Raw genomic sequence first — 57,671 nt, forward strand, 5'->3', positions numbered from 1 at the left:
GGATTTAAACTATCAAAACCAGCCTATGGCTGTGTAGCAATCAAAACTCGAAGCGGTGGTGGCCATGTTTGCTTTGTTGCAGGTCGGGATAGTAAGACAGGTAGTTGGTCTGTATTGGTGGAAATCAATCAAATATGGTTTGTTATGCGCTTTATAATGAATCTGACTTTCAGGAATTTCGATGGTATGGGAAAACAAGTAAACCTGCTGAGTTTCGTTATGATTTGCCTGTTTTAAAAGGTGTATCTGCAACTGGAGTAACGGAAGTATAAAGTGAAATGCCCTCAATTGAGGGCTTCAATTTAATAAGGATTAACCAAGAGAAGTAGCATTAAGTAAATTAATTTCATAAAGTAGGTTTAGGAAGAGGAGTCTTTGGAATTAATTTTGAAGGTGAAGCTGACCCGAGTCCACAAGCCTTATTACCAGAATGTCCCCATTTTGTTACTTTCCCCCTTTCAATTAAAAATTTTGCTTCACAATAACTATCTTTTCTAGAATTATATACATCATAAGATATAATTTTTGAACCATTTGAAAGGGTATAGTTACCATTTGGTACACCCCATTGACTAATAAGTTCTTGCTCAGAAAGTCCTACTTTTTTATTCATTCTATCACTTATTTCCTCCCATCGTTTACTACCAAGTTGTTCGCCATTCGGTAATACATAGTTACTACATCCTGATAAAACTACGATTAATGAAGTGATAAAACATATTTTTTTCATAATTAGCTCTCATTTTTGTATCTAAATTCTTTTGATTGTTAATAATACAACAGTAGTAATTAAAAGTTAAAATTAATTGCTGTACTTCTATTTACTATTACGAACAGCCTTAGAGAGGGCAAGGTATTCTGTGTAGTTAAGTGTAGGGGCTAAAAAACCAGTTTTAAATTCTACATGCCATGCTTTGTATTTGTAACCTATAGGCTTCCATAGTGATGAGGTATTAGACCAATATTCACCATCTCCCAAACTAACCAACCAAAAGTGGGTTAGTGTGATTAACAGGTACTCACAATCTAAGTATCAGATGTATATCTTATATTCATAGCTACACTAAAAGTGTAGTTATAAGGGGTTGCATGATCGTCAGATCCTTAGTAATTTCAGTTGTGGTGATTTCCACCATACATGGTTCTCAGAATCTGAGTACCACCTTCAATTTAATCAAATTGAATTGGCAGTCTTAATCTGGCAACAACTGCCTTGCCATTTACTTTCGGAATATCAAACTGCCAACGTTTAACCGCTGTAAGCGCCAACCAACTAAATTCATCATTATTCCCAGATACAATTTTAGGTAAAATCACCATACCATCCTGATCTAAATAAAATTCTAACATTACTTTTGATTTTTGTGATTTATCATAACCTATAGGCATTTCAGGGTGTGGTGCATATAATGGTTTAGGTACCGAATCTAAATCTTTCAACTCATAGATTTTTGTTTTTCCACGCTCTAAATCAGCCAATATTTGAGTTGTTGAGTGGCTATTTGATGTATCTCTATTAAACTGATTAAAATTCTGTTCTTTTGTGATCACTGACCAACTATGTTTACCATCTTTTTTTGCAGGATAAAATTTCCATGACTGTAAAGAAGCCTTCGCAGCTAAGCCAAATGATGGCTCACTGGCTGAAAGCACATTGGCTTGACGCACATTTCCATCAGGATCTATAACTACATACACCTTAGCTTTACCAGTAGTTTTCGATTTAAGTAGCTCATAGGGATAAACTAAAGGGGCTGCTATACGAATCTGCGGTGCGACATCATACTGTAAATCTGCTGGAAGGTTTTTTGATGCAGCAGGGATTCTAAAAGGATCAGCACCATTACTTAAACCTGCTGACACAGAAAATTCAATGGGTATTTTCACAAAGCCGCTTTGTGGCTTACCATTAATTTTTTCCGGTTCAAACAGTGCCCCCATGACAGCTTGAACAGCGGCACGTTCTAAATCGGGGTGTGGTGAATCCAGTACCTCAACTTCACTAACTCTGCCTGTTTCAGTAATTAATACTTTAAGCAGCACTTTACCCCTATTACCGAAATCGCTAAGATTTTTAGGGTAGGTGATTTTTGGTCTTTTTATGTACTTTATAGGGGTATTATTAGTGGATAAGGTTTGTATTACCCCAACATCTGGCAATGACTCTGTACTAGTAGTATTTGGTATTACTTCAGCCCAACCTTCTATCGTCAACAGCAATAGTCCCAATAAATAAATTCTTTTTATTACCATCTTGATATCATCCATTTTTCTTTGAAAGTTAAACTTAAAATTATTAATGCATTTAATCTCATTGGATCAATAAAATTCACAGGATTATTCCCCAAATAGAAGTTTTATGCATTTTCAAATTAATTTCATTTTACTACATCCATGGTCAATTTGATAAAAAAAACGGGTCAGTTGCATAAAAATATCTAAGTAGCAAGCTCAACACTTGCTACTAGATCATTTAAGTTTCTAAAGAGTGATTCAGACAGTACAATGATCAACGATTATTGTTTAAATATGGTTACTTTTAAATTCCATCAAATAAAACATTTAATCAAATCTAAAATAAAATGCAACAAAAACGCAACTTCTTGTTATAAGTATTTGATATTTATATTTAATAAAGGATGTTGATGCGCCTTTTTTTTGATATATTAGCCTTCATAAAATAAGCAATTTTATATATCGTTAAAATCCTAATACAGAAATATACGATACGCAAAAGCATATAGAATTATAAAGAAGCAGTTGATGTTTTAAGAATGATAATTAAGTAATTACTATGTACAATAAGTGGAGTGCTTTGAATGATGTGAAGAATAAGGCTTTTAAATAGGGCTTTATTTCTATGAATAATTTTGGAATAAAAAACCACCAAAAAAAAGACAGTATTAGTCAATACTTTAATGTAATAAAAAATAGTAGTTCACCACTGCTTTTGTTTTAAAATAAAGTCGCTATTGATGTTTTGCTATCTATTACATTGAATAACCCTAAATGGCTTTCTTTAAATGATTTTTTTTAAATCACTTTGTCTATATAATCAAAGCTAATTAAAGATGGGATAAAACAAATGAAAAAAATAATCTGTATTCTGATTCTTAGTTGTAACGCACTTTCAAGCTTCAGTCATGCCTGTGATCCGACTTCATTAGACTGGGAGAAATTTTATAAAATCTATGATTCAAATAAAAATGGTACTTTTGAACTTAATGAATTTTTAAAGGTTAAAGATTTTGAACCATATCCTTGGCCAGATGATAGACGGTTTCAAGGCAAAGATAAAAACATTAAATTATTTAAATATCTAGATGAAAATCAAGATGGAAAACTTGTAGAAGATGAATTTGTCAAAATTTACGGTTTATTACCTAATCCTTGTGCTAATTGGCCTGATAAAGCTTGGTGGAAATTTTGGTAAGTGATTCAAAATATATATCCTAAGGTGCGTCAGAATAAGACGTTTTGTTTTTCTTCATCACGCATTTCAAAGAAATATTCATGAGCGTTTTCTTTATCAACATTCAACCAATCTTTGCGGTATTCTTCTGGTATGACTATGATTGAGCGCTTTCCATCGTCAGACGCGTGAAATTGCTTCATGAAAGGGTGGTTGTCAGAATTGATCGTAAGCATTGAAAATGATCTGACTTTTGAATCTTTAATTACAGCATCATCGTAGATTGCAGTAACAGTAAACTGATCAACTTCGACATCAAGTTAGGCGAGGGCATCTCTGGTGGGAATTTCAAAGTTTGAACACATTTGCGTTCATTCTTAATTTTCATTTTATCTTCTCTACATTTGTTATTATTTTAATCGAATCCATATAAGTATGAACGTATGCATATTGAAAGCAAACCTTGTCTCCATTTTTAATTATTTCGTTATTTTTAATTTTATTATGAAGATCAAATTGTGGAAAAATATTAAATGCCTCAACTTTATTTTCATCATTTTTAAAAGCAAAGTAGTCTTCCTTAAATCGAGCATTTATGGTTTTTACACCTAAAAAAGTACCGCATATATTTATTTTACTCTCTGAATTTATCGTGGAATTGATTCTAGATCTTATAGAAAAACTGTTATATAACCAAAAAACAAGTATTCCAATAACAAGCAAAACAATAAATTTCATTTTAAATTTACCAACTATCAACGATATCAGACCAGTCTTGAATCATTTTTCTTCTCTCATCTAAATTTTGAGCATGGTTATATGTACAGCGGACAATGTTTTTATCAATATGGGCGAGTTGCATTTCAATCCATTCTGAACTGTAATTTTTTTCATGCAAAATCGTGGATGCTGTGGCGCGGAAGTCATGAGTAGTGCAATTTAGGCCCATTGTTTTTAATGCCTGGTCAATTGTGCTTTTGTTCATTACTTTAGACTTATTAAAAACCGAACAAAACACATATTCATCATTAGATTGGATTTTTTGGTTTTTAAGGATTTCAACCATTTGCTTACTCAATGGAACCAAGTGTTGACGGTTCATTTTAATATTTCGCTCACCGACAAGAAGTTGATCTCTAGATGCAGGTGGGATAACTATTAAATCTTTTTCAAAATCTACCCAATCCAATGCTAGGTCTAGTTAGATTGGCAACAAACTATCAATTTAGAAGTTGCATCATTGGGGCTTGAAAGTCAGGGTATATTGTGGCATATTTCTGTTATAGTGCGCGAAGTTATAGTAATTCACTAGATATTAAGCTCACTTTTTAGTGAGCTTTTTTGTTGGTCAAATCTTTTATGATTAACCAATATTTAGTCAATTTATTAGATGAATATTCACAAACTTTAAACTTAATTACTAACAATATTTATATTTTTTAATTTATTGAATCACATAAGAATAGATAGAGATGATTACAGATATATTTAGTAAAACTCTTGGCGGGTTAAGAAAAGATTATTTCATTAGAAATCTTATAATTGGTATTGTTGCTGCTGTACTAGCTTGGTTGATGATAGATACATTAGAGGCTAGAGCAACCACACCAAAACCATTCTGGAATTTAGTTATTATAAAAGGATTTTTTATATTTAATGGGCTGTTATACCCCTATGCAAAATATTTATATGATTATGTATGGGAGGTTATTACTGGAGATGCAGTTTACGTTTATTCTATCAATATCATTACAATATGGTTCAAGCTAATTGCAAGATTAATGTGCTTCTTTTTTGCATGGATATTAGCTCCAGTTGGACTACTTATTTTATATTTTAAGAATAGTTAATTTTTTAATTAAGCCACTTTTGAGAGTTTTTTAATACTTAAAGATTTTTAGTTTAGTTAATTAGCGAATACCCGAATCCTAGCAATCAGGCAGAATGCAACCCCTGAAATAAATCCGCAAAGTAGGGAGAAGATGATCCCGTAAAGGTCAGGCATTCGTTCGGGTCCACCATTCAACAGATAAATGTAGGCATAGAATGTAACTGGTGCAAGTAGAGTGCACCAAAGGCACAATCGTGCAGAAGATAAAGCGTTTATATTGCGAAGGAAGATAGCCATCGGTAAAACCAGTGTAAAGGTGATAGTGTATGTAAAGGGAAGCCCAAGCATAAGACAGAGAAAAAACATTGCAAAGGCGCCACCAAGATCTCCTTGGAAAAGCATAACTGTACCGTATGCCATTCCAATGACTAAAGGAACAACCAAAGGGGAGATAGACACCCCCTGTTTCAGGCTTCCTTCATGCTGAAGTTTAGAATTTTTATAATGCATATTCATCAATCGAATGCTTGTAAGATTAGCTTGTCAATTGTGTCACTTTAGCATTGCAAAAGGTTTTACAGAAGACTTTCAATTAGATCAATAAATTATTGAGATTTAGTAGCCGCCTCACAGTTGAGGCTTTTTTAATACTTAGAGGAAAGCTATGACAGACACAGTACAGGCTAGAAAAGACTTAGAGCTTTGCAGTGTTAAGTGATTGATTAAACCTAGGCAAGTCTTGATTTAATATCAAAGTTTGCTTTATAAACAGATTTACATATTTTGAGTTAGGGAGGCTATTGATTGGATGAAATATATATTTTTCTTAGCAATAATAGTGTCACTACTTATAATTATCTATAAACCTAGTATCCCCTTAGAGAATAAAGAGAGTAAAGAATTTCAGAGATTAGGGTCAGTACTAACGGAATGCCAGGGCATAGACCCACCCAAAGAGGTGGATAAGAAAAAGTATTACGATTATTGTAAATGCATTAAGAATCCTGTTGATGCACGTAACAAGGAAGAAAAAGAGAAGAGTTGTATTGAAGATTTAAGAAGCCCAAATTAGTCGGGATTTTCGTTTTATATTCAGAATTTTTATATAAAAATTACAAGTATAGAGTAAAAAGCATGCCCATTACACGACAATAAAGCTAACGGATATGAGGGGGGCGTTCGATCCGAATTTTTCGTCAGGATTAAATCAAATTATATTAATTTGGGCTTGAACAATAATTTTACTCATTTTATTTAATCTAAACTTCCTTTGGAAGGATTTTTAATTAATTGATTTAAATAAAGATTATGAAAAGTTTTAGCGAAAGTAGAATGTTAAATCTAGCCATACTTATTTGATTGCATAGTTTTAAGAATTAATCACCACCTTCGGGTGGTTTTTTATGTCTGTAAAAGAGTTGAGAATATCAAATGGCTTTAGGTTCTAATGATTTTCACTTAAAACTTTTAGACTAATACAACTGGCTTGTAATAGGGAATGAATGGTGCAATTTACCGACTATGGTAGCCTTAGGTGTTGGCTTAAGTATTTAAGGATTAGGTAAGCAGTACACTTATATACAAACCGTTCAGCGCAAATAAACATAGCCACAAAATTTTAACTAAGCAATGGCAGGCGTCCACCAAGTTGCACTAGCAACCAATTCCAATTTAACCACAGCTGTTTATTTATGCACATGCCTTAATGCAGTTGGCAAAGAAATGGAGGGATAACGCAAGAACAGGCGTTAGATCTTACAAAAACAGTAGCTCAAGCGATTTAAATTGATGACGGATCAGCCAAAACAGTAGATGGTGCGGTTATCCAATTTATTCAGGCAATGCAAGGTGATGTACTTCTTGGTGAAGAATTCAATAGCATCATGGCGGGGAGTTACAATCTAGCTGAAGCTTTAGCTAGAGGAATAAGTGTAACTTTGGAAATACTATAGAAACTTCGCCATATTGAGACGATTCAGTTTTAAAAATTACTAAGCATTATTTAATAAGTGATCATCTTGAAAACCATTTAAGCTTCTTTTATGTAGGAATAATTTGTCTGTTCATTCAAAGTAATATTCGTATTTTTTAAGTGTTTATATATGGTGGATTACTTTTAATTTAAAAGTTGAGTAAAGTTTGAATTAATATTTATATTTTGAATAAATTGGTTAATTATTTTTTAATAGGGTTGTTGAATAATTGCTTGACACTATTTTTAAATTGAGTTTATATGTTTTATTCGAATGCTTAATGATTTTATTAAGTGTTTTATAAGAAAATTGATGTAATTTTATTATGAATAGTATTTTTAAATAAATACTTTCTTGAATATAAGTATAGGAATGTCATTATGAAGTTATTTAATAAATCTATTTTAGTCGCTTTTTTAGGAATCGGATTAGTTGCTTGTGGTGGGGGGAGTGATAATAACTCGAACTCAAAAAATGATTCTAACACAAATTCGAACAATGGTTCTAATACCAACAATAATTCTACAGGGTCGATTGTTGAGAAGCTTGATACATCAAAAGCATATAGAATTATTTATTCTTTTCCTGAATCAAGTGGCTCATCCAATATTACTGCGGTTAAACAAAATGATATTGGCATTATTACTGAGTTTGGTGCATATAAATTATCTGGAACTATTGTTGGTAAAGAAATTTCAGGTAATAAAAATTATGCCATAGCTCGAATAGCTGGAGGTAATATAGATTATGCGGCGGATGGGAAAACTCAAACGACAGATGTTTCTAAATATGCGAATGGATCATATTATTATTTTGTATCTTCACCACTAACGCAAAAACTTGAATCTTCCTCAATTAAAAGAGTGAATTGTACAGATATAAATGCGACCCAAGCAAAAATAACAAATGATAAAAGTAATAATTACTTTGTTTCTCCGACTATACATAATGGAAGTGTTACATTAAACCCAGATGGAGAAATAGGTATTTCATTTACAGCTAAAATAGGAAGTGATGAAACTTCATATAACTCATCAATGAATTGGGTTGAAAATTTTAACGCTTATAACTCCTTTAACTTATTAGGAATAGAAAATCAACAAGGTCAATCAAGTAATATAGGTACATTTAATATTTCTAATAACGGTAAAAATAGCGTTGTAGCAGGCTCTATTTATAAAATTAAACTTAAGGATGGTTCAATCTATGAAGGAGCTATGTCGATGATATGTAATTACTAACGAATAGTTCTTAGCTCATTTATGAAAAGGCAAAGAGAAATAACGCTTTGCCTTCTTATTTAGGGTAATGTTCTTATTTATAATCTTGATTTTTATGTAATTTTAAAGATTTGGTGATAAATGGTGGTTGAGTTGATCTCTCTTGTGTTCTCGTTGCAAATAATTTTTACAAAATCTCTATCTAGCACTATCTCAAATAAAGCTAAAAATTTTTTAACTTTCTGGTAAGCCTTCCAATTTTTAATTCTTGCATAACATCATTAAATAGGTTCCTCTGATTAAAGCACTATTAAGAATTATCCTTTTCTCTTATCTATCGTTGATAAAATAAATTTCTTCTGTTGAAAATGCTTACACTACCTCTTACTTGCGTGCTTTAGGCAAACCTACAGCAGGGTACAAGGTAAGGGTAGATATCAAAACTCATCAATGTTTTTATTAAAACGAAAATGCCAAAACGATTGCCCACTTGGTTTGTCACCTTTAAAACAAAGCTCATCGCTATTTATCATCAATGTGGTAAAACGTTCATTCTCATTCAGTTCACTTAACACAACAATTTTGAACCCATGTTAACGAAATTGTTGCTGTTGAAGCTCTGGTTTATTCTTTAGACATTTTAGAGCACTGGATATTACTTATTTAATAAGCAGGGTAAGCCAATACACGCTAAAAACATCTATTGGATGCATGAGAATATAAGATTAATTGATCAAGTTAAAATAGATTTATTCATGTTATCGATATTAATATACAAATGTTATTAATATTTTTAAATAAAACATTTAGTTTTATTAAATTTGATTGGCATTATTTCTATGCTGAAATATCACTGATCTAACCTTGTTTTAAATTAATTTATTGAAATTTAAAGATATATATTACTTTTAATGTTTGGTTTTAGTTTTGTTTGATATTTTTTTTAATAACTATTCTTGTATTTTATACGCTTAATAGTATATTAAATTTGTACAATTTTTTTACAGCAAATATAGTGTTTTGTATTTTATTTTTCTATAAAAATGATAAACTGTTCACATTCTATGCGAGGCCATGGGGGCTAAATGAAAGAAGAAATAAAAATCGCTATATTCGGTTTGAGTTTAAATGTGCTCGATGCAATTAAGCAGAAAATACGATCTATGTATGATGACTCACTTCAAGTAAGTTGGGCGAATATTGCTGACCCTCATTTAGATATTCTTCTTGTAAATGATATGTTTTTTAGTTCGCCTACAATTCAAAATTTGGTTGGTGTAAAAAAAGTCCCTTATTTGCGTCTGGTCAATAAGAATGAAAAATCAGGGCAAATAGAAGGAGATAAATTATATTTACCTTTTTCTCCCTCAGATGAAATTCGAAAATGGTTTAAAGATCGCTATTTACATGTACCTGTCAGTGATAAAGCAGTCAATATTGTCAATCAGATTTCAAAAAAAGCCGATTTAACCAAGGTGGTTGCTGAGCTTTTTAATGAACGAAATGGCAACGTTCAAGTATTCGACTCAAAAGGCAACATCGCATTAGTTAATATTCGCACACAGCAAGTTTGGATAGACCCTTTACGAAAAGTGCAGGGAACGGATGTTTCTTTAAATTTTACTTATGCAACTATGCAAATGGCACAGTCTGTCAGTGCTTTTCAAGGTATAGAACTTAGATCTTGGGTGTGGAATTTATTGTGGTATTCAGATGATGTCAATATTCCAATCAGTTCTAACGATTGTTATAAACTGCTAGATTGGCCGCAACCGAATCATCAAAATGAACGGCAAATGGTTTTTAAAATTGCAGCGTGTTTTGAATTGGGAGCAAGTGTTTCCCAAGTGACTCAGAAAACAGGTTATAGCAAAGAGCAAGTCGCTAAATTTGTTTCGATTGGCATATTGACCAATGCGCTGAAAAAAATAGCGGTTGAAGATGCAAAATTACTCACTGAGGAAAAACAATCTTCAGGCATTTTACGTGGGTTTTTTGGTAAGTTAAGGAAAAAATTAGGGCTTTAAGTGTGTGAAAAACATGCGAATCAAATAAGGCTTGTAAAAATTAACCCTTAAATCAAGTTTGTTTAAACTGACACGATAAATAAATGCATAGTCAGTTTATATGATGCAGTGATAAGTTTAAAAATAGGTGATGATGTGATCTTACAAAAGTATAAAATTGTTTTTGGCGGTAAAATGGGCGCTGGTAAAACAGAAGCAATCAAATCATTATCTGAAATTTCAGTCTTATCTACAGAAGCACAAAATACAGATGAGCAAGCACACAGTAAAGCTTTGACCACTGTCGGGATTGACTATGGTGAAATTAAATTAGATGAAGGCGTTATTGTTGGATTATATGGAACACCAGGGCAGGATCGCTTTGATTTTGTTTGGTCAGTGATATGTAAAGGTGCAATCGGAGCGGTCGTATTGATTGACCATACGCAAAAAGATGCACTTGAAGATTTAAAATTTTACTTTCAAAGTTTTAAAGAACATCTCAATAATATTGTGGTTGGTGTGACCCATATAGATGAAAATCCGCAGCATCTATTAAAACCTTATAAAGATTGGATGCAATTAAATCAATTGACCATGCCAATTTTTGCGGTGGATGCCAGAAAAAAAGATGATGTATTGGTCATGGTTGAAGCACTTATTGCAAGAGCAGAAGTTGAATTTGGCTAATTGTCGATATAGTAGATCATAAATTATAAAATCCCGTTGTTGTAATGAGGGTTGTACAGAACAATGTTAAAGGCGTATACAGACTGAATACGCCTTATTTTAATGCTTTTGAAATAAAAAATTGCCATCATCTTAAAAAATAGCCGATAAAAAGTGTTGTTCGCGTAATATAAGCACCAAGATAAAACATTTTATTCAGTTTGCACAAAAATAGTGCGTTAAAATTGTGCGTAATAATTTTAAAATGAGAAGTGTGTTTGAATATGGTGCAATTCTATTTGCACTCAGTATAATAGATGGAATTTAATCGTTGCTAAGCTTATTTTCTGATAAGAAATTCAATATTTTAGCAATTATTTTAAAAGTTGGTATGCTACTTGCTATATAAATACCAACTACTAACACGCACTTCACAAGTGCAACAAAAATTCATTGGAGCAAAATGAGCATGGCGAACAAGGTCCTTCAACTCATACAAGAAAGTGGCGCAAAATGGGTCGATTTTCGCTTTACTGATACTAAGGGTAAAGAGCAGCACGTAAGCTACCCATCAGACACTATCGATGAAGATACTTTTGAAGATGGTAAAATGTTTGATGGTTCTTCAATTGCTGGTTGGAAAGGCATTGAAGCATCTGACATGATTTTACGTCCAGATCCTGAAACTGCTTTCCTTGACCCGTTCTTTGCTGAAGCAACCATCGTCGTTACTTGTGATGTTATTGAACCATCTACTGGTCAAGGTTATGACCGTGATCCACGTTCGATTGCTCGTCGTGCGGAAGAATACCTAAAATCAACAGGTATTGGTGATACTGCATTCTTTGGTCCAGAACCAGAATTCTTCGTTTTTGATGAAGTTAAATGGGACATCGATATGTCTGGCGCTCGCCATACATTAATCGCTGAAGAAGCTGCTTGGTCTACAGGTAAAGACTACGAAGCAGGTAACTCTGGCCACCGTCCTCGTGTTAAAGGTGGTTATTTCCCAGTTCCTCCAGTAGATTCTTCACAAGATATGCGTGCTGAAATGTGTGCACGTATCGAAGACATCATGGGCCCTGGTCGTGTAGAAGTGCACCATCATGAAGTTGCATCTTGCCAATTAGAAATTGGTGTAAGCTTCAATACGATGGTTCGTAAAGCTGACGAAGTTCAACAGTTCAAATATGCTGTATGGAACGTTGCGCATCAATATGCGAAAACAGCGACGTTTATGCCTAAGCCTATGGTTGGTGATAACGGTTCAGGTATGCATGTTCACATGTCTATCTCTAAAGATGGCAAGAACTTGTTTGCTGGTGATGAATACGCTGGTCTTTCAGAAATGGCGCTTTACTTCATCGGTGGTATCATCAAGCATGCGCGTGCATTGAATGCGATCACAAACCCTTCTACTAACTCGTATAAGCGTTTGGTTCCTCATTTCGAAGCGCCAATTATGCTTGCTTATTCTGCACGTAACCGTTCTGCTTCGATTCGTATCCCATACGTTTCTAGCCCTAAAGGTAAACGTATTGAAGCGCGTTTCCCTGATCCAATGATGAACCCATACTTAGGTTTTGCAGCATTATTGATGGCTGGTCTTGATGGTATTCAAAACAAGATCCACCCAGGTGAAGCAGCTGATAAAAACTTATATGATCTTCCTCCTGAAGAAGAAGCTAAAATCCCAACAGTTGCGCATAGCCTAGATATGGCACTTGAAGCACTTGAAGCGGATCATGAGTTCCTTCTTAAAGGTGGTGTATTCACAAAAGAAATGTTGGATGCATACATCGAGCTTAAAACTGAAGATGTACGTCGTTTAAATACGACGACTCACCCAGTTGAATTTGATATGTACTATAGCTTGTAATTCGTTTTCGAATTTAAGTGATGAAAAACCTGCCTTGTGCAGGTTTTTTTATGCATGAAAATTAGAAATTCAATATTTTAAAATTATGAGAGGGGAGAATTGTCAGTAATGGTGTGTTTGGATTTTGACGATGTTGAGTTTGAAGATAAAAAGCCAGTTAAACTGGCAATGAATAAAATTTAAAAATATGCTTAATGTGAACCTGTGATATTCTGTTGATATTTCACCATATATTGTTCACGAATTTCATTACGTTCATCAGATGTTGATGCTTTTTGCATTTTTTTACGCATTTCGTTGCGTTCAGCGGTGCTCATTTGCTGCCAGACTTCACGCATTTTTTGCTTTTCTTGTTCAGGAAGCTGAGTAAACCAATCCATGCGTTGTTGCAGTGCTGCACTTTGATCAGTCGGAATTTCTTTTAAATTTTGATAGCGTTTAATTAGTGCTTTTTGTTCGTCCTCAGAAAGGGCATCCCATGTTTCATTGACTTGACTGTTCGCATCTTTAGAAAAAATCCAAAAACGTTCAAATCCAGCAAAACTTGTTTGTAGAAAACCAATAGCACAAAATGCCAAAGCTAATTTTCTAGCTGCCATGAGAGTTTTTATCCTCACCAAATACAGACAACATATCTAAATCTTCCATCATTTGAGGTGAAAGTTTAGGACTAATCACCACTTGTTGTGGGGTTTGTGATTCTGGTGATATATCAAAAGCATTGGGAATCACAACAAAACCAGTAATTGCCGCTGCAAGCGCAAAACCAGTCATTTTCCAGTGACCAAAACGTGAGGTTTGTTTATCTTGGATATGATCAAGCACATTGTTCATCACCACTGCTTTATTGCGGTGATGACGTGCAGCTTCATCCAGTTTTGCCGTCACTTGTTTGGTGAAATCATCATTATTCATGTGATGAACCTCCATACGGATTTAAATGTGAGAGCGAAGTTCTTAGTCCTTGAATAGCTCTGTGATAATGGGTTTTTACACTACCTTCTGTACAGTTCATAATAGATGCAGTGGTTTGAGTATCAAATCCTTCCCAAGCGCGTAACATAAATGCTTGTTGCTGGCGTACAGGGAGGCGGCTAATGGCTTCTTGAATTTCCTCAACGGTGACATCTTGATCTAGAAATTGAAGTGGATTAGGTGTGGATTCATCCACAATTTCCATAGCCTCTTCATCATCAGAATCTAAATCAATTTTTCGAAATAACGAAAATGGAGAAGCGCGTCGTGCTTCTTTGCGTCGCCAATCTTGTAATTTATTATTTAAAATTGTATAGAACAGTGGATACCATTCTTCGGTAGATTTATCAGCATAAGATTTATGTAAGGAAATAAATGCTTCCTGTACCAAATCCATCGCAATCCCATTGTGACCTTGGGTTGCATTTTCCATCATCACTAGGGCACGACCCGTCACGTCCTGCATGAAAAAACGCAGGCGCTGCTCGCTCGTACTCGTTTGAGCACTTGCTGTTTCAGACTGTGACTTCTTTGGTGCTAAGTCCATAGAGATGGAAAATCCCGTCATGGGTACCCACCATTATTTTAAATTCATATCTCTATAACGTTAAAAAAATGGTTTGGGTTGACATGTAAATCAATTATTTTTTTCAGTTTAAATGATTTTTTCCAATAACGGGCAATATTTAAAATAAATTAACCTTATAGTCGTTGTCTAACCATTTCAAAGAAACAAATCGAGCCTGCAACTGCAACATTGAGGGATTCTTGACCACCAGGTTGCGGAATAGATACCGCTTCTGCGCGTTTAAGGGCAAAATCTGAAACGCCTTGACCTTCGTTACCTAGAATCCAAACACATTGTTTGCGCAGGTTTTTAGTGTAAAGGCTTTCTGCCTGATGCGAACTGGTGACATACACAGGAATTTTAAATTGCTTGAGTAGGTCTTCAAGGATCACGTTTTCATATGTGTGTAATGAAAAATGCGCCCCCATACCGGCACGTAATACTCGTGGTGACCATAATGATGCAGAACCTTTGGTACAGACAATTTGTTCAATACCCGCGGCGGCGGCTGATCTGAGTAATGTGCCAACATTGCCCGGATCTTGGACATTTTCAAGAATTAGCGTGTCTTCAGTAAAATTCAGTGCCTGAGTTGAACTTGGTAAATCCACAATGGCTAGACATGCAAGGCTGGTCCCAAGGGTACTTAAATCTTTGTATAAAGATTCACCCACCACAAACACGATACCTTGATATTGGTCAAGGATACTGCCTAAATCTTCATGATCTAAGGCATGTTCAGTGGTGAAAATTGAATTGATTTTTCGACCTTTTTCTAACCATGCAAGCGTAAGATGGGTTCCCTCAAGTACAGTTTGTCCCTGTTTTTTACGGTAAGTGTTTTGTTCAATTAAACCTCTGAGGTGTTTAATTTTGGGATTGTCTTTTGATTCAAGGAAAATTGTAGGCATGGGAGAGTACGTCCAAAAAATTAAGTAGGGTCTGTGATCATTCTATAAAGAAATTGCAACAGACCCTAGCTGGCGTTACTCCCTAAATAGAGAGTAAGAAAAGAGAGAAGAATTAGTTGTGGTAGCTGGTAACAAGCTCAACTTCATTCTTAGAACCAATGATAACAGGAACACGTTGATGTAACTCAGTCGGTTGAATCTCTAGAATACGTGTACGACCTGTAGTCGATGCGCCGCCAGCTTGTTCCATTAACATACTCATTGGGTTGGCTTCATACATTAAACGTAGACGACCTGCTTTTTTAGGATCTTTGGTATCGTATGGATATAAGAAAATACCGCTACGACATAAAATACGATGAATATCACCCACCATACACGCCACCCAACGCATATTGAAATCTTTTTCACGTATAGATGTTTTACCTGCTTGTAGTTCATCGATATAACGTTTTACAGGCGCTTCCCAATGACGTTGGTTTGATGAGTTAATCGCAAACTCTTTGGTATCCGCAGCAACTTGAATATTTTCAGAAGTGAGCAAGAATTGCTTTTCTTCAGGGTCGTAAGTGAAAAATACAACACCCGCGCCAACGGTCAAAGCCATCATTGTCGATGGGCCATAAAGCACATAACCTGCTGAAACTTGTTGAATACCTGCTTGCATGAAGTCTTCAGCTTGCGTTACGGCATTTTGAGCAGGAAGGATAGAAAAAATTGTTCCTACACACATATTAATGTCAATATTGCTTGAACCATCTAATGGATCAAATAAAACCAAATATTTGCCATTTTCTTGAGCTGGGGTAAATTCATCTAATTCTTCAGATGCGAGTCCACCTACATTTGGATTGGCTTTTAAAGCATCAATCAAATAGTCATTTGAAATCACATCAAGTTTTTTTTGCTCTTCACCTTGTACATTTTCATGTTGTGCACTCCCCAAGACACCAGCTAAAGCACCTTTCTGTAAAGCCTGATCAATGGTTTTGCAGGTATTTGCAATTGTTTCAATTACATTGGCAAGTTCAGATGTTAAGTTCCCTTGTTGTTGTTCTAAATATTGGGATAGGGTGCGATATGACATATCAGAGGTGCTCCAAAAGCGATAAATTTTTACAAACCAAATAATGGAGGCTATTTTAGATGAGTTCAGCACAAAATAGAAATTATCCTGTGTTATTTGTCGTGAAATTACCCTTGAAAGTATTTTAGAAAGTGTTATGTTGAATATACGTACAATAGCGTAAAGGAGCACTGACATGACAACGACAAAGTTTGAAGCGACTCCGACTCCAAATGAAAGCATTGATTTAAAAGATATTAGTGCTGAAAAAGTGAAAGAAGCATGGAAGAATTACGAAGCTAAGCCTGAATTCAAAGAATTCAATAAGCATGACATGATTGAATCTATGCAAAGCCCCAAGCCAGATGAGTCAAAGGCTTAATCAATAAAAAGCGTTCATTACTATATGAGCGCTTTTTTCTATTCATATATTTTATATTAAGCCCGAACAATAACGCTTCATGATAGAAATTGATCACAAAACAGACATTATCATTCCATTTAATAAAATTGGTGAACCAGAGTGGGATGTTAAAACTCGCCTAATTTTAGAATCTCTTGCTGATTTCAATGATGATGAGATTGTACCTGCAATGGATGATGAGCAAATTTTAAAACTTGAACAGCGTTTAAATTGTCACTTACCTGAATCTTTAAAGATCTTCTATCAACACTTTGGGATTGCTGATATTGGTGAACAATTACAGCAGTTTGATGATATTGGCTACTTAAAAGATATTTGGGCAAATGCACCGCAATATGCGCCTGAATTTAGTCAGACCGATTTAGCAGTTTTACCTCATCTGATTACATTTAGTGATTATCTTGGTAATGGCAATATGTTTTGCTTTCATGATATCAGCAAAGAAATCTATTACTTTGATCATGACGACACGCCTTATTTAAGTAAAATATTGGACTGTGTGGATGACTATATTAAAGGTTGTCTGATTTTAGTGCAGTCTGAGTTTTTTGCTGAAGCACATCCAGATGAAGTGGATGAATGGGTAGAGGAAAGGTTTATTGCGTTATTTAATGAGCAAATACTCAAGAAATGGCGTTATTAATATAAATTACCATTGAACATTCTAAGCAGTTTCTTATTTTACTTTACTAAATCAAGACTTTATCTTGAAGTGGAAAAGCGCTGAATGAGAAGAATTTCTGGTAAAAATGCCCAATTGAATTGGGCATTTTTTATGGTCTATTTTAATAATGCAACTTTGGCATTATTTTAAAAGAGGAGGAACGGCTTCGTAGTTGATTTCAACACGGCGGTTTTCTTTCCAAGCAGCTTCATCATGACCAGCATTGATTGGCATTTCTTTACCGTAGCTTACCGCTTCTAATTGGTTTGCTTTAACACCATTGGTGATCAGGTAGCTTTCAACGGCTTTAGCACGACGCTCACCTAAAGCCATGTTGTACTCACGCGTACCACGTTCATCTGTATGACCTGTTAATGCCACTTTAGAGTTGGCATTGGCAATCAAGAACTGCGCATGTGCTTGTAGTGTTTGGTAGTCATCATTGGAAAGATCACTACTGTCATAATCAAAATGTACCACACGTTTTGCTAAAAATGCTTTATTGGCTTCAGTCACGCCTTTAGATGAAGCACCATTTAAGTTTTGTGCATTTAAAGCAGCATCTTCACTTAAACCACTGGTATTTACTGTCGTTGCACTATTTGGATTGGTTCCTGATTCTACAGTGGCAGCAGGTTTACGGCTTGCACAACCTGTCATCACCAAGCTTGCTGCTAATAAGGGTAAAGCTAGATATTGAATTGACTTCATGTTGATCTCCGGTATTTCAATTTTAAATAAGTGATTTACATCTTGATTAAATTATTTAGGGGCCCAAGCCGGTTCACGTACTTCACCTTGTTCACTTGGTAAGTTCATGCGGAAGCGACCATCTGTAGACATGATTGCCAATAAGCCACGATTACCCTCACGTGTTGCATAAACTACCATTTGCCCATTTGGAGAAAAGCTTGGTGATTCATCTAAACTTGTTGGTGTCAAAATATTGGTGATACCTGTAGAAATTTCCTGAATGGCAACTTTGTAGTTACTACCAGAAGGGCGGTGTACCAATGCCACATATTTACCATCGGCACTTAATGTACCGCGTGCATTAAATGCACCACGGAAAGTTAAACGTTTGGTCGAGCCGTCATCAAAACTATAACGGTAAATTTGTGCTGATCCACCACGGTCAGATGTGAAAATAAACGATTTTCCATCTGGAGCATAACGTGCTTCTGTGTCAATTGCGCTATCGTTGGTCATGCGCTTCACTTGACGTGAATCTAAATCCATTTGATAAACTTCAGGATTTCCATGCATTGACGCAGTAAACAGCATTGATTTCCCATCAGGAGAGAAACTTGGTGCACCGTTTAAACCGCGAAATGCAGCGAGTTTTTCACGTGCACCTGTGGCTAAATCTTGGATATAAATAGCAGGGCGCTTGGTTTCAAATGAAACATATGCAATTTTTTTCGCATCTGGCGTCCAAGCAGGTGAGAGAATAGGATCTCTTGAACTTAATACCGTTTTAGGTTGCTCACCATCGGTATCTGCAATTTGTAAGGTATAACGAGTCTCTGGTGTTGCAGGGTTACGTAACACATAAGCAATACGTCCAGTGAAGTCGCCTTGAATCCCTGTAAGCGCTTGATAAATTGCGTCACTGATCATATGTGCCGCAGAACGTACACGTGATGCTGGAATCGAGAGCAATTCATTTAATAGGAATTTCTGCTTTTCAACATCATAGAGTTGGTAATGTACTGCCAATGAGCCATCTGCATTGGTTTTAGAGTCACCTAAAACCACATAAGGAACCCCAGCCGCTTTCCATGCTTCCGCATTTATATTGTTTATGTTTGCAGTTGCAGGAAGATTTTTTGATGAACTGGTAAAGCGCCCAGAGCGATTTAAATCTTGTTCAACAATAGGGTAGATAGATTGATCATTACTAAATGGAATGATGGCAATTTTAGGTGCAGATTCAGGTGCTTTGGCAATTTCTAATTGCAATTGTGCATATGATGTGGTGATCAATGCTGGACTAAATGCAACAATAATTGCGAATCCTAATAGATGTTTAGGCATGATTTTCATTGGACTTCATGTACTCAAATATCAATTTTTAACTATGCTTAGCTTTGTAGCACAAAGACATGATTTTAATCTATATAAAGCATGTAATTGTGAACAAAAGATTATCATTGAACAGATTTACTAAAAAAATTAAATTCAAATTTATTACACCAATGAATTTCGGCTTGATCTTTGGGCGTTGTAAATGGCGCAGTTTTAAAAATTACTTTTTTATAGATTTGAGAACAATGTCGTTGTTGCTGCCATTAAAATATATTATTTCGTGCTCAATAGAGACTTATTCAACACGGAATTTGATGCGAATCACTTTTAATAATTGATTGAGCGATGACTGTTTAGACATTTCAAAAGGTGCTGTTTGCTGAATCGCCGTTTTGATTGCGTTTGAAAACGTTTCGCTGTCCTGTTCTGTGATTAAAATATCTTTTACATTCCCACTGTCATCTAAGTAAATAATAACATCGGCATTTTCTTGGATGATTGTTAAATTTCTCAACTTTTTAACAATACGATTGACTCTAGCGGTATTTATCTGCTGAGCCATTTGACTTTGTAGAAGTAATGCTTCCGTTGTTGGTACAGACGGTTTTTTTTCGTATGACGCAGAAGGTGGGTGTTGTTGCGTATTTACTTCAAGTATTTTTTCTTGCTCGATATTTTTTGCAAATAATAACGCGGTTGGAAAAAATAATGAAATTGCTACAAATATGGGGTTAACTCGCATTTGATTTTTCCGAGTGATTGTTCTTGCATTAAATTACACCCTGCCTTGGCAGGGTGTAATTTTAAGATTATTTCACAGTAAAATTTGCACTAAAACTTCGTGCTTCACGTCGTGCATCTGGATCAGATGGCATCGGGAAAGGTGCAGCATTGCGAACTGCTTGTTCCACACTTGCTTTTACATCTGGGTCTGATGCATTGACAATGATCGAGGCCACAGAACCGCTATCCGTTAGTGTGACACGAGCTGTTGCCTTTTGACCTGTTGAGCCAGCAGGCATACGCCAAGCATTCCGAACTTTACTTTCAAAGTCCTTTTTCGCAGAAGATGCAACTTTTCTCGCTTCTGCCTTTTTATTTGCAGCAGCTTCTTTGGCTTTTTCAGCAGCAGAGGCTTTTTCTTCATCTAATTCGCGTGCTAGATCAGCTTTACGTTTTGCGTCCGCATCCGCTTTGGCTTTTGCCGCGGCATCTGCCTTGGCTTTTGCATTAGCATCCGCTTTAGCTTTTGCAGCAGCATCCGCTTTGGCTTTTGCAGCAGCATCTGCTTTAGCTTTTGCATTAGCATCCGCTTTGGCTTTTTCAGCAGCGTCCGCTTTGGCTTTTGCATTAGCATCTGCTTTAGCCTTTGCATCCGCTTTAGCCTTTGCAGCGGCATCTGCTTTAGCTTTTGCATTAGCATCCGCTTTAGCCTTTGCAGCAGCTTCTGCCTTGGCTTTTGCAGCAGCATCGGCTTTGGCCTGTTGGGCCTTATCTGCGGCTTCTTTTCTGACTTTTTCAGCAGCTTCTGCTTTGCTTTTTGCTTCGGCATTGAGTCTTGCGAGTCTAGCTTTTTCTGCAGCATCCGCTTTGGCTTTTTGAAGCGCCTCTTGCTTGGCCTTAGCTGCTGCATCTGCTTTAGATCTTGCTTCAGCTTCTGCCTTAGCTTTCTCAGCAGCATTTTTAGCCTGCTTTACTTTTTCAGCTGCCTCTTGTTTGGCTTTTTCCGCAGCATCTGCTTTAGCTTGAGAAAGTTTTAAGGCTTTTTCTTGTGCTGCTTTAGCCGCTGCCATAGCCAATTGCTGTTCTAATGCGGCTGCCTTGGCCTGTTCGGCAGCTTTTTGTGCATCTATCGCCTTGGTATCTGGTGTGTTATTTGCTTCAGTTGGAATTTCTGGTGCAGTTTGATCGGGTTCCGCTGTTTGCTGAGTATTTTCTGCAACCTTGCTATCTGCTGTTTCAGTGGCATCAGTTTCTACTAAAGGCTTGGGTTCAGGCGGTGGTAAATCTTCAGGCTTAATTAAAACGGTTTTAATTTGCTTGGGTGGCTCAGGTGGTTGACTTAAACCGAGAAAAAGTAAGCCAGTAATCGCCACCACATGAATACCTAAGGTAAATCCAAGTGCAATCGCTTTTTCTTTAGATTGTGGCTTTTGAATATTTTTCATAACTTACTTTACAGACTCTGTCAGTAAACCCACTTGGCTTAAACCAGCATCTTGCAGTGTAGACATGAGTTTCATGACTTCACCATAAGGGCGTGATTCACTACCATTGATCAAGACACTCAATTGCTTGTTATTTGCTTGAGCCTGTTGCTGATTTTCTGTAAGTACTGTTTTTAACTCATCTAAAGTTAAAACCTCATTTTTATGGTTTTTGTCTTCAAGTTTAATCGTACCATCTGCTTCTAAAGTCACGATGGCTGGTCGGTCTTCAGATTGAATCGGATTATTGTTTGCTTGAGGTAAATCAACTTTAACACCCGTGGTAATCATGGGTGCTGTCACCATAAAAATAACCAATAAAACCAACATGACGTCGATATATGGAACGACATTCATATCACTTTTTAAAGGTTTTTTGACGCGTTCAAAACGTCCAGAACGTTGGATTGTCATTATTCATCTTCCTGTGTAGTTCCCACAGACTGACGTTGTAATAGCGCCACCATTTCTTCTGCAAATAATGCACGATCTGAATAAATTTCTTCGCCTTTTGCAGTGTAATGGTTAAATGCTAGTACTGCTGGTATTGCAGCAAATAAACCAATCGCAGTTGCAATCAATGCTTCAGCAATACCTGGTGCAACAGTGGCTAAGGTAACTTGTTCAACCTGAGCTAAGCCAATGAATGCACTCATAATGCCCCAAACAGTACCAAATAAACCAATATAAGGTGCGACAGAACCGATACTGGCGAGAGAGCTTAAGCCTTGCTCTAAACGGCCTTGATCACGACTGAGTCCTACACGCAAGATACGTTCAGTGCCTTCAATCATCGATGCAGTTTCTGCATGGCGTTTTTTAAGTTTTAAAAACTCACTTAAACCTTGATAGAAAATATCTTCTAAACCGCTTCGCTTAGAATTAAGCTGAGCATTGTTATATAAGGTATTGAGTTCAGCACCAGACCAGAAGATTTTTTGGAAGTGCTCATCGCCTTGATGTGCTTTCTTATAGCCCATATGCAACTTGGCAATCAAATACCAACTAAAAACAGATGCGAGTACTAAGATTAGCATCACCAATTGAACCACAGGGCTCGCTTGTAAAATTAAATCAGAGATGTGTAAAGAAGATTCTAGTTGTGTTGCCATAGTTACATGTGCCAAAAGTATTTTTTATTCGTGAGCTAATTCTCGAAGAATTAAATCACGGATTTCGTCAGGAATTCTACGAGGTTTCATATCTGTACTTAAACATGCCAATTCCACCTCGCCAGAAGCAAGCATGATTTCACCACGATATATATTCTGTTGCAACACAAATGACGAAGCTTTACATGAAACTACACTTGCTGTAACAGTAATAAGATCGTCCATGAGTATAGGGCGAGAATATTTCAATGCAATTTTATGCACGACAAAATTGTAATCTTTTTGATGCCAATAGTGGTCAATACCGGATGCACGTAGCCATTCTGTCCGTGCACGTTCCATAAAGCGGATATGATTGGCATGGTATACGATACCGCCAGCATCTGTATCTTCGATATATACACGGATTTGGAATTCGAATTTATTACTCATGTTGCTATGCATTCCTGTGTTGTTTATTGCATATCTATCAATTGCTTGCCAGTATTTACTTGCGCTGATTCAATTTCAAATCAGTCAGTTAAAAAAACAAGAGCTTTTTATATTGCTGATCTGATTGCTTGATTGAATTTTACGATATTTATAAGTGAACCTATCAACTATACCAAAAGCATCTATGAGATGTTTTGAGAGAAACGGAAATCTACATGAACAGCGGACTGGTTGCTTGAACAGTACGTGTATATAAGCTTTAGAGGCTATATTGTAGAAAAGTAAATTGATTTGCCGCACTTATAAATTTGCACAAGAGTTTAACCCTGACTTTGGCGCGAATTTTAGCACAAGGTCTGCTTTCTCAAATGGCACAAGATTACAATCCGAATGAGGAGAATAAGGGTGAAGGAGATTGGGTTAGGGGATTCTGTAAATGAAGTGGCATTACTGAGTTTAGTATTGCTCATAGTGATATTCTCGAAAGTTGCTTTACAGTATATCACGCAGTGGCAAAAGCAGCTGATGCATAAAGTTTGAGTGAAGCATGGGTCTCTGAGTGAGGGCTACTTAGTTTTAGAAAGAAGGGCTAAGCACAATGAAATAAAAATCATGCCGATCCAACCAATTGGTGCTAATTCTTCCCCAACTAGAGCAATAGCTAACACTGCAGCAACTAATGGCTCAAATAACGTTAAGGTAATGGCTTTACTTGCTGGAACAGTTTTTAATCCATATCCAAATAATACATAACCTAAAAACATTGGAATGAGCATCATATAACCAACAACATAAATATTTATATTTTCATCAAACAAATTTCCACCGGTAAAAAATAAAGTAGGCAATAAAAATAGAGATCCAATACCAAATATTAAGCCCATTGATGCTTTTGAATCTATACCTCTGTCTATGAGTTTTTTTGCAATCCAAGAATATAAAGCATAGGTAAGTCCTGCCAGTGCTCCTAAAAATATTCCTAGAATTTGACCGTTATTTTGGATCTGTTCTGATGAAATTGATGAATGACTCTCTCCAAGTGATAATAAAATTACACCACTAATACCCAATATAAAACAAATAAACCATTTAATCGAAAGCTTTTTATGATCAAAGAATCTTTCTAAAAGGGCTGTAAATAGGGGTGCTGTGCCAATCGAGACTACTGTCCCGATTGTAATTCCCGCCAAATGCATTGAAGAATAAAATGCTAATGGATAAATGAAAACAGAAATGACACCTATAGCAAGGATGACTAAATTGGAATTTATCTGAGCTATGTTATTTTTAATGCTTTTTCGAGCTAAAATTGCTTGTAAAAGGCCACCACCACCCATAGCTGCTGCGCCAATCGCGAGAGGACTGAGATTTGGAGCAAATGTAGCTATTGTACCTGTAGTTCCCCAAAGAAATGCCGCTGAAAGAACAGCAATAAAACCATAACTAGAAGGATTAGAAATTGAGTGACTCATGGAGCGAGCTCTTGTTTTAAAATACTAATTACAATGTTTTTGGCTGATATTATTTTTTGACTAGATCCTTCTAAACCAGCTCTAGCAATAGAACCCTCTAAAATAAAAGAAAACATTAATGCTATTTCGTGAGCTTTTCCATGATCTGAAATAAGCAGTGAGAGTTGATTTAAAATAATATTTTCAATTTCATCTTTATGTAATTTTATGGCCCATCTCTCATCACTATTAGCAGGAAATTCAGCAGCTGCATTTAATAATCCACATCCTCTAAAACCTTTTTCATAAGCAAACTCAGCATGATCTTGATATGCATCAAAAACAGCTAAAATGCTTTCAAGAGGTGATTTAGCTTGAGCATTCCTTTTTTCATATAGACCAAGCCATTCCTGATGTCTAGTTTGAATGTATGACGAGATTAGAGCGGATTTAGTTGGGAAGTTGTTGTACAGTGACATTTTCGCAACACCAGCCCTATCAGTAATTGTATTTATTCCTGTATTAGCAATCCCATTGTTATAAAACAATGTAGATGCTGCATCTAAGATTTTTTGTTTAGCAGATTTATTTTTCATATTTGAAATTAGGTAGACCGATATACCTAATATAGCCTAGTATGCTTAATCTCAACATTTTTATTTTGTAAGTAATCTTAGGAAGCCGAGTGGTATAATTTTTAGATAAGGCCTTGCCCTAAACTCTTAAAATGAGAGTCAGGGCAGGGTAAAGAAATCACATTATGGATCATTGATACTGTTGCGAAATACAATGATTGTAGTACTTCGAATGATTCGAAGAGTAAAGCGCTTAAGTGAGAGTTAAATTTTTTATTTTGTATAATCTTTTAAAACATTGGGATAAAGAGTAATTGTCTGATCTTAAATTATATTCGCTAAACAAGAGCGCTGTTACACTTGTTAAAACTCAATTTACTGACTTCGAAGCGCTTGTCGCTATTCGAATTGAAGCAATGTCTGAAAGCCTTGAGCGTCTTGGTCGCTTTGATCCCATACGTGTCCGAGAGCGTTTTCGAGAAGGCTTTACTCCTGAGTTTACTCGTTATATAGAAGCTTTTGGTGAGAGAGTAGGCTTCGTGGTTGTTAAACCTTATATCGATGGAATGTTACTTGACCATCTCTATATTAAACCAGGTGCACAAGGTATGGGCATAGGTTCTGTAGTCCTTCGTCATATCTTCATGGAGGTGGATGTAATTGGCTTGTCATTGAAAGTAGGAGCTCTAAAAGAGAGTGCTTCAAATCGATTTTATACTCGTCATGGTTTTCAATTCGTGGAAAGTAGTGAATTTGATAACTACTATGTTCGTCATTATGGACAAAGCGGTTTGGGGTTGGATATTTGACCTACATCTATTTATCGTTTAGGAAGATAAATAATTTAGAACGAGCTGATGCAGAGCGAATTGATAAAGAAAAATTAGATGAAGTATGGCTCTTAGAGTGAAGACTATCTCGTAAAAAAGCTTATTAATTTACACAAGTTTGAATGAGTGGTTGAATTACAGTTTCTAAAAATTTTGATAAGTGTTTTATGCTAAAGTTAAATCATGTTAAATTTTTAAAATATAAGTATATGTTAAATATCGAAATTAAAATTTTAAGTAAAAATGAGCTTAAAGATTTCAGAACTATCAGATTATCAGCTTTAGAAAAAGCGCCAAAAATGTTTGGATCTACTTACACCGCAGAGGTGGAGAAACCCTTAATTTTTTTTGAAGCTTGTTTATCAAATTCAACCGTATTTGGTGTATATCATAAAGATGAAATTATAGGTTTAGCCACATTTACAAAACAAATTTCAGCAAAATCTTCTCATAAAGGATATTTAACAAGCGTGTTTATTGAGCCTCAATTTCAAAAGAAAGGCGTTGCTACTCGGCTACTTACTTCAGTTGTAGAATATAGTAAAAAGCATGTTGAACAAATTTTACTTTCTGTTGCAGATGATAACAAGGCAGCTGTTCATCTCTATAAAAAATTTGGTTTTGAAACTTATGGAATTGAAAAGAAAGCTTTGAAAGATAATGAAAAATATATTGATAATATTTTGATGAAACTATTTGTGTTGTAGTGTTTTACATCAAATTCTACATAATAGTTTATACCAATGACATAATGATACCTTGCCATAAACTCTAAAATTGGAATCAGGCCAAAAGCAAGATGACGATACCACATCTGTTCGTTGTACTATTTTTACCAGTCTAGACTATTTAAACTCGATAGGTACTACCATTGTTACTCAATAAAATTTTTAATCTATTCTATATAGGTACGGTTTGTTTTATTTCTAGTGGTTGTACTTCTAAAGTAGATTTAGAAAGTAGAATCTCAGAGCAATCTACAAATCAATTAAATAATGAAGTTGTATTAGTTACATATCAAAAAGCAACTAATGGTTCTAGGTTAACTTTTACTGCTGGTACTCTTAAACCCATAAACAATTGTATTTATCTTTCAAATAAAAAGGGGGATATCCCAATTGTTTTTCCAAATACATTTCAAGTGAAAAATAATTTCGTTTCGAATGGAGATATAAAATTTCAAATAGGTAAGGAAGTAAAACTTATTGGTCATGCTACTTCTGTAGAAAATGCATCTTCCATTTTAAAAATTCCTAGTAATGATTGTTTTAAAGAGAAAAAGATGATTTGGATTTTTGGTCAATGATTATTCGGTGCATTTTACAATGAGTGAAGAGCTTTGAATCATGCGAAGAGTAAAGCTCTTAGGTGAGGGCTTTATTGCGATTTAATGGTAAAGCCTCATAAGTATTAGTAAAGATTTCTTTCTTTAAGAAAGTTTTGAATTGGGTAATATAATCTACAAAAAAGGATTGTTATAAAAGAGAAGAATAACCAATCTAGTTTAAAAACCCCACCATTTGAAAAATTATAGGTCTGCATAGCTATTTGAATAATAAACAATATGCTGAAGAACATAATTCCTCGTTTGGTAATCTTAAGTTGATTAGGAGTCATGTTTTTTCCTATTTATGGGATATACCTATTTTTTAAATTATAACTAATAAAAATAAGAATAGCATTTGCGTATCGTGTATATAAAATTGAGTTTTAATAAAAAAAGCCCACCTAAGTGAGCAATGCTGGACATCATTTCTAGTTATTGACCATTCTCTTCAATGGTCAAATTCAGTATATCTTGTTTTATTTTGGATAAAAACGCAGCAAAACGGTTGGTTATATTCGATCCTAGTTTTAAACTAGCCTCATAATCTCTGTGGATCTTTGGTAAAGGTATAGTGATTTCCACTACACCTGATACTCACAATTTGAGTATCTGAAGATAACCACACTAAAAGTGTAGTCAATAAGGGTATGTTAATTGTGCGCACTCTTTCAACATAGGAACCAATATTCACCATCATCAACACTGACCTACTCAAGATTGGTTAGTGACAAGTATATCCAAGAGTAAATACACCCAAAATCTGCATTGTAATTTCCACAACATAGGTGTCATTCAACAATTGGGAAAATCACCATAGCTGGATTTTTAGCTGATTATATTCAGATTGGTCTAGAAATCTGAGTTTGTAAAAGTAGACCCATAGTAGACCAAAAATAGACCGCTAAATATTTCCAAATATTGCTTATTAAAGTTGAATTTATATAACCTATTGAATCTATTGGTTTAATGTTTTGTTTGTTAGTTCTTATTATTGCTTGATATTGTTAGATTCTATATAAGTTTTAGAGTTTGGAATTCGAATTTATTGCTCATGTTGCTATGCATTCCTACGATTGACTAATTAAAGCTCGTTTGTAAGAAGATCAACTCTTGGTATGATCAATTTAGTTGTCGGCTTATTCAACAGAAGATTATGTTGAATAAGCCGTTTAAATAACTTTGTACAACAAAGCATCTTAAATTCTAAAAAGTAGGTGGCATATACGTTAAAGTACGACCAAGAATCCACAATAAGAATAAAACCAAGGGTAAATGGAAGACAAGCTGAGTAACTGTAAATCCAATAACATCTTTGGCTTTTAACTTTAAAATTCCCAGCATGGGTAACATAAAGAAAGGATTAATTAAATTGGGTAAAGCTTCTGCTGCATTATAAATCTGAACAGACCAGCCTAAATGTACTTTTAAATCGTGTGCAGCCTGCATGACATAAGGTGCTTCAATAATCCACTTACCACCCCCAGATGGAATGAAAAAGCCTAAAATAGCCGAATATAACCCCATAACAATTGTGAAAGTTTCTTTGGATGCAATCGATACAAAAAATTCAGCAATATAATGAGATAGAGATAAATCCTGTGCATTCATTGCACTTGTCATGATAAAAGCAATACTTCCATAGAGTGGAAATTGAATCAGTACGCCAGAAACCGCAGGGACAGCTTTAGAAACTGCATTTAAAAAATTTCGAGGAGTTCCGTGTAAAGCAATACCGAGCATTAAGAAGATAAAGTTGTAAGTGTTTAAACTGGAAATCGCAATAATAGGATTACTTTTTGTAAATTCATTAAACATCCAGATTAGGCCTAAAACCACAATTAAAATGCTAAGAATAGGGGAGTTTTCCAGCCAATCACCTGGGCGTTTTTTGCTTTGAACTTCGGTCTTTTCATCTTCAAAATGAATATCAAATTCATCAATGGTTTTTATACTATTGCCTTTAGGTGCAGACCAGAATGCAATGGCAATTGACACGATAATCAATACGGCAGTCATAATCATAGACTGTGGTAAAAAGATCGTTTCAGTAAAAGGAATAATACCGGTTAAGTTATAAAGTGGTTCTGGTAAGCTCGCTTTATTTGCCTGTAACTGAGCAGCGGAAGAACTAATACCCAGTGCCCAAGTTGCTCCCATACCAATAATAGCGGCTGCGGCAGCTGCACGATAATCCATATTCAGCTCTTTACGCTTGGATAGTGCAATTACCAAAAGGGCAGTTAAAACTGTACTCATGGCCCAGTTAATCAGTGAAATCAACAGACTAACAGTTGCTACAAAAACAATAGCATTTCTTCCAGATGTTGGAATCTGAGCCATTTTTTGAATCAGCATTTCGACGGGTTTGGATACTGAAACCACATAACCAACGACAATCAACATACACATTTGCATCGTAAATGGAATCAAACTCCAGAAACCATTGCCAAATGAAATTGCGACCTCCTGAACAGGTGCTCCTATTCCAATCGCAGCTATGGCGACAATGATGACGCCTAACAGGGCAAAGATATAGGAATCAGGAAACCATTTTTCTGACCAATCACTGACTTTTATTGCAAATTTTTGTAATATATTCTGAGTGTTATCCATATTTAAATATCCTATTTATTCGATTATGAAACCAGCACATCCATGTTGAAAATATTGATTTTCGGGCGATAACGATCAACATCAGCAAGTTTGAATATTTGTATAAAAGACTCTCGAATGAGCTTTAGGTATATGCGCTGTTGAATTTTTTTTCTAAACTCACATTCCATGCAAGTTCACTCAATTTGATTCCTTTTTGGGTTGCTCAGTCAAAATTATCAACTGTCCTTTTATTAAGTTATTAACATTGAATTGGCTTTTTTATAAGTTTAAAGTTTTAAACGTACAATAAGAAAAACTCATTAATCAAAAGAGTATGTCAATCTGCATTTGCAGCGTGAAATAAAAGATGGCAATTGAATATCCGCTCTATATTTCATAACTTCAACACTCGACGAAACCCGTTCATTCCAAAATTATTTTTTTGTAATTGTTTAAATAAGCAGCATAGCTATATGATGTTTTCGTGTTTTTTATCTTTGAACTACCTTACTAACAGCCAATTGAGTGTAGGAATTTTTATTAAGTGCTGAGTAAAAAGGATGTATCGAAGAAGATTTTATAAAATAATAAAATTAAATATTAACAATAACTTATTTGTTTTGAATAGCAAATTTTTAATAAGATCAATGTAATTAAATGAGGCTATTAAAACCAACAAAAGTTTTTATTAAGTTTTTATTAAAATAATATGTAATATATCTTTACTATGGCCGCCATCTTTTGTATTCTTTTTATTGCAAATGATAATTCTTATCATTCATATTTAGATGTTTTATTTGTTTTCAATTGTTTATGTCGTCCATCTACTGGAATTCTATTTATGAGTAAGTTTAACCTTCGTCCTATTTCAATCGCACTTTTAGGAATTACAACAACTTCAGTCTTTGCAAATAGCAAGGTAGAATCCGATGCTACACAACAACTTTCAACAATTGTTGTCTCTGCGGCAGGTTATGAGCAAAAACTAAAAGATGCGCCGGCAAGTATTACTGTGATCACAGCACAAGATCTAAAAGATAAACGTATAAACTCAATTGCAGATGCTTTAGTTGATGTTGAGGGGGTTGATATTAGCCCAGGCGCTGGGAAAACTGGCGGTTTAAATATACGTATCCGTGGGATGGATTCTGAGTATTCCCTTGTTTTGATAGATGGTCGTCGTCAGAACAGTACTGGGGATATCGCACCAAATGGTTTTGGGGAGTCAAATAATAGTTTTATTCCTCCAGTTTCAGCAATTGAACGAATCGAAGTGATTCGAGGACCTGCTTCTACATTGTACGGTTCTGATGCTATTGGTGGTGTTGTCAATATTATTACAAAGAAAGTTTCAAATGAATGGACAGGCTCCATCACATTAGAAGGGACTTTACTTCCAAACAGTTCAGATTTTGGTAATCAACGTGCTGCAGATGGGTTTATTACTGGCCCAATTATTCAGGATTTATTGGGAGTGCAGCTTCGCGCACGAAAGGCTCAACGGAGTCAATCTAATGTGGGATATCTTGATGTAAATGATAATTCAGTAGAGCTAAACAGGGGTGATAATCCAACCAAATCAGATTTAGAAACAATTGGTGCTCGTTTAACATTTACCCCAACAAAGCAACATGACCTCTCGTTAGAATATGAAAAAACTGAACAATGGTATGACAACACTAAGAGTCAACTTGGTACCCTTGGTGCAAATGGTGGTTATGATAAAACAAAAGAGTTTAATCGAGATCGGCTAGTGCTTGCACATACATGGCGCAATAAAATTGGGATATTGGAATCAAGTATAAGTAATACTCAAACTGAAACGATTGGTCGCCTTATTCCAGCACGTGCTCAAGCAGGTTCAAGTGTGATTACCCCACGTCTTTTAGAAAGTGAGGATATGATTTTTGATACTAAATTGGCCACTCAATATTTTAAAGGACACAATATTACCCTTGGTGGGCAATGGTGGGATGCAAGTATTAAAGACGGATTAAGGGTAAATAAGGAGGTGTCGTTTCAGCAATTGGGTCTTTTTGCTGAAGATACGTGGGCACTTACTCCTGATCTAGCTTTGACCATGGGTTTACGTTTTGACAACCATGATACATTTGGTAGTTTTTGGACACCTAGAGCATATTTAGTTTGGAATGCAAATGACAATTGGACGTTTAAAGGTGGTTATAGCGAGGGCTTTAAAGCGCCACGCTTAGAGCGCCTGACCAATGGAATTTATAATGTTGGTGGACAGGGGCGGACTCCTCTTTTTGGTAGTCCAAATTTAAAACCTGAAACAAGTAATAACTTTGAGCTGGGTACTTATTTTAATAACAGTTCTAATTTTGATGCTAATATCACAGCATTTTTCAGTCAGATTAAAGATAAAATAGTCAATGGACCAGTGGAAAGAACCTGTGATGCTAAGGATGCTAAGGTAAAAGTTGATTGTGAAAAATTCATGGCTAGTCTTGGTACACCATGGTTAATGCAAGCTGGAGATACTGACAAACGCGCTTGGAATGTTACTCGTCCGATCAATGCTCGAGAAGCAGAAATCTATGGTATTGAAACTGGCTTAAATTGGGAGTTTGTACCGACTTGGAAATTTGGTTTGAACTATACATGGACAGTGGCAGAAATTAAGGACAAAAAGAATGACAATCCGCCTTTAAATGATACGCCTAAACATATTGTTAATGCATCATTAAAATGGCAAGCGGATGATAAAATTCAATTATGGGCGCGAGGCGAATACCGGAGTGAACGTGCGCGTTTCACACCAGACTACTATAATAGTCTACCTGTAGTTAACCAAGAAGTTTATGATGCATTAGGTGATTTTAAAGCATATGGTTTGATGCATATGGGATCAAATTTTAATGTCAATAATCAGTGGGATATTGCTGTTGGTTTATATAATATTTTTGATAAAAACTTTGTTGATTATCAGAAAGTAGGCGCAGACTATTATAATCGGTATAAAAATACTCAAGAGGGACGCCGTGTTCAATTGAGCACAACGTTTAAATTCTAATAAAACCCTTCTTCGATTAGCACTATAAAAGCCCTATTTGTATAGGGCTTTTATATATAAAATCATAAGAGACTCAAGGGAATATTCAATATTCCCTTGAGTTGATTATTTTGGTTCAGGTGGTGTCATCCCAAACTGTAAATAGGCTTGGTTGGTTGCAATACGTCCACGAGCGGTACGCATAGCATAACCTTGCTGAATCAAATAGGGTTCAATCACATCTTCTAGCGTGCCTGAATCTTCAGCCATTGCTGCAGCTAGAGCTTCAACACCAGCAGGGCCGCCATCAAAACGTTCTAATAACATCGATAAATAACGACGGTCTAACGTATCTAAACCATCTTTATCAACATTTAACATATCTAATGCACGTTGTGCCATGTGTTGAGTGACTTCACCCGTGCCTTTAACTTGTGCATAGTCACGGACACGACGTAACAAACGGTTAGCAATACGGGGAGTACCACGTGCACGACGAGCAATTTCTTTTGCACCATCTGCTGTTGTGGGAACATTCATCAATAAGGCTGAACGCGCCACAATATGGGTCAAATCTTCAACTGAATAAAATTCTAAACGTTGCACAATTCCAAAGCGATCACGCAAAGGTGAGGTGAGTAGACCTGCACGTGTTGTCGCAGCAACCAAGGTAAATGGTGGTAAGTCTAATTTTATCGAACGTGCACCAGGGCCTTCACCAATCATGATGTCGAGTTGGTAATCTTCCATCGCAGGATAAAGAATTTCTTCAATCACTGGAGAGAGGCGATGAATTTCATCGATAAATAGCACATCACCTTCTTCTAGATTGGTCAGCATTGCCGCCAAATCACCTGCACGTTCCAGTACTGGACCAGAGGTAGATTTAAGATTTCCCCCCATTTCACGGGCAATAATATTGGCCAATGTGGTTTTACCTAAACCGGGTGGGCCAAAGATCAAGGTATGATCAAGTGCTTCACCACGACCACGAGCAGCACCAATGAAAATTTCCATTTGCTCTCGTACAACAGGTTGGCCTATATAGTCATCCAAAGAGGTTGGACGAATGGCACGATCAAAATGATCTTCGGGTTTTTCAGCCCCACTGATTAAACGGTCTTGCATGAGTGTCTTAATCTGTCTTATTTATTCATGGATTTAAGTGCAGCACGGATAATGTCGCTTGCTTCAGTATAGTCTGCTTTCACGGCATTAATCAGTTTTTGTGCTTCCAAAGGTTTATAACCTAAAGATTGCAATGCCGCTTCAGCTTCTGCAACAGCAGAATTACCCGTAAATTGTATTTGAGTTGAAGTCGAATTACTCGGTGTGGTACCTGTAGCAAAGGCTTTAAAGCGATCACGAAGTTCAATCATTAAACGTTCGGCTGTTTTTGCACCAACGCCAGGGACTTTAACTAAAGTTTTGACATCACCATTCTCAACAGTATGTACCAACATTTCGACACTGAGTGTAGATAGAATACCTAAAGCCATTTTAGGACCGACACCATTCACTTTTAGCAGTGTACGAAAGATGGTTTTTTCTTGGGCGTTAGAGAAGCCATAAAGTAATTGAGCATCTTCACGGACGGCTAAATGTGTCCATAAGGTAACTTTTTGACCTTTTTGTAATTGGCAAAATGTTGAGAGTGGCGTGTCGATCTCATAACCCACGCCATTTACATTTAAAAGTACGGTAGGTGCTTCTAAAGCTAAGACTTCACCAATAAGACATCCGATCATTGAGTTTGTTCACTTATTTGTTAATGGTTGAATAGTAGATGCCATTTGCTCTAAACGCAAAATTGCTTTAAGAATTTCTTTGCGATTTCGGGCAGATTTTATCCAAGCAGGTAAACGATTAAAATAGGTTTTATTGGTATTTAAATAAGTTCTTTGTCTAAGGTTTGCAGAAATATAATCTTTTAAACAGTTAATATGTTCTTGATTATAGGCGAAAACAAGTCCATTTCTTGTTGCTACACATAGTGTTAGGCAATAACCAAAATAAGGATCTGTATTGAAGCCGCGATTAAATTGTTTGCGTATATCAAATTGGTTAGGATAGATCCGTTTGGAAATTGGGCAAAAGTTGCAATTCAATTCAATAAATTGAGGAACAAAACTCTTTTTTGCATAGTATTGATGAAACTGAAATTTTCCACGTTTACAACGACAAGTTTCTTCAATATCTAAATAAACTCCAGAGAAATAGCCTAAGTTATTTTCCTGTTTGGCTTTTTGGTCAAATGATTTACAACAATTTTGGCAACTAAAAAAGGGTTGCTCGAAATCAATATCATCAATTTTTTTCGTATAGACGGTGGCATTTTTTAAACAAAATGGACATTCTACTAAAATAGGTTGCCGAGAAAATCTATTCAATGTGATTCCATCATCTACAAACCGTTTCATCAAAAGAATCCTACTTTATTACCTTGGAGTTCTTGCGCTAAGTTATAGGCTTGATGGTCTGAAAATTTACTCACAATATCTAAGACTTGCATAATATTGTCATAGTGATGATCACTAAAGCGTGCACCAAAGCGTTCTAAAATAGACAGTAAACGACCATCTTTAAAACTTAATGTTTTATTCGGTGTCGTAAGGGGAATAAAGGCATCTAAAATATGCTGTAAACTCTGATGGGCAATAATTTCCAAACCTGATTTTTGCGGGTGTTCAAATATTTTTTCACGGGCAAGGTTTTTTGCTCGATCAATCCCAATCTCAATATCCTCAGCACAGTATTGCAGTAACGAACCTTTTAGCTGTCCTGACAAAATTTGATAATGTTGTTTTGCGAAAGCAGTGGTTACTTCATCTACCAGCCGTTTCATGACACGACCGCGTAAGGCTGCAATTTTTTGTTGCCAAGTCATATACGGCATACTAAGTTCAGCGGGAACGCCATAATCTCCTAACAAATCAAGAAAAATAGGTTCAACTTCTTCATAGCTGAGCATATTGAGAATAATACCGTCTTCTAAATCAATTAATGCATAACAAATGTCATCAGCAGCTTCTAGTAAATACGTCAGCGGATGACGACACCAATGATACTCACCCAATTGAATTAAACCGAGTTGATCTGCAATCTGTTTAAGAATTTCTTTTTCAGCTTGATAACAGCCAAATTTAGCCCGTTTGCTTGCAGGAGTATTCCCTTGAGATTCGATGGTCTTAGAGAGCCAAGGATACTTTAAGTAAGCTCCTAACGTTGCGTAAGTAAGACGCATCCCTCCATCATGAGGATGATAGTCAATTTTAGTAAGCAGTCTTAAACCTTGGGCATTACCTTCGAACTGTCGTACATCTGCTTGTTGTTCAGGGCTCAGATCTTGTAAAAAATTTGTATGTGCAGCGTCATCAAACCATTCACGAATCGCATATTCACCAGCATGTCCAAAGGGTGGGTTACCGATATCATGTGCTAAACATGCAGCTTGAATAATTGCCCCTACATCCGCTGGGGAGATCCAAACGGGGAGTTCATTTTTGATTTTTTCAGCAGCGAGCATTCCCAAAGAACGGCCAATACATGACACCTCTAAAGAGTGCGTGAGCCGTGTATGAATACCATCATGTTGGGTCAGTGGATGAACTTGAGTTTTACGATTGAGTTGTCTAAAACTTTGCGAAAATATAATGCGGTCATAATCTTTATGAAATGGACTTCGTGCCTGTTCTGTACTTTGCTTTTTACTACCTAAACGAACTGTTGAAAGGAGTTCTAACCAACGCATTTGAGTCATTTATCATTATTCATTCTTTCGTTAATCGTATGATGCCAAATTTATTGAAAATGTACTAGGGGCGGGCGACATAAGTTGTCTTGGTCGGTTTATATTTGAGAAATATTTTCCCAGTATTTTTCACTCTTATATTTAAAATAATTCATAATGAAGTTATAAAAATTGGCCTCAACACTAAACCAATCATCTCTCGCTGTAATTGGATTCACGACAACAACAGAGCCATAATCAGGTTTTTCAGAATCAAGGCGAATTAAAAGCTGTTCACCGTGACCTAAAAATTATCCAATAATACAATCGCCTGTTAATTTTTGATCTTTTCTATCCACTAAACATTGAGCAGTAAATTTTTGAATGGCCAGTAAACCAATTTATAATCTAGATAGTCCAAACACTAGGAAAATTTCAAAGATTAAAGTTAATATGTTTATCCCTATAAACAGTTAAAATGAATAAACATTATCCTTATATCATTTAAGAAAAAGAGTAAAGCATGAATAAAAATTTCTTCTTATTAATTATGACTATTTTATTCACAGCGTGTAGCCCAACTGATAAAAATCTATCCAATCAAAACAAAGAAATCGAAACTCAGAAAAAGATTGAAGTGAGCAAAGCTGAAATCGAAGAAAGCATTCCTGCCAAGCCTGAAGCAGTAGATCAAGCTTTAGCGACTTTTGCCTTTCAAGAAACGCCAGATGGTCATCTGACAAATAATTGTATTTGGACAGATGATCCAAATGCGCAAAATAAACAGTATTGGAGCATCTTACCAAGCAGTATGTTGAATGGAAAAGCTAAATTTACAATAGAGGATCTTACGCCTAGCAAGGTGAAAATTGGGCAACCAATTAAAAACTGCAATGAAGCTTATAAAAATGACACGGCAAACTATGCGTATGCGATCAATAAAAGTGGTGATTTGGTCAATGCGGTTGCTCTCAAACTCGATCGAATGACTCAAAATGCGGATCATACGTATACAATTGATCTGAATAAAAACTCGCATCCTGAAAAAATCTATGTGTGCTATAACATGGAAAGTTTAGATGTATTTTTCATTGACTCTGCATCTCAAAACCCAAATTTAGAACATATCAATGTCCGATTATCCTATGATATTGATGGTGAAATCGATCCCGAGATTTCTTGTGGAAAAGTCTTTTATCAAAAAAGCGGAATCATTGCGAAAGAAGATCCTAAAACGGGTGAGTTTCATTATACAGCTCAATAATTCAATTGTTACGAATCATGTTTAAAGACGAAAGTCAAAGTAAATCGGATATTTAAAACCAAGATTTCAGCGTTTTTTAAGTGGGATATGACTAGCTGAAATCTTGCTTTCACAGTAGAATATGCGCTCTCTTCAAGTCACATTGAGGTAGGTTGCCAAAACCTGCCCGTGGAGCCAAAAACAGCATGTTTATCGTTGCCGGTGCACCTGCACACTCTTCTTTTAAGCAAACACAACTATTAACACGCCTTGCGTCGATCAGTTCTGTTCAATCAATAGAAAGCCAATGGGTTTACCTTTTCGACCAAACGCTCAACGAGCAACAACAGCAATCTGCTTTACAGCTTTTAAACGATGGCGCATCGTTTGAAGTTCGTCAGGCTGCAAGTGACGAAGTCCAGATTTTAGTCACGCCACGTGTCGGTACAATTTCACCGTGGTCATCTAAGGCAACCGATATTTTTGCCAACTGTAATACACCTGTACACCGCCTAGAACGCGGTGTTTTGTTTACTTTAAAGGGGATTTCTGAAATCTCTGATGCAGTAAAACAAATTTTACATGACCGTATGACAGAAAGCGTTTTCAATAAAATTGATGACGCAGCAGCTTTATTCTCTGAAACTGAGCCTAAGCCTTTAAACTCAATTGATATTTTGGGGCAAGGTAAAGATGCACTGGTTAAAGCAAACTCTGAGTTTGGCTTTGCCTTGTCAGATGAAGAAATTGACTATTTAACCGCAGCATTTAATAAGATGGGGCGTAACCCACACGACATCGAGTTGATGATGTTTGCTCAAGCAAACTCAGAACATTGTCGTCATAAAATCTTTGGTTCAGAGTGGACAATTGATGGTGAAAAACAACCATTATCATTGTTCCAAATGATTAAAAACACTTATAAAGAATCACCTACAGATGTTTTGTCAGCATATAAAGATAATGCTTCTGTAATTGTTGGTTTTGACACACAGCGTTTCTATCCGAAAAAAGATGAAGCCACGGGTCACCATATTTATAAATACAAGAGCCAAGCTGCCCACATTCTTATGAAAGTGGAAACCCATAACCATCCAACCGCAATTGCTCCATTTGCAGGTGCTGCGACAGGTTCTGGTGGTGAAATTCGTGATGAAGGTGCAACAGGCCGTGGTGGTAAACCAAAAGCAGGTTTAACGGGTTTTACGGTTTCTAACCTTAATATTCCAGGTTTTGAACAGCCTTGGGAAGAAAACTACGGTAAACCATCTCGTATGGCATCACCACTTCAGATCATGATTGATGGTCCTTTAGGTGGTGCAGCATTTAACAACGAGTTTGGTCGTCCTGCGTTAAATGGTTACTTCCGTACTTTTGAGCAAAATGTTAATGGTGAAGTAAAAGGTTTCCATAAACCGATTATGATTGCGGGTGGTTACGGGAATATCCGTCCTGACCATGTTGAAAAAGATGCAATTCAGCCAGGTGATTTACTGATTGTATTGGGTGGTCCTGCGATGCTCATTGGTTTGGGCGGTGGTGCAGCTTCTTCTGTAGATAGCGGTAAATTGGGTGAAAACCTAGATTTTGCTTCTGTACAACGTGAAAACCCAGAAATGGAGCGTCGTTGTCAGGAAGTGATTGATGCATGTTGGAGAATGGAAGACTTTAACCCGATCGTATCTGTACATGATGTGGGGGCGGGTGGTGTTTCCAATGCAATGCCTGAACTTGTGAATGATCACGAATTGGGTGCAACTCTTGATCTTCGTAAAATCCCATCGCTTGAACCTGGCATGTCGCCAATGGAAATCTGGTCAAATGAAGCGCAAGAACGTTATGTACTTGCCATCAAACCAGAATCATTAGAGTTATTTGAATCGATTTGTGCACGTGAACGTTGCCCATTTGCTGTATTGGGTGAAGCGACTGAAGCACGTCAATTGACTGTAAACGATCCATTGTTTGAAAACAAAGCAGTGGATATGCCAATGCAAGTCATGCTTGGTGGTACGCCACGTATGAGTCGTACATACGAAACGATTCAACGTAAAGGTGATGAGTTTGATGCATCTAAAGTTGATTTAAAAGATGCGATCTTCCGTGTATTGAAAAACCCGACAGTGGCTTCAAAATCATTCCTAATCACCATTGGTGACCGTTCAATCACGGGTATGGTATCGCGTGATCAGATGGTGGGCCGCTGGCAAGTGCCAGTTGCGGATGCTGCGGTAACCACAACAAGCTTACAAGGCTATACCGGTGAAGCAATGGCAATGGGTGAGCGTCCTCCTGTTGCATTGTTAAATCCTGCTGCTTCGGCACGTTTGGCCGTGGCTGAGTCCATCACCAATATCATGTGTGCCAATATTGAACAGATCAGTGATATTAAACTGTCTGCTAACTGGATGGCGGCCGCAGGTCAAAAAGGTGAAGATCAAGCATTATTCGAAGGTGTAAAAGCCATCGGTATGGAAATGTGTCCAGCATTGGGTATTGCAATTCCAGTGGGTAAAGACTCATTGTCAATGCGTACAACTTGGAATGACGAAGGCGAAGATAAATCTGTGACTTCACCAATGTCTGGTGTCATCACTGCATTTGCACCTGTGTTGGATGTTCGTAAAACATTGACACCTGAATTGAAAAATGAAGATTCAGTTCTGGTACGTATTGATTTATCTAAAGGTCAGTTCCGTTTAGGCGGTTCGATCCTTGCACAAGTGTATAAGGCAATTGGTTCTGTTACACCTGATGTTGATAACTTTGATGAGTTCAAAGCGTTCTTTGCATTGGTTCAAGATTGGAATAATCGCGGTTTGATCATGGCGTATCATGACATCGGTGATGGTGGCTTATTGGCAACTGTTGCTGAAATGATGTTTGCTTCACGCTTAGGTGTAGCACTTGAAGATCAATCTACTGAAAGCTTATTTGCCGAAGAAATTGGTGCAGTATTGCAAATTTCTAAAGCAGACTGGGCAAGTTTGACAGATGAAGTTGCAACTTCAAGTTTAAAAGAAGCGATTCGCGTTGTTGGTACTGTCAATGATTCTGATAAATTGTCAGTGAACGGTTTGGTACTTGATCGTGCTGAATTGCAACAAGCTTGGACTGAAGTGTCTCATCAAATTCAACGTTTACGTGATAACGTAGAAACCGCTGATTCAGAATTTGCATTAATTGGTGATAAAAACCATAAAGGTATAATTGCATTACCAACTTTTGATTTAAATGAGCCTGTTGAAGCACCATATATCAATGAACGCCGTCCAAACATGATGATTTTACGTGAACAAGGCGTGAATGGTCATGTTGAAATGGCTGCGGCATTCGATAAAGTTGGTTTTAATACTGTTGATGTTCACATGAGTGATTTACTTTCAGGTCGTGTAGATTTAGATGACTTTGAAGGGCTGGTTGCTTGTGGTGGTTTCTCTTATGGCGATGTTTTAGGTGCTGGTGGTGGTTGGGCCAAGTCTGTACTGTTTAATCCTAAACTTCGTGATCAATTTGAGAAATTCTTTAACCGTGACAATACTTTCTCTGTGGGTATTTGTAATGGTTGTCAAATGTTGGCTCAGCTTGCACCACTTATTCCAGGTGCAGACAACTGGCCACGTTTCCGCCGTAATACTTCAGAAGTATTTGAAGCACGTGTTGTGAATGTGAAAGTTGAGAAATCTCCATCGATTCTTCTAGAAGGTATGGAAGGCTCTATTTTACCAATCGCTGTTGCACATGGTGAAGGTCGTGCAGAAACTTCTGCTGAAAACTTTGCTGCGTTAAATGCGGGTAATCAAGTAATTTTACGTTATGTAGACAGCTTGGGTAATGCAACTCAACAATACCCATTGAACCCGAATGGCTCTCCTGAGGCGATTTCTGGGGTGACCTCAAAAGATGGTCGTGCAACGATTATGATGCCGCATCCTGAACGTAATTTCCGTGCAATTCAACATTCTTGGAAACCTGAAGAGTGGACAGAAGATGGTGCATGGTTACGTATGTTCCGTAATGCACGTAAGTTTATTGGTTAATTAGATCTAGACCAATGAATTGTAAAAGCCCCGTAAGGGGCTTTTTTGTTTTTAAACTGATCAATATTTCTATCGCCTACACTCAAAGGTAAGATTTATGCTGCCACGGGATAGTGGCACTATGTATGATTAAATAATGGAACATCAAAATGAGTTGATTTATATCAAGTTAATTATATAGATAAGTATAAGATAATTTTAGTTACAGTTTTAACTTTGGTTTATTTCTTGCATGTTATACATTGTCTATTAAAAGACCGATGTTTTGCCCCAAAAATGTTCCATGATGTAGCAAGAATGAGGTGATAAAATGATAAGAACAGTCAATTATTCAACAGCAGATAAGGTCATCCTTCGCCAAAAAGGCTGGAAATGGTTTAGTGTTATTTTAGTTGTACAAATGCTGATTATTCTCAGTGCATATTTAATTGCATAGCTAAAGAAGCGAGTACATTCTCTGATTGATAATTTTAGATGCTAATAACAAAAGCCACTTTATTGTGGTTTTTGTTTATTAAAGATCTTTCATGAATCAAAAAATGATCACTTGAGGTGAATTATATTGGTATTGAAAGTTCCTTCTCCCTATGGGAGAAGGCTAGGATGAGGGTGCTTTTATGTTGATTTATGGTTTTAAAAAGGACTTATGAAAGAAGTCTATTATGAATTTTTATAATTTTTTTTCATAAAAATAAATGACCTAATCGTGACTTTAGAGTCCTTACAAAACTTATTGCTTTCGCAAACGACTGCTGGAAAATAACCTATGAAACAGTTTCAGAATATAAATAAAATAAGTTTACTAATAGTCGGTTTGATTTTTACACAATTGGTAAATGCTCAGAATATTCAGATAGACACGCTTATCGATACTAAAGCGATCAATTGTTATGCACTTTTTCAACATCCTGAAAGTAAAATAGCTGTACTTTTACAAGATTTTAGCCGTGATGGGCAGAAAAATGTAAAGCTGAATAAATCTAAACAGACGATGATTGTTGGTAATAATACATATTATGGTGTGCAAGGTTATCGCTATTATAAAACTGCACATACTGAACAGGATGACTTAGCAGTAGATAGTAATGTTTTTGGATCACAACTGATCAAAATTGCATTACAAAAATATAAATCGGGTAAAACTCAATCCAATGGTTACTATTTTGTATTTAAGGGTACACCGACAACGGTGCTCTATCATTTACGTAAGGTTGTGGGTGATGATTGGAATATTGAGAACGCTTTAGATGAAACACCACAAGGAAACTCAAAGTTGAGCTGTGGCTATACAAGGTAAATGAATGAATAGATTTATATTTCTAATACCAATACTGTTTTCACTTAGCGCATGTTATCCATATATAGAAAAAACCATACCTGAAATTGAAGTAACTGTAAAAGATTCTGAAGGGAAAATGGTGGATCTTGCTTATGTCGTTTTAACGACGACAGTTAAAGAGGGTAAAACGATCAAAAACTACAAGACTCAATATACTAAAAATGGCAAAGCGTATTTTGATATCAATAGATCTTTTGCACTGAATATGGGGTTGGATAGAAAGTATACATGGTTGCTCTGTGTATCTAAACAAGGCTATAAAAAGCAATATTACAGTATTTCAGATAAAAGTATTTTTGATATACATTTAGAAAGATTGGAAGATCCAAAAGTGAATCAAAAATGCCAGAACAATACACTTAGAATAAGGTGACTATAATTTCCCACATGTCAAAATTAATTTAGAAAAATCAAAAAATTTTTAAATAGATGAGTTTATGAAAAGAAGCATATTTCTAGTACCAATCCTGATTTCTTTAAGTAGTTGTTATCCGATATATAAAAACACAGAAGCCTCAAGTGACTGTGACTGTTGTAAATGAGCAGGGAGTAGCAATTGCTGATGTAAAAGTCGTGTTAGTAACGGCAGTACATCCTGCAAAAATAGATGACCAGTATGATGAAAAGTTCACAAACAAATTGGGGATAGTGAATTTTGAAAAACAGGCCCAATGGAAAGTTGAGAGCTTAATGATTCATGGGGTACAAGTGTACGATTGGAATTTATGCCTTGCAAAAGATGGCTATATCACACAAGAATTTGTCGATGTCGGTAAAAAAGCGCAGATTAAAATCATTTTAAAGAAAGGTAAAACGCCATTAAAACAGTACCCTTATCAATGCTAGAAGGTTAATTATTCTGCATATCATATATTCAATCTTTTGAGCGATTGGTGGAATTGAATGCAGTCTAAAAGGGAGGTGATCTTAGTCAAGCATGTACAAAAAAACCACCCGAAGGTGGTTTTTCTGATCTTAAAAATTAATGTGTGGCATCAAAATTATAAGATTTTTGTTTTTCAGTATCGAATTTGCCTTCCCATTTACTAATCACGAGAACAGCAAGTGCGTTACCAATCACATTCAATACAGTACGGGCCATATCTAAAATACGGTCAATACCCGCAATAAATGCTAAGCCTTCTAGTGGGATCCCCACGCTGCCTAAAGTTGCCAATAGGACTACGAAAGACACACCAGGAACACCTGCGATACCCTTAGAGGTAATCATCAGGGTCAAGACCAAAACAAGCTGTTGAGTGATGGTTAAATCAATACCGTAAAGTTGCGCAATAAATATGGCAGCAATACTTTGATAGAGTGTTGAACCATCTAAGTTAAATGAATAACCGATAGGAACAACAAAACTGGTAATTGATTTAGGTGCACCATAAGCTTCCATTTTTTCCATCATACGTGGTAAAACGGTTTCAGAGCTTGCAGTGGAGTAGGCCAGAATAAGTTCATCTTTTAAGATTTTGATAATTGTCCAGATACTGAAACCACAGAATCTAGCCACAAAACCAAGCACAATAAAGATAAAGAACAGAATTGCCCCATAAACTAAAACTGCTAGTTTAATTAACGGTAATAATGAACTAAAACCAAAGTTTGCAACAGTCGCTGCAATCAAGCCGAATACACCAAACGGTGCAAACATCATGATCATGTGCGTTACTTTGAACATTGTTTCAGAAACAGCTTTTAACACGTCAATTAACGGTTGCTTGGTTTCTTTAGACAATGAACCTAGACCAATACCGAAAATGACTGCAAAGAAAATAATCGGCAACATGTGCCCATCACCCATTGCAGCAAAAATATTCGGTGGGATAAGTGAAAGAACTGTATTCACTAAGCCATGAGCTTCATGGCTGACTTCCTGTGTCGTTTCTTTATATTGCGAAATATCAGAGGTTGTCAGTGTAGACATATCAATGCCTGCACCAGGTTGGAATACATTGGCAGCAACTAAGCCTACAATAATTGCAACTGTCGTAATAATCTCAAAATAAACAATGGTTTTAAAACCAAGTTTACCGACACTTTTACTGTCACCCGCATTGGCAATTCCTAAAATCAGCATGGAAAGCACAAGTGGAATTACAATCATTTTGATCAGATTGATGAAAATCTTACCCAATGGTTGTAAAAAGTTTGCAATGATGTCACCGCGAATTTCAGGTGCGTTGTGCAAAAAAGCACCAACAAGAATACCTAAGAAGAGCGCAATAACAATTTGCCAAGCGAGGCTAATTTTCATTTTCTTCATACTGAGCCCTTAAAATTCAGATTTTGGCGAAAAGGAAAACTCTATCAAAAAAACACAAAAGAAATCCCGCTAAAGCATGTGGGTGCCTTAGGGTGGGAGATTCTGAGTATTCAGAGTATTTCGAAAATGGCCTATTCTGACGCTATTTGCGTCAGCAGTACTAACTTTTTTATCAAAAATGCGTTCAAATGATTAAAAATAGTTCAGTTTGATTAAAATATTCGATTTTATTGTTAATTTTAATTCATTATATAAATTAAATTTCACACAATTATTCTTATTTTTTATGTGTTTTGGTCAGGCGTATATATGCCCATATCATCAAAACTCCTGTTAAGCACACGAGATAAATTAACTTAGGAATAACCACCTGAATCGGTACACCCATTTGATTTAACTGAATAAATAAGTTAATTCCTTGAGTAGACGGGAAGAGGTGAGCAAAATACTGCATCCAAGTCGGCATTGCTTGCAGGGGCCAAGCTGCACCTGAGAGTAAAAATAATGGAATTGAGGTGAAAACGATCAGATGTCCAGCACGTTCTGAAATATCTAGATAGCTGGCTAAAAGCATTGCCATTGTAATCACGCAACTAATAAAAATCGGAACAGAAAACAGCATGCCCCAGAAATTGCCACCTCTTGGGTAGTCATTGATCCAGTAAGTGAAACCAAATAGATAATAGCAGCCGAGGCAGCCAATCGTGAGTGCTGCTAGATAGATTCCAAAAAATTCAGCGGTTGTGGCTCGCCATCGTTGCTCACGATACCCAGCAATCAACATGCACAAGCCCAGAACAATAGTCTGATGGATAATCAGCGGTGCAATTGCAGGAAAGATATAACTGCCATATCCTGAAAGTGTGTTAAACAACGGAATTTGATGGATCGGAAGCGCGACTTGGAAATGTGAAATTTTGCCAAACCTTTCGGCTTGTTCTGCAACCGCATTTTCAATTGCAGTGGCTAAGCCTAAACCAATCTGTTTGGTTTTAAGAAAATAAGCACTGCTTAAATATAAACCAATACCACCAGCCTCACCTCGAACCACACTATTGGATAGGTTCTCAGGTAATAATAAAATACCATCGGCTTTCTGCTCTTGAACCATACGTTTTGCTTGTTCAAAATTTCCAGTAATTTCAGTAACTTTTACATTGGGACTTTTGGCAACTTCAGTAATGATGGTATTGCTCAGATAGCTTTGTTCTTCATCTACAATAATAATCGGTAAGCTTTCAGCCGTTTGCGCTTTATAGGCTGTGGGATAAAAAATGCTATAAAAAAATACTGAAAGCACCATGGTGGTCAAAATAGACGAGTTTTTCCCAATATTTTTAAAAGTGTCTACATAGTATCGAGCGAGTTTTTTAAAGAATTTAATCATGTTTTGCTCCCTTCAAATTTTTATTGAGGAGTAAACTTGATAATGCAAAATAGAAAATACAATATGCGGCAAGGATAGCTAAAGGAACCATCGAAATAAAACTAGGACTGCCAACAACCCATTGTTCAGTTTGTAATTTCGCATAAGGTGTATAAGGAATAATGTTGGCCCAAAATTTGGTAAAAATTGGTGCATTATTCAAGGGAAGCGTTACGCCTGCAAAACTTAGTGAAGAGCCACCATAAACTGCAATAAATCCAAAAGTTTTAGATAAATTTCTAGTTGCGAGAACGACTGTACTACTGATCAGTGCATAGGCTGAATAAAGTAAGAACTGTCCAAGTAAAATTATCCATAGACTGCCAGCAATGAACCAACCTCGGATCACCACCAGCCAAAACAACCATGCCCAAGTCCAAAAACAGAAAATTAACACATAGACCATATTTTTTGCCAAAAGCGCACTCAATACAGACTTGCCTTGGACCCATTGATTTAAGGTACCGTATTTCAATTCTTGACCCACAGCAAAGGCTACACAACAACACAGCAATAAGTGCAAAATTGCTGGAATCATAAAGGGTTCTAAATAGAACTCATAACTGAGATTTGGATTGAATAGGGGAGAAATTTTTATATTTGCTGTGGAAAGTTCAGCATAAGGAATTTTATTTTCAAAATATGAATTCTTTGCAAAATCAGCAATCGCTTCAACCGTAGAGAGAAGCATCGCTGAAGAGATCCCATTGCCAATACTAAAATAGGACTGATTAAAAGCAATACTGATCTGTGCATCTTGTGCTTGAACCATACGTTGTTCAGCACCTGCTGGAATATGCACATATCCCCAAATCTTGGTCTGATTGAGCAGATGTTCAACTTCATTGGGATTGTCTGATACAGTGTAGATTGAAAGCGTGTGATTATGACTAAGATACTTTTCTATATTGCGACTGAGTTCACTCTGATCTTGATCAATAATTGCAATCGGTAAATGTTCAGCTTTTCCTGCATAAAACATACTACTGAATAAAATAATCACAAAGAGCGGGGCAAGTGTGACTAAGCATAAATCCCATTTATGCTTGAGCAAATATTGAAGCTCTCTTAACATGCCCGTCCACATGTTTATTGGCTCTCTTTTAATTTAAAGATCACACTCATGCCTACTTTTAATTCAGGCACGGCTTCAGCGGGAGTAAGCTTGACTTTAAAACTACGAATATCATATCCACCTGTCTGACGTGTGGTTTTAATAGTTGCAAACTCACCCTCAGCATCTATATTTTTGATGTTAAATGACACTGTTTTATTGAGTGCGGGTATAAAACCATCTAAGCTTTTTGCTTGATAAACTTGGGTGTATTGATCTTCACGGACATTTAAACTGACCCAATTTTCTTCATCTTGAATAATACTCACAACAGGGACACCAATAGCCACCAGTTCTGAGGGTTTACCATAAGTTTTAGATACTGTGCCGTTTACAGGAGAATATAGTTTGGTTTCTGCCTCTAAAGCATTGGCTTCCGCAACAGCGGCTTTTGCAATCTCGACTTGTGCATCAGCCCCAGATTTTTGTTCAGCGGTACTGCCACGTTTTGCTCGTGCATATTGCTGATAAGCGGCTTCACTCATTTGAGTGGCTGATTGTGCAGCGGCATGCATTTCATCACGGCGTTGACGTGAAATTACCCCTTGTGCAAAGAGGTTAGCACCACGTTGATAGGTCATTTTTGCAAGATTTTCTTGCGCTTTTACACTTTGCCAATTGGCATATAAGGTATCAATGTTTTCTTGTTGAGAACCTCTGTCTGCCGTCGATTGTAAGGCTAAGGCGGATTGTAAACTTGCCAGCGCTTGTTGTTTTTTGGCAGCAATTTCTGGACTACTTAGAGTAACTAACAGTTGTCCTTTTTCAATTTTTTGACCATCGCTGACAAAGATGCCTTCTATCCGACTTGGAACTTTAGTGCTGACATGTAATGTTTCAGCCTCAACACGTCCTTGAACATCTACTGTTTTAGGTTGATAACTTTTCCATAGACCAAACGCAATCAATCCCAATAATAGAATTAAAATTATTGCGCCGATGACCAAAATTGTTTTCTTTTTAGAAGGTTTTTGATCAGCGTTGATGTTTGTCGCAGCTCTTTGTTCCTGTGCTGAGTCTCTGATTGGTGTCTCTTTTTCAGATTCAATTTGATTGGCTGTAGGTTGTTGCGCTACAGCTGCATCAGATAAAGCAGTCGGATCTGTATTATTGTGTGTATTCATTTCTGGATGAACTAAATTTTCATTTGATGAAATATCTGAGTTTGCATCAGCTTGCGAAGTTGAAGATGAATCATTTTGTCCATTGTGATGGTCATGCTGTTTTGTCATTTTATGCTCCATCTTAACGAATATAATCTGTATTAGTTTGATTGACGTAGTCTTTAAATTGTTCAATAGAACCATGGCTTTGTAGCAAAGTTGCTAGAGAGAGTACGTATTTATAGGCATTGAGTGCTTTTTCTGTTTTGAGTAGGCTGAGTTGATTCTGTGCATCGATGACTTGAGTGGCGGTGCCCATATCTTCTTTAAATGATAATTGTTGGATTCTTAAATTCTCTAACACTGCTTGTTCATTTTGTTGCAGTAATTGATTGGACTGCTGTGCTGTGGCGAGTTCACTATAGGATTTGTAGATAATATTCTCAATCTCTTGTTGGGTGCGCGCTGTCATAAGCTCTGTTGCATATCTTTGTAATTCAGCGGCTTGGACATTTTTGTTTTTATCAATCCCTGAAAATAGGTTGTAGCGAGCAGCAACACCCACAATCCAGTTTTGGTTTTGATCTAAACTATATTCCCCAAACGCAAAAAGGGTTGGTTTTTTTGCGGCGCTCTGTATTTTGACATTCTGATTGGCAAGCTGAGTATCCATTTGCATTTTTCGAACCAGGCTTGAAGTTTCAGGATAAGAAGCAAGGAGTTGGTTGAGTGATTGGTTTTGCTGACGATTGACAAATAAGGGTGTCGTCAGTTGATCAATTTTGGATTTATGCAATAAATTTTGAAGTTGGAACTGACTGGCTTGTAAATTTGCTGAAGCATTTTGTTCTGAACGCTGGGCATTATTGCGCGCAACTTCAAATTGCATGCGCTGTCCTTTGCTAATAAATCCCTGTTTTTCAAGTTTGAGTGAATTGTCATAGTGTTGTTGCATTGCACTTAGATTGAATTGACTGGCATTGAACAGCTGTTGTTGTAATTGCACATTAAAATACGCCTGAATCACTTCAAAACGTTGTGTATCTTGCTGTTGTTTAGTATCGAGTTGACTACGTTCAACTTTTAAATTGGCAATTTGTTTTGTTGTCGAGGTAATCCCGCCAGTATAAATTGGCATCATCACAGAAACTGTAGGGCGAACTACTTCATCTTCAAGGACAACATTGGCTGTATCTGGAATTAAGCCAATACCACTATGAATTCCTTGGTTTAGTCCTTGTTTTAAAGGATCTGTGATATTTGATGGAATGTTCTGTTCAGATTGCCATTGATCAACCCGATCATTCACCCCTTGTGAAAGCGTCTGTTCCAGATTATTTTTGACCCCATTTAGCGGAATATCTGTTTCAGTATGAAACTTATAGGCACGTACATTTAAATCGATGCGAGGTAGACCAATATTTTTGACAGCCTCTGCTTGAAGTTTAGACGCTTGATTGAGTGCTTGATTGGCTTGGGTGGTATAAGAATTTTCAAGTAAATATTGTTCTGCTTGCACATAGCTTAGATTTTCAGCACAGGTGACAGATACAAAGGCCGTATTGAAGGCTGCAAAACTGCTTACTTGTATCAATTTTGATAATGCTTTAAGTGAATAGCAAGTTTTAAATTTCATCTGAAAAATCATCAGCATTTGTTTAAATTTGAGACTATTCTAACCTTGAATGACTAGAATAAATAATCTAAATGTATACTTTAATATGTGTGGTTTTTGTAGTTTCGATAATCAGTATAAATCCGATTAAATTATAATCAAAATCATGATAATTCAATCAATAAATTGAATCTCAAAATAGATCTATGGAGAATAAAAATGGCAAGAATTACCGTTGAGTCCGTGGTCACAGCACCAATCGAATTGGTTTGGGACATTTATAATAATCCAGAGGATATACAGCAATGGAATACCGCTTCAGCGGATTGGCACACGGTCAATTCTAAAAATGATTTACGTGTAGGTGGACAATTCTCAAATCGTATGGAAGCCAAAGATGGCAGTATGGGCTTTGATTTTTCGGGTACATATACTGAAATTATTCCCCATAAAAAAATTGCCTATTCTTTTGGCGAGCGAAATGCTGAAGTTCACTTTGAACAAAAAAATGATGCTGTTGTGGTGAGGATTAGTTTTGATCCTGAAACGATATATCCGATTGAGCAACAGCAAGCAGGTTGGCAAGCAATTTTAGATAATTTTGCACGCTATGTAGAAAATAAAGTTTAGTTCTGCACAAACGTATAATACAAAATATTTCCACAGACTTACTTTGATCTTCTGAAATTCGTTTAGATCAAAGTTGAGTGTTGTTGTGGAAATCTTTCTTTATACCTTGAGTGTGATGTATAGCCCCGGTCCTGTAAATTTCATTGGATTGAATTCAGGACTGCTTGGGCAGCTTAAACAATCCATCGGTTTTTTCATTGGGGTGGGTTGTGCAATGTTATTTCTATTTCTGACTTTGGGCTATGTTGGTGAGGCTGTTATTCCTCACCACTGGCTACACTATATTTCTTTGGTCGGGGCGGTGTATACCTTTTATATGGCTGTTAAAATGTTGACAGCCTATTTAGAAAGTACTGAAAAAGCCGAACATCAACTGAGCTTCTTAAATGGTTTCTTAATTCAATTGTTTAATCCTAAAGGGATTCTGGTGATTTTACCCGTCACGACAATTATGTATCCTGCGGCTAAAATTACAGGCGTAATGATTTTTATTGTATCTTTGATCATTTCAATGGGTGCTGCTGGAGCGCCATTTGTATATGCTTTGGCGGGCAAGTTTTTAGGGGATAAAATTTCTGATCCTAAATGGTTTAATTATTTAAATAAAATTATGGCAATCATGCTGATTGTTACAGGACTTGGAATGCTACGCGATTTTATTGTAGGAATGAATTTGCTGTGATTAATCACTAGCTTGAACTGAATCTGTGTGTATTTACGCCTAAGGCAAATGATTGATCTTTTTCCAATGCGCAGGGCTGAGCCCAAACGCTTGTTTAAAATGTCGGATCATATGGCTTTGATCATAAAACCCTGCATCTGTTGCAGCCGCAACCAAAGAAGCCCCTTTGATTAAATTGATTTTAACTTTTTCCAGCCTACGCATGGTTAAATAACGATGTGGGCTGGTTCCAAACAATAAGCGGAAGTCGCGCGATAAACTCCAACGGTCGCGTCCAATATTTTTTTCTAAATCATCTAAGCTGATATTTCGTTCAGATACAGCATGAATAAATTCTCGAGCTTGTTCTGCTGCACGATAATCAAAACTCAGCCGTTGTGATAATGGTTGAACAGAAATTTCATTTAAAGCCATGGCTAGATCATACAGCGCATCTTCTTCTTCCAATACTTCCATATGATTTTCGATGCTTTGTAGAAAAGTATTAGTGGCTTTAAATAATCGAGGATCTGTGCTGATCCCGTGTTCGATAAAAGGTAGTGGTTTACCATTTAAAATAGATTGAATTTTTGCAGGTTCTATATACACCATACGATAGCGGAAACCGTCTTGTGTACCTGATTCACCATCATGTTTTTCATCAGGATGCAGCACCATGGTCATACCTTGCTGGCTATGTTGCATGACACCTTGATAATGAAAACTTTGAACGCCTGAAAGTGTACGACCAATGGCATAGGTATCATGCCGATGCGGTTCATAGGCATGATCATTAAAAAATGCTTCGATACGTTCAAATCGATCTGTTTCCGATGCTGTGCGAATCCAATCCTGATGATTTGATGTTGGCATTGAACATCTACCAATGAATAAAGTTTAAGCTGGATAAATTATAACTGAGTTCAGCTGATAAATTGAGTTTTCTATTGGTATATGGTTATGCGTAACGAATGTACTAGTCTTGTGCGGTTAGCTAGAAAAGCAGGTCGATAACAAGTATTGTTTTAGCGTTGTGTTTAAAAATATCAATGAGCAGTCTAGCTATAATATTTTGCTTCTCTCAATATCGATAGTTAATTGAATTATCAACTCTAAATCTCTAAACATATTGAAATATTGATTGACAAAGCTACTGCATGAAAGGTCGATTTGTGGTTAAATGCGCCTATTTCATTCGTTTCACTTTTAAAAAGGGAAAAATCATGCGCGCGTACAATTTCTGTGCTGGTCCTGCTGCATTACCTACTGCCGTTTTAGAAAAAGCTCAGGCTGAGTTATTGGATTGGCACGGTAAAGGCTTATCCATCATGGAAATGAGCCATCGTAGCAAAGACTATGTGGCTGTCGCTGAAAAAGCAGAAGCAGATTTACGTAAATTGATGAACATTCCAGAGAACTATAAAGTATTGTTCTTACAAGGTGGTGCATCACTTCAGTTTTCTGCAATTCCACTCAATTTATTGGGTAAAAATTCTAAAGCTGATTATATCCATACTGGGATTTGGTCAGAAAAAGCCACTAAAGAAGCGCAACGTTATGGCGATATCAATATCGTTGAAGCGGCAACAAGCATAAATGGAAAGCTTGCAATTTCTGAGCAAAGTACATGGAACTTGTCAGACGATGCGGCTTATGTCCATTATGCTGAAAATGAAACAATTGGTGGTATTCAATTTGCCAATATTCCAGAAACAGATAAACCTTTAGTTTCTGATTTTTCATCAAGTATTTTATCTGCACCATTAGACGTATCTAAGTTTGGTTTGATCTATGCTGGAGCACAAAAGAATATTGGCCCAGCAGGTTTAACCCTTGTGATCGTGCGTGATGATTTATTGGATCAAGCAAAACCTGAAATTCCAAGCTTGTTAAAATATGGTTCACAAGCGAAGAATGATTCTATGGTGAATACGCCAGCAACTTATGCTTGGTATTTATCTGGTTTGGTTTTTGAATGGTTACTTGAGCAGGGCGGTGTAGACGCAATGTATAAAACCAACCTTGAAAAATCTAAATTGCTATATGGTTATATTGATTCTAGTGATTTTTATAATAACCCGATCGCACTTCCAAACCGTTCAATCATGAATGTACCGTTTACTTTGGCAGATGAAGCATTGGATAAATTATTCTTGAAAGAAGCTGAAGAAAATCATTTGCTCAATCTTGCGGGTCATCGTTCAGTGGGTGGTATGCGAGCAAGTATTTATAACGCTGTACCTTTGGAAGGCGTACAAGCACTTGTCAACTTTATGGATGACTTTGCTCAACGTAACGGCTAATCTCACTTCAAAACATTTAAATGATTTGTTGTGGTCGATCAGGACCTAATTTTCTCCTTTGATTGAATAAACAGGTAAAGCCCTAGACATAAAAAAATCCCTCCAGAGTGAGGGATTTTTTTATGTGAGATAAATGTCGTAAAACATTAAGTCGTTGGGAATATGCCTAATATATGGATCATCATTGCAGCTAAAAACATACCCAGAACAAAAAAGCAGCAGGCTCCTTTATCCAAGCGTAAGTGAAAACCACTAACTTGATTGATTAGACTAGTCGATTGTTCAGGTATAATTTTCATTACTGAGCCTAGATTTTTAAATTATTGTTTAAATCCTATTGGTTCGTCGTATTTTTAACATAATTGACTGGTTAAATAAAGTGCTAAATTACATTATTAATATGTTGTGGCTTTTATTATCTCCCGATTAATAAAAATATTATGAATTTATAATCATGATTTTGTGGATACATTGTGGATAACTTGACTGTTTTTTAGTCTTTAAGTGGAAAATAATATGATTTAAGTATAAAAATGAAGTCTATTTTTTAACAAGATCATGATATTTATTGGTTTAATTTTTATACTTAAGCTGCTGTTTTTAAATTTATTTTTGAATTCGTTTTCTTGGGATTTTTCAAATAGGGGAATGTATTTATTATTTAAATAAACAGGCGATATTCTTCAACTTAAATAGTTTTAAAAAGGCCTGATTATTTAATTTTGAATTTAAACTGTGGATAACTGGTAAATTTGAATTCAAAAAGATAAAAAGTGTGAGGTTCTATTTAGATATAATAGAAATGTTACAAAACATGTAATAAAAAAGCATGATGGGTTTTCCATCATGCTGATCATGTGTTTTTTGAATCAAGCAGCAGAATAAATGTTTGCTTGAATCCAGATATTACCGCGAATATATTGTCCAATTTCAAAATTTTTGAAAGCAGGATCCTTGGTTGCGATACGGACTAAGATTGCGGGTTGGTTCTCTTCAAGAATTAAAGTCACATCATAAAGGGTGTAGTCTTGTTGCATAAACTGCATTTGAGTTTTACCGACTACTTTACCTTGAAACCAAGCTTCATCCTCTTGCCCTAGGGTTTCTCCATAGAGGTATGCGACCATTTTAGAAAAATCAACAGTAACAGGCGCTTTATCATCTTCTGACTTCGCTTCCCATGCATCAATTTGTTCTTGAAGGTTTTCAGGTGCAATACCATTATTTTGTGACAGGATATCGTTTAATGCACGATGGTGTTTGATTGAAGCAGGATCATCAACAATGATTTGTTCATGGTCAGAAACTTTTTCAAGTTCGTAGGCCCATGCATTCAGTTGAACTTTATATTGTTGATCTTGCAAATATTGATGGCCGTTTACACTGTACAAACTGTCAAATGCATAAACTACACTATTTGTTCCTACTTTTAGGCTAAGTACGGCTTGAGTATTGGTTTTACAGGTAATAATACGGTCAATAGAAGCATTTAATTGATAGGGACTTTCAAAACTTGGGAAAGCCGTTTTTACAGCTTTAGGTTTGTTATTCTCAACATCAATCACTTGACAGAGCTGTACAGAAGAACCGCTTGGACCTTGGATTAACCAAGTTGATACATCCATATCGCATTCTTTTGAACAAAGCCCCATGGGCATCACTGGTGCATCCAAAGCCAAACCTAACCATTTGGGCACTTCGGAAGTTGGATTTTCAGTCAATAGACTCCAATGTTCGACATGGCTACCAAAATTCTGATCTTCTATGATAATTGTTTCAGGTCTGTTTTGATTGTTCATTTTCACGATTTTAAATGCCTCTCTTATGCTATTAAATCGAGGGTGATTGCTAGATTTCAAGTCCTGAAATGTAAAATCATAAGAAAAACCAGAATATTAAGCTCAATTACCATAAACCACGCGCGAAATTGTACTTTTAATCACCAAAAGCGAGATGAAAAGTTTGATTGGATCTGAAAGTCGTTAAAGTTTTTCGCGATAAATAAAAAAATATGCATAGGACAGCGAAGCGGCATTTTGTTAAAATGTTGAAAAATCTTTATCAGAGATGTTGTGTGCTGCCATTTAAACTTTGGGTCGATGCAGATGCTTTACCTAAAATTCTTCGTGAAGTGATCTTACGTGCATCAGACCGTTATCAATTGGAAGTTACTTTTGTTGCAAACCAGCCTGTAGGTATTACACCGTCTGTACGGATCAACTCAATTCAAGCAATGTCGGGTGCAGATCAAGCTGACCAAGAAATTGTTGATCGTATGGGGGAGCATGATATTGTGATTACTCAGGATATCCCTTTAGCGGCACAGGTTATTGAAAAGGGTGGTGTGGCAATTCATCCACGTGGAGAAGTGTATACTTCAGCCAACGTCAAAGCTCGCTTACATTTGCGTGATTTTATGGATACCTTGCGTGGTGCCGGTGTACAAACAGGTGGGCCACCACCGATTTCTGAGCGTGATAAACGTGAATTTTCGAGTAGCCTAGACCAAACCATTCTCAAGCAGAAACGTAAGACTTCGATATAAGTTTAACTCATGCTTTGAATAATCATCTGCGACTGATTTTTTCGACCTTTTGAATGACTCGACCTTGCTTTTCAATAGATCTTCACATTGCTTGATTAAGATTTAAGTGAATTTGCAAAGATTAATGTAGAAATTCTTTTTTAAACCCAGCACATTTTAATTCACATCCAGCAGTCATTTAGGAATTTATATGCCCTCCAAATCCAACCTAATGACGACCTATATTTTATTGGTCTTCATTTGGGCAAGTACGCCTTTGGCAATTGTATGGAGTGTGGCAGATTTACATATGATGTGGGCCTTGGTTTTGCGGTTTTTTATCGCCTTGCCGATTGCTTTAATTCTATTGCTGATTTTAAAAGTTAAATTACCGTGCAATAAAATTGCTTTACATAGTTATTTAGCCGGCTCATTTAGTCTGATTGGTTCGCAAATTTTTACCTATGCTGCAACCAGTTATTTAAGTTCAGGTATTATTGCTT

Annotated in this window: 55 protein-coding genes and 2 pseudogenes (2 of these 57 running past the window's edge); 25 read left to right on the top strand and 32 right to left on the bottom strand. The window is 36.3% G+C overall.

Features of this window, described 5'->3' with window-relative positions; genetic code table 11:
• Window positions 1-272 (top strand): annotated as a pseudogene (locus CQZ96_RS21160) (TIGR02594 family protein); it begins 517 nt to the left of the window's first position.
• Window positions 273-346: 74 nt separating this feature from the next.
• On the opposite strand, the gene CQZ96_RS21165 reads toward CQZ96_RS21160, so the two are convergent.
• Together CQZ96_RS21165 and CQZ96_RS21170 are read right to left on the bottom strand one after the other, a co-directional pair.
• Window positions 347-730, bottom strand: a complete 384-nt coding sequence (locus tag CQZ96_RS21165; RefSeq protein ID WP_004724583.1) for a lipoprotein — start codon at window positions 728-730, stop codon at window positions 347-349.
• A gap of 440 nt (window positions 731-1,170) precedes the next feature.
• The gene (locus CQZ96_RS21170; protein WP_228722751.1) at window positions 1,171-2,268 is read right to left on the bottom strand and encodes a TonB family protein; all 1,098 of its coding nucleotides are present in this window, start codon (window positions 2,266-2,268) and stop codon (window positions 1,171-1,173) included.
• A gap of 817 nt (window positions 2,269-3,085) precedes the next feature.
• Between CQZ96_RS21170 and CQZ96_RS21175 the strand changes: the two genes are divergently transcribed.
• Window positions 3,086-3,433 (top strand): EF-hand domain-containing protein, encoded by a 348-nt coding sequence (locus CQZ96_RS21175; protein ID WP_105714114.1) that lies wholly within the window; start codon window positions 3,086-3,088, stop codon window positions 3,431-3,433.
• 29 nt (window positions 3,434-3,462) lie between these two features.
• On the opposite strand, the pseudogene CQZ96_RS21180 reads toward CQZ96_RS21175, so the two are convergent.
• The 3 genes and pseudogenes from CQZ96_RS21180 to CQZ96_RS21190 form a co-directional block, all read right to left on the bottom strand.
• Window positions 3,463-3,711 (bottom strand): annotated as a pseudogene (locus CQZ96_RS21180) (SOS response-associated peptidase); the annotation flags it as partial.
• 85 nt (window positions 3,712-3,796) lie between these two features.
• Window positions 3,797-4,150 (bottom strand): hypothetical protein, encoded by a 354-nt coding sequence (locus CQZ96_RS21185; RefSeq protein ID WP_228722752.1) that lies wholly within the window; start codon window positions 4,148-4,150, stop codon window positions 3,797-3,799.
• Window positions 4,151-4,157: 7 nt separating this feature from the next.
• A complete protein-coding gene (locus CQZ96_RS21190; RefSeq protein WP_105714115.1) occupies window positions 4,158-4,601 on the bottom strand; it encodes a tyrosine-type recombinase/integrase in 444 nt (147 codons plus the stop codon).
• A gap of 283 nt (window positions 4,602-4,884) precedes the next feature.
• Here CQZ96_RS21190 and CQZ96_RS21195 point away from each other — a divergent pair, with 283 nt between their 5' ends.
• Window positions 4,885-5,262, top strand: coding sequence for a hypothetical protein (locus tag CQZ96_RS21195; RefSeq protein ID WP_105714116.1), 378 nt, complete (start codon window positions 4,885-4,887; stop codon window positions 5,260-5,262).
• Window positions 5,263-5,318: 56 nt separating this feature from the next.
• Here the strand turns inward: CQZ96_RS21195 and CQZ96_RS21200 are convergent, their stop codons facing one another.
• The gene (locus CQZ96_RS21200) at window positions 5,319-5,759 is read right to left on the bottom strand and encodes a hypothetical protein (protein ID WP_105714117.1); all 441 of its coding nucleotides are present in this window, start codon (window positions 5,757-5,759) and stop codon (window positions 5,319-5,321) included.
• Window positions 5,760-7,084: 1,325 nt separating this feature from the next.
• On the opposite strand from CQZ96_RS21200, the gene CQZ96_RS21770 reads away from it, so the two are divergent.
• From CQZ96_RS21770 to glnA, 5 genes are all read left to right on the top strand, one after another.
• Window positions 7,085-7,195, top strand: coding sequence for a hypothetical protein (locus CQZ96_RS21770; RefSeq protein WP_228722029.1), 111 nt, complete (start codon window positions 7,085-7,087; stop codon window positions 7,193-7,195).
• Window positions 7,196-7,596: 401 nt separating this feature from the next.
• Window positions 7,597-8,457 carry a hypothetical protein gene (locus tag CQZ96_RS21210; protein WP_105714119.1) on the top strand — a complete coding sequence of 287 codons (861 nt, stop codon included), beginning with the start codon at window positions 7,597-7,599 and terminating at the stop codon, window positions 8,455-8,457.
• Window positions 8,458-9,521: 1,064 nt separating this feature from the next.
• Window positions 9,522-10,463 (top strand): hypothetical protein, encoded by a 942-nt coding sequence (locus CQZ96_RS21215; protein WP_105714120.1) that lies wholly within the window; start codon window positions 9,522-9,524, stop codon window positions 10,461-10,463.
• Window positions 10,464-10,598: 135 nt separating this feature from the next.
• Window positions 10,599-11,132 (top strand): GTP-binding protein, encoded by a 534-nt coding sequence (locus tag CQZ96_RS21220; protein WP_096735536.1) that lies wholly within the window; start codon window positions 10,599-10,601, stop codon window positions 11,130-11,132.
• Between the two features lie 442 nt (window positions 11,133-11,574).
• Entirely contained in the window at window positions 11,575-12,990 is a 1,416-nt protein-coding gene (glnA, locus tag CQZ96_RS21225; protein ID WP_016539490.1) for a type I glutamate--ammonia ligase, read from the top strand.
• A 191-nt stretch (window positions 12,991-13,181) separates the two neighbouring features.
• Here glnA and CQZ96_RS21230 read toward each other — a convergent pair whose 3' ends face one another.
• The 5 genes from CQZ96_RS21230 to CQZ96_RS21250 all read right to left on the bottom strand — a co-directional run bounded on the left by CQZ96_RS21230 (window position 13,182) and on the right by CQZ96_RS21250 (window position 16,531).
• Window positions 13,182-13,589: a DUF3106 domain-containing protein gene (locus CQZ96_RS21230; protein WP_004724554.1), complete on the bottom strand. Its 408-nt coding sequence runs from the start codon at window positions 13,587-13,589 to the stop codon at window positions 13,182-13,184.
• Window positions 13,579-13,905, bottom strand: coding sequence for a hypothetical protein (locus CQZ96_RS21235; protein ID WP_105714121.1), 327 nt, complete (start codon window positions 13,903-13,905; stop codon window positions 13,579-13,581). The genes CQZ96_RS21230 and CQZ96_RS21235 overlap by 11 nt, the downstream gene beginning before the upstream one ends.
• Window positions 13,898-14,512: an RNA polymerase sigma factor gene (locus CQZ96_RS21240; RefSeq protein WP_035371023.1), complete on the bottom strand. Its 615-nt coding sequence runs from the start codon at window positions 14,510-14,512 to the stop codon at window positions 13,898-13,900. The genes CQZ96_RS21235 and CQZ96_RS21240 overlap by 8 nt, the downstream gene beginning before the upstream one ends.
• A gap of 155 nt (window positions 14,513-14,667) precedes the next feature.
• Window positions 14,668-15,444, bottom strand: a complete 777-nt coding sequence (locus tag CQZ96_RS21245) for a TrmH family RNA methyltransferase (protein WP_004724547.1) — start codon at window positions 15,442-15,444, stop codon at window positions 14,668-14,670.
• A 112-nt stretch (window positions 15,445-15,556) separates the two neighbouring features.
• Window positions 15,557-16,531 carry a class 1 fructose-bisphosphatase gene (locus tag CQZ96_RS21250; protein WP_004724544.1) on the bottom strand — a complete coding sequence of 325 codons (975 nt, stop codon included), beginning with the start codon at window positions 16,529-16,531 and terminating at the stop codon, window positions 15,557-15,559.
• Window positions 16,532-16,706: 175 nt separating this feature from the next.
• On the opposite strand from CQZ96_RS21250, the gene CQZ96_RS21255 reads away from it, so the two are divergent.
• Together CQZ96_RS21255 and CQZ96_RS21260 are read left to right on the top strand one after the other, a co-directional pair.
• On the top strand, window positions 16,707-16,892 hold the full coding sequence (locus tag CQZ96_RS21255; protein ID WP_004724542.1) for an NF038105 family protein: 186 nt from the start codon (window positions 16,707-16,709) through the stop codon (window positions 16,890-16,892).
• A 79-nt stretch (window positions 16,893-16,971) separates the two neighbouring features.
• Window positions 16,972-17,577, top strand: a complete 606-nt coding sequence (locus tag CQZ96_RS21260) for an SMI1/KNR4 family protein (protein ID WP_105714122.1) — start codon at window positions 16,972-16,974, stop codon at window positions 17,575-17,577.
• 162 nt (window positions 17,578-17,739) lie between these two features.
• On the opposite strand, the gene pal is transcribed toward CQZ96_RS21260, so the two are convergent.
• From pal to CQZ96_RS21305, 9 genes are all read right to left on the bottom strand, one after another.
• A complete protein-coding gene (gene pal, locus CQZ96_RS21265; RefSeq protein ID WP_004822680.1) occupies window positions 17,740-18,309 on the bottom strand; it encodes a peptidoglycan-associated lipoprotein Pal in 570 nt (189 codons plus the stop codon).
• A 51-nt stretch (window positions 18,310-18,360) separates the two neighbouring features.
• Complete coding sequence (tolB, locus tag CQZ96_RS21270; RefSeq protein WP_004724537.1) at window positions 18,361-19,644, bottom strand: Tol-Pal system beta propeller repeat protein TolB; 1,284 nt, start codon at window positions 19,642-19,644, stop codon at window positions 18,361-18,363.
• Between the two features lie 277 nt (window positions 19,645-19,921).
• Window positions 19,922-20,368 (bottom strand): hypothetical protein, encoded by a 447-nt coding sequence (locus CQZ96_RS21275; RefSeq protein ID WP_105714123.1) that lies wholly within the window; start codon window positions 20,366-20,368, stop codon window positions 19,922-19,924.
• A gap of 67 nt (window positions 20,369-20,435) precedes the next feature.
• Entirely contained in the window at window positions 20,436-21,794 is a 1,359-nt protein-coding gene (gene tolA / locus CQZ96_RS21280) for a cell envelope integrity protein TolA (RefSeq protein ID WP_105714124.1), read from the bottom strand.
• 3 nt (window positions 21,795-21,797) lie between these two features.
• On the bottom strand, window positions 21,798-22,247 hold the full coding sequence (gene tolR / locus CQZ96_RS21285; protein ID WP_004724530.1) for a protein TolR: 450 nt from the start codon (window positions 22,245-22,247) through the stop codon (window positions 21,798-21,800).
• Window positions 22,247-22,945: a protein TolQ gene (gene tolQ / locus CQZ96_RS21290; RefSeq protein ID WP_004724528.1), complete on the bottom strand. Its 699-nt coding sequence runs from the start codon at window positions 22,943-22,945 to the stop codon at window positions 22,247-22,249. The genes tolR and tolQ overlap by 1 nt, the downstream gene beginning before the upstream one ends.
• Before the next feature lie 24 nt (window positions 22,946-22,969).
• Complete coding sequence (gene ybgC, locus CQZ96_RS21295; RefSeq protein WP_004724526.1) at window positions 22,970-23,377, bottom strand: tol-pal system-associated acyl-CoA thioesterase; 408 nt, start codon at window positions 23,375-23,377, stop codon at window positions 22,970-22,972.
• A 566-nt stretch (window positions 23,378-23,943) separates the two neighbouring features.
• The gene (locus tag CQZ96_RS21300) at window positions 23,944-24,849 is read right to left on the bottom strand and encodes a DMT family transporter (protein ID WP_056517658.1); all 906 of its coding nucleotides are present in this window, start codon (window positions 24,847-24,849) and stop codon (window positions 23,944-23,946) included.
• A complete protein-coding gene (locus CQZ96_RS21305; RefSeq protein WP_056517657.1) occupies window positions 24,846-25,424 on the bottom strand; it encodes a TetR/AcrR family transcriptional regulator in 579 nt (192 codons plus the stop codon). The genes CQZ96_RS21300 and CQZ96_RS21305 overlap by 4 nt, the downstream gene beginning before the upstream one ends.
• 293 nt (window positions 25,425-25,717) lie before the next feature.
• On the opposite strand from CQZ96_RS21305, the gene CQZ96_RS21310 reads away from it, so the two are divergent.
• From CQZ96_RS21310 to CQZ96_RS21320, 3 genes are all read left to right on the top strand, one after another.
• Window positions 25,718-26,212 (top strand): GNAT family N-acetyltransferase, encoded by a 495-nt coding sequence (locus CQZ96_RS21310; RefSeq protein ID WP_228722753.1) that lies wholly within the window; start codon window positions 25,718-25,720, stop codon window positions 26,210-26,212.
• 230 nt (window positions 26,213-26,442) lie between these two features.
• Window positions 26,443-26,940 (top strand): GNAT family N-acetyltransferase, encoded by a 498-nt coding sequence (locus tag CQZ96_RS21315; RefSeq protein ID WP_105714155.1) that lies wholly within the window; start codon window positions 26,443-26,445, stop codon window positions 26,938-26,940.
• Window positions 26,941-27,104: 164 nt separating this feature from the next.
• Window positions 27,105-27,539, top strand: a complete 435-nt coding sequence (locus CQZ96_RS21320; protein ID WP_105714125.1) for a hypothetical protein — start codon at window positions 27,105-27,107, stop codon at window positions 27,537-27,539.
• 1,224 nt (window positions 27,540-28,763) lie between these two features.
• Here the strand turns inward: CQZ96_RS21320 and CQZ96_RS21325 are convergent.
• On the bottom strand, window positions 28,764-30,173 hold the full coding sequence (locus CQZ96_RS21325) for a short-chain fatty acid transporter (protein WP_105714127.1): 1,410 nt from the start codon (window positions 30,171-30,173) through the stop codon (window positions 28,764-28,766).
• A gap of 823 nt (window positions 30,174-30,996) precedes the next feature.
• On the opposite strand from CQZ96_RS21325, the gene CQZ96_RS21330 reads away from it, so the two are divergent.
• A complete protein-coding gene (locus CQZ96_RS21330) occupies window positions 30,997-33,189 on the top strand; it encodes a TonB-dependent receptor domain-containing protein (RefSeq protein ID WP_105714128.1) in 2,193 nt (730 codons plus the stop codon).
• Between the two features lie 105 nt (window positions 33,190-33,294).
• Here CQZ96_RS21330 and ruvB read toward each other — a convergent pair whose 3' ends face one another.
• The 4 genes from ruvB to CQZ96_RS21350 are packed head-to-tail and all read right to left on the bottom strand — an operon-like array spanning window position 33,295 to window position 36,928.
• Window positions 33,295-34,296, bottom strand: a complete 1,002-nt coding sequence (gene ruvB, locus CQZ96_RS21335) for a Holliday junction branch migration DNA helicase RuvB (RefSeq protein ID WP_105714129.1) — start codon at window positions 34,294-34,296, stop codon at window positions 33,295-33,297.
• A gap of 17 nt (window positions 34,297-34,313) precedes the next feature.
• Window positions 34,314-34,916 (bottom strand): Holliday junction branch migration protein RuvA, encoded by a 603-nt coding sequence (gene ruvA, locus CQZ96_RS21340; RefSeq protein WP_004724404.1) that lies wholly within the window; start codon window positions 34,914-34,916, stop codon window positions 34,314-34,316.
• A 9-nt stretch (window positions 34,917-34,925) separates the two neighbouring features.
• Window positions 34,926-35,588: a hypothetical protein gene (locus tag CQZ96_RS21345; protein ID WP_004724401.1), complete on the bottom strand. Its 663-nt coding sequence runs from the start codon at window positions 35,586-35,588 to the stop codon at window positions 34,926-34,928.
• Window positions 35,588-36,928 carry a deoxyguanosinetriphosphate triphosphohydrolase gene (locus CQZ96_RS21350; RefSeq protein ID WP_004724400.1) on the bottom strand — a complete coding sequence of 447 codons (1,341 nt, stop codon included), beginning with the start codon at window positions 36,926-36,928 and terminating at the stop codon, window positions 35,588-35,590. The genes CQZ96_RS21345 and CQZ96_RS21350 overlap by 1 nt, the downstream gene beginning before the upstream one ends.
• 493 nt (window positions 36,929-37,421) lie before the next feature.
• On the opposite strand from CQZ96_RS21350, the gene CQZ96_RS21355 reads away from it, so the two are divergent.
• From CQZ96_RS21355 to CQZ96_RS21375, 6 genes are all read left to right on the top strand, one after another.
• On the top strand, window positions 37,422-38,162 hold the full coding sequence (locus tag CQZ96_RS21355) for a hypothetical protein (RefSeq protein ID WP_105714130.1): 741 nt from the start codon (window positions 37,422-37,424) through the stop codon (window positions 38,160-38,162).
• Between the two features lie 185 nt (window positions 38,163-38,347).
• Entirely contained in the window at window positions 38,348-42,181 is a 3,834-nt protein-coding gene (purL, locus tag CQZ96_RS21360; RefSeq protein WP_105714131.1) for a phosphoribosylformylglycinamidine synthase, read from the top strand.
• Between the two features lie 310 nt (window positions 42,182-42,491).
• Entirely contained in the window at window positions 42,492-42,617 is a 126-nt protein-coding gene (locus CQZ96_RS21835) for a KGW motif small protein (protein ID WP_004724391.1), read from the top strand.
• 330 nt (window positions 42,618-42,947) lie between these two features.
• Entirely contained in the window at window positions 42,948-43,478 is a 531-nt protein-coding gene (locus CQZ96_RS21365) for a hypothetical protein (RefSeq protein WP_056512091.1), read from the top strand.
• Window positions 43,479-43,482: 4 nt separating this feature from the next.
• Window positions 43,483-43,893 (top strand): hypothetical protein, encoded by a 411-nt coding sequence (locus CQZ96_RS21370; RefSeq protein WP_105714132.1) that lies wholly within the window; start codon window positions 43,483-43,485, stop codon window positions 43,891-43,893.
• Between the two features lie 146 nt (window positions 43,894-44,039).
• On the top strand, window positions 44,040-44,366 hold the full coding sequence (locus CQZ96_RS21375) for a hypothetical protein (protein WP_228722754.1): 327 nt from the start codon (window positions 44,040-44,042) through the stop codon (window positions 44,364-44,366).
• Between the two features lie 136 nt (window positions 44,367-44,502).
• Here the strand turns inward: CQZ96_RS21375 and gltP are convergent, their stop codons facing one another.
• The 5 genes from gltP to CQZ96_RS21400 all read right to left on the bottom strand — a co-directional run bounded on the left by gltP (window position 44,503) and on the right by CQZ96_RS21400 (window position 51,071).
• A complete protein-coding gene (gene gltP / locus CQZ96_RS21380; RefSeq protein ID WP_004724381.1) occupies window positions 44,503-45,792 on the bottom strand; it encodes a glutamate/aspartate:proton symporter GltP in 1,290 nt (429 codons plus the stop codon).
• Window positions 45,793-46,069: 277 nt separating this feature from the next.
• Window positions 46,070-47,179: an ABC transporter permease gene (locus CQZ96_RS21385; protein WP_105714133.1), complete on the bottom strand. Its 1,110-nt coding sequence runs from the start codon at window positions 47,177-47,179 to the stop codon at window positions 46,070-46,072.
• Entirely contained in the window at window positions 47,172-48,305 is a 1,134-nt protein-coding gene (locus tag CQZ96_RS21390; protein WP_105714134.1) for an ABC transporter permease, read from the bottom strand. Before CQZ96_RS21390 ends, CQZ96_RS21385 begins: the two co-directional genes overlap by 8 nt.
• A 2-nt stretch (window positions 48,306-48,307) precedes the next feature.
• Window positions 48,308-49,564: an HlyD family secretion protein gene (locus CQZ96_RS21395; RefSeq protein WP_105714135.1), complete on the bottom strand. Its 1,257-nt coding sequence runs from the start codon at window positions 49,562-49,564 to the stop codon at window positions 48,308-48,310.
• A gap of 13 nt (window positions 49,565-49,577) precedes the next feature.
• A complete protein-coding gene (locus CQZ96_RS21400) occupies window positions 49,578-51,071 on the bottom strand; it encodes a TolC family protein (protein ID WP_105714136.1) in 1,494 nt (497 codons plus the stop codon).
• 198 nt (window positions 51,072-51,269) lie between these two features.
• On the opposite strand from CQZ96_RS21400, the gene CQZ96_RS21405 reads away from it, so the two are divergent.
• The gene (locus tag CQZ96_RS21405) at window positions 51,270-51,680 is read left to right on the top strand and encodes an SRPBCC domain-containing protein (RefSeq protein ID WP_105714137.1); all 411 of its coding nucleotides are present in this window, start codon (window positions 51,270-51,272) and stop codon (window positions 51,678-51,680) included.
• Window positions 51,681-51,765: 85 nt separating this feature from the next.
• The gene (locus CQZ96_RS21410; protein WP_105714138.1) at window positions 51,766-52,362 is read left to right on the top strand and encodes a LysE family translocator; all 597 of its coding nucleotides are present in this window, start codon (window positions 51,766-51,768) and stop codon (window positions 52,360-52,362) included.
• A gap of 39 nt (window positions 52,363-52,401) precedes the next feature.
• Here the strand turns inward: CQZ96_RS21410 and CQZ96_RS21415 are convergent, their stop codons facing one another.
• The gene (locus CQZ96_RS21415; protein ID WP_105714139.1) at window positions 52,402-53,214 is read right to left on the bottom strand and encodes an AraC family transcriptional regulator; all 813 of its coding nucleotides are present in this window, start codon (window positions 53,212-53,214) and stop codon (window positions 52,402-52,404) included.
• Between the two features lie 350 nt (window positions 53,215-53,564).
• Here CQZ96_RS21415 and serC point away from each other — a divergent pair, with 350 nt between their 5' ends.
• Window positions 53,565-54,644: a 3-phosphoserine/phosphohydroxythreonine transaminase gene (gene serC / locus CQZ96_RS21420; protein WP_105714140.1), complete on the top strand. Its 1,080-nt coding sequence runs from the start codon at window positions 53,565-53,567 to the stop codon at window positions 54,642-54,644.
• Between the two features lie 869 nt (window positions 54,645-55,513).
• Here serC and CQZ96_RS21425 read toward each other — a convergent pair.
• Window positions 55,514-56,443, bottom strand: a complete 930-nt coding sequence (locus tag CQZ96_RS21425; RefSeq protein ID WP_004724362.1) for a hypothetical protein — start codon at window positions 56,441-56,443, stop codon at window positions 55,514-55,516.
• Between the two features lie 245 nt (window positions 56,444-56,688).
• On the opposite strand from CQZ96_RS21425, the gene CQZ96_RS21430 reads away from it, so the two are divergent.
• Both CQZ96_RS21430 and CQZ96_RS21435 read left to right on the top strand, forming a co-directional pair.
• Entirely contained in the window at window positions 56,689-57,189 is a 501-nt protein-coding gene (locus CQZ96_RS21430) for a YaiI/YqxD family protein (RefSeq protein WP_171066881.1), read from the top strand.
• Window positions 57,190-57,379: 190 nt separating this feature from the next.
• Window positions 57,380-57,671 carry the 5' end (the start) of a DMT family transporter gene (locus CQZ96_RS21435; protein ID WP_056512063.1) on the top strand. Its footprint extends 617 nt past the window's final position, so the window shows 292 of its 909 coding nt (coding positions 1-292); it begins with the start codon at window positions 57,380-57,382; the stop codon falls past the right edge of the window.

It is taken from the genome of Acinetobacter sp. MYb10, assembly GCF_002980175.2.
GTDB classification, from domain to species: domain Bacteria; phylum Pseudomonadota; class Gammaproteobacteria; order Pseudomonadales; family Moraxellaceae; genus Acinetobacter; species Acinetobacter guillouiae.

Excerpts from the sequence above, each read along its gene's own strand:
- CQZ96_RS21305 (WP_056517657.1), bottom strand. The coding sequence starts at position 25,424 with ATGAAAAATAAATCTGCTAAACAAAAAATCTTAGATGCAGCATCTACA.
- ruvB (WP_105714129.1), bottom strand. The coding sequence starts at position 34,296 with ATGCAAGACCGTTTAATCAGTGGGGCTGAAAAACCCGAAGATCATTTT.
- tolA (WP_105714124.1), bottom strand. The coding sequence starts at position 21,794 with ATGAAAAATATTCAAAAGCCACAATCTAAAGAAAAAGCGATTGCACTT.
- CQZ96_RS21245 (WP_004724547.1), bottom strand. The coding sequence starts at position 15,444 with ATGCCTACAATTTTCCTTGAATCAAAAGACAATCCCAAAATTAAACAC.
- glnA (WP_016539490.1), top strand. The coding sequence starts at position 11,575 with ATGAGCATGGCGAACAAGGTCCTTCAACTCATACAAGAAAGTGGCGCA.
- CQZ96_RS21355 (WP_105714130.1), top strand. The coding sequence starts at position 37,422 with ATGAATAAAAATTTCTTCTTATTAATTATGACTATTTTATTCACAGCG.
- CQZ96_RS21350 (WP_004724400.1), bottom strand. The coding sequence starts at position 36,928 with ATGACTCAAATGCGTTGGTTAGAACTCCTTTCAACAGTTCGTTTAGGT.
- CQZ96_RS21770 (WP_228722029.1), top strand. The coding sequence starts at position 7,085 with ATGCAAGGTGATGTACTTCTTGGTGAAGAATTCAATAGCATCATGGCG.
- CQZ96_RS21215 (WP_105714120.1), top strand. The coding sequence starts at position 9,522 with ATGAAAGAAGAAATAAAAATCGCTATATTCGGTTTGAGTTTAAATGTG.
- CQZ96_RS21405 (WP_105714137.1), top strand. The coding sequence starts at position 51,270 with ATGGCAAGAATTACCGTTGAGTCCGTGGTCACAGCACCAATCGAATTG.
- CQZ96_RS21255 (WP_004724542.1), top strand. The coding sequence starts at position 16,707 with ATGACAACGACAAAGTTTGAAGCGACTCCGACTCCAAATGAAAGCATT.
- CQZ96_RS21365 (WP_056512091.1), top strand. The coding sequence starts at position 42,948 with ATGAAACAGTTTCAGAATATAAATAAAATAAGTTTACTAATAGTCGGT.
- CQZ96_RS21430 (WP_171066881.1), top strand. The coding sequence starts at position 56,689 with ATGTTGAAAAATCTTTATCAGAGATGTTGTGTGCTGCCATTTAAACTT.
- CQZ96_RS21315 (WP_105714155.1), top strand. The coding sequence starts at position 26,443 with ATGTTAAATATCGAAATTAAAATTTTAAGTAAAAATGAGCTTAAAGAT.
- CQZ96_RS21170 (WP_228722751.1), bottom strand. The coding sequence starts at position 2,268 with ATGGATGATATCAAGATGGTAATAAAAAGAATTTATTTATTGGGACTA.
- CQZ96_RS21230 (WP_004724554.1), bottom strand. The coding sequence starts at position 13,589 with ATGGCAGCTAGAAAATTAGCTTTGGCATTTTGTGCTATTGGTTTTCTA.
- pal (WP_004822680.1), bottom strand. The coding sequence starts at position 18,309 with ATGAAGTCAATTCAATATCTAGCTTTACCCTTATTAGCAGCAAGCTTG.
- CQZ96_RS21425 (WP_004724362.1), bottom strand. The coding sequence starts at position 56,443 with ATGAACAATCAAAACAGACCTGAAACAATTATCATAGAAGATCAGAAT.
- CQZ96_RS21390 (WP_105714134.1), bottom strand. The coding sequence starts at position 48,305 with ATGTGGACGGGCATGTTAAGAGAGCTTCAATATTTGCTCAAGCATAAA.
- CQZ96_RS21175 (WP_105714114.1), top strand. The coding sequence starts at position 3,086 with ATGAAAAAAATAATCTGTATTCTGATTCTTAGTTGTAACGCACTTTCA.
- CQZ96_RS21300 (WP_056517658.1), bottom strand. The coding sequence starts at position 24,849 with ATGAGTCACTCAATTTCTAATCCTTCTAGTTATGGTTTTATTGCTGTT.
- CQZ96_RS21400 (WP_105714136.1), bottom strand. The coding sequence starts at position 51,071 with ATGAAATTTAAAACTTGCTATTCACTTAAAGCATTATCAAAATTGATA.
- gltP (WP_004724381.1), bottom strand. The coding sequence starts at position 45,792 with ATGAAGAAAATGAAAATTAGCCTCGCTTGGCAAATTGTTATTGCGCTC.
- CQZ96_RS21330 (WP_105714128.1), top strand. The coding sequence starts at position 30,997 with ATGAGTAAGTTTAACCTTCGTCCTATTTCAATCGCACTTTTAGGAATT.
- CQZ96_RS21275 (WP_105714123.1), bottom strand. The coding sequence starts at position 20,368 with ATGCGAGTTAACCCCATATTTGTAGCAATTTCATTATTTTTTCCAACC.
- CQZ96_RS21195 (WP_105714116.1), top strand. The coding sequence starts at position 4,885 with ATGATTACAGATATATTTAGTAAAACTCTTGGCGGGTTAAGAAAAGAT.
- purL (WP_105714131.1), top strand. The coding sequence starts at position 38,348 with ATGTTTATCGTTGCCGGTGCACCTGCACACTCTTCTTTTAAGCAAACA.
- CQZ96_RS21200 (WP_105714117.1), bottom strand. The coding sequence starts at position 5,759 with ATGAATATGCATTATAAAAATTCTAAACTTCAGCATGAAGGAAGCCTG.
- CQZ96_RS21165 (WP_004724583.1), bottom strand. The coding sequence starts at position 730 with ATGAAAAAAATATGTTTTATCACTTCATTAATCGTAGTTTTATCAGGA.
- ruvA (WP_004724404.1), bottom strand. The coding sequence starts at position 34,916 with ATGATCGGATGTCTTATTGGTGAAGTCTTAGCTTTAGAAGCACCTACC.
- CQZ96_RS21250 (WP_004724544.1), bottom strand. The coding sequence starts at position 16,531 with ATGTCATATCGCACCCTATCCCAATATTTAGAACAACAACAAGGGAAC.
- CQZ96_RS21185 (WP_228722752.1), bottom strand. The coding sequence starts at position 4,150 with ATGAAATTTATTGTTTTGCTTGTTATTGGAATACTTGTTTTTTGGTTA.
- CQZ96_RS21345 (WP_004724401.1), bottom strand. The coding sequence starts at position 35,588 with ATGAAACGGTTTGTAGATGATGGAATCACATTGAATAGATTTTCTCGG.
- tolR (WP_004724530.1), bottom strand. The coding sequence starts at position 22,247 with ATGACAATCCAACGTTCTGGACGTTTTGAACGCGTCAAAAAACCTTTA.
- CQZ96_RS21370 (WP_105714132.1), top strand. The coding sequence starts at position 43,483 with ATGAATAGATTTATATTTCTAATACCAATACTGTTTTCACTTAGCGCA.
- CQZ96_RS21395 (WP_105714135.1), bottom strand. The coding sequence starts at position 49,564 with ATGACAAAACAGCATGACCATCACAATGGACAAAATGATTCATCTTCA.
- CQZ96_RS21240 (WP_035371023.1), bottom strand. The coding sequence starts at position 14,512 with ATGGACTTAGCACCAAAGAAGTCACAGTCTGAAACAGCAAGTGCTCAA.
- CQZ96_RS21325 (WP_105714127.1), bottom strand. The coding sequence starts at position 30,173 with ATGGATAACACTCAGAATATATTACAAAAATTTGCAATAAAAGTCAGT.
- CQZ96_RS21260 (WP_105714122.1), top strand. The coding sequence starts at position 16,972 with ATGATAGAAATTGATCACAAAACAGACATTATCATTCCATTTAATAAA.
- CQZ96_RS21385 (WP_105714133.1), bottom strand. The coding sequence starts at position 47,179 with ATGATTAAATTCTTTAAAAAACTCGCTCGATACTATGTAGACACTTTT.
- CQZ96_RS21235 (WP_105714121.1), bottom strand. The coding sequence starts at position 13,905 with ATGAATAATGATGATTTCACCAAACAAGTGACGGCAAAACTGGATGAA.
- ybgC (WP_004724526.1), bottom strand. The coding sequence starts at position 23,377 with ATGAGTAATAAATTCGAATTCCAAATCCGTGTATATATCGAAGATACA.
- serC (WP_105714140.1), top strand. The coding sequence starts at position 53,565 with ATGCGCGCGTACAATTTCTGTGCTGGTCCTGCTGCATTACCTACTGCC.
- tolB (WP_004724537.1), bottom strand. The coding sequence starts at position 19,644 with ATGAAAATCATGCCTAAACATCTATTAGGATTCGCAATTATTGTTGCA.
- CQZ96_RS21835 (WP_004724391.1), top strand. The coding sequence starts at position 42,492 with ATGATAAGAACAGTCAATTATTCAACAGCAGATAAGGTCATCCTTCGC.
- tolQ (WP_004724528.1), bottom strand. The coding sequence starts at position 22,945 with ATGGCAACACAACTAGAATCTTCTTTACACATCTCTGATTTAATTTTA.
- CQZ96_RS21210 (WP_105714119.1), top strand. The coding sequence starts at position 7,597 with ATGAAGTTATTTAATAAATCTATTTTAGTCGCTTTTTTAGGAATCGGA.
- CQZ96_RS21415 (WP_105714139.1), bottom strand. The coding sequence starts at position 53,214 with ATGCCAACATCAAATCATCAGGATTGGATTCGCACAGCATCGGAAACA.